We start from the raw sequence: 44,955 nt of genomic DNA on the forward strand, positions 1-44,955 counted from the left end.
CAGCCGCGCTCCCTTGCCGCCGCGCAGACAGGACTCGGCCACCGCCTGGACCAGACCGCCGTCGGAGAGGTCGTGCGCAGCGTCGATCATGCCGTCGCGGGAGGCCGAGATCAGGATCTCGCCGAGCAGCTTCTCCCGGTCCAGGTCCACGGCCGGCGGCAGGCCGCCGAGGTGGTCGTGGACGACCTGGGACCAGGCCGAACCGCCCAGTTCCTCCTTGGTGTCGCCCAGGAGGTAAAGCAGCTGGCCCTCCTCCGAGAAGGCCATCGGCGTCCGGCGGGCGACGTCGTCGATGACGCCCAGCACGGCGACCACCGGGGTCGGGTGGATGGCGGTCTCGCCGGTCTGGTTGTACAGCGAGACGTTGCCGCCGGTGACCGGGGTGCCCAGCTCCAGGCAGCCGTCCGCGAGACCGCGGGTGGCCTCGGCGAACTGCCACATCACGCCCGGGTCCTCGGGGGAGCCGAAGTTGAGGCAGTTGGAGATCGCCAGCGGGCGGGCGCCGGTGGCGGCCACGTTGCGGTACGACTCGGCGAGCGCGAGCCGGGCGCCCGCGTACGGGTCGAGCTTGGTGTAGCGGCCGTTGCCGTCCGTGGCGACGGCGACACCGAGGCCGGTCTCCTCGTCGATGCGGATCATGCCGGAGTCCTCCGGCTGCGCCAGGACGGTGTTGCCCTGGACGAACCGGTCGTACTGGCCGGTGATCCAGGACTTGGACGCCTGGTTCGGGGAGGAGATCACCTTCAGGACCTGTGCGCGCAGCTCCTCGTCCGTCTCCGGCCGGGGCAGCCTGTTCGCGTCGTCGGACTGGAGGGCGTCCTGCCACTCGGGGCGGGCGTACGGGCGCTCGTACACCGGGCCCTCGTGGGCGACGGTGCGCGGCGGCACGTCCACGATCTGCTCGCCGTGCCAGAAGATCTCCAGCCGCTCGCCGTCGGTGACCTCACCGATGACGGTGGCGATGACGTCCCACTTCTCGCAGATCTCCAGGAAGCGGTCGACCTTGCCGGGCTCGACGACCGCGCACATGCGCTCCTGCGACTCGCTCATGAGGATCTCCTCGGGCGAGAGCGTGGCGTCGCGCAGCGGCACGGTGTCCAGCTCGACGCGCATACCGCCGGAGCCGGCGCTCGCCAGCTCGCTGGTGGCGCAGGAGAGGCCGGCGCCGCCGAGGTCCTGGATGCCCTCGACGAGGTTCTCGCGGAAGAGCTCCAGGGTGCACTCGATGAGGAGCTTCTCCTGGAAGGGGTCGCCGACCTGGACGGCGGGGCGCTTCGCCGGGCCGGTGGAGTCGAACGTCTCGGAGGCGAGGACGGAGACGCCGCCGATGCCGTCGCCGCCGGTGCGGGCGCCGTAGAGGACGACCTTGTTGCCGGTGCCGGACGCCTTGGCGAGGTGGATGTCCTCGTGCTTCATCACGCCCACGCAGAGCGCGTTGACCAGCGGGTTGCCCTGGTAGCAGGGGTCGAAGACGACCTCGCCGCCGATGTTGGGCAGGCCCAGGCAGTTGCCGTAGCCGCCGATGCCCGCGACGACGCCGGGGAGCACCCGCTTGGTGTCGGGGTGGTCGGCGGCGCCGAACCGCAGCGGGTCCATGACGGCGACCGGGCGGGCGCCCATGGCGAGGATGTCGCGGACGATGCCGCCGATGCCGGTGGCCGCGCCCTGGTAAGGCTCGATGTACGACGGGTGGTTGTGCGACTCGACCTTGAAGGTGACCGCGTAGTTCTGGCCGACGTCCACGACGCCCGCGTTCTCGCCGATGCCGACGAGGAGCGCGTCGTTCTCCGGGGCCTTCTCGCCGAACTGGCGGAGGTGGACCTTGCTGCTCTTGTACGAGCAGTGCTCGGACCACATGACGGAGTACATCGCGAGCTCGGCGCCGGTGGGGCGGCGGCCCAGGATGGCGCGGATGCGCGCGTACTCGTCCTGCTTGAGGCCGAGTTCGGCCCACGGCTGCTCGGTGTCGGGGGTCTCGGCGGCGTGCTTGACCGTGTCGAGAGTCATCAGGCGCTGACCAGCTTCTTGAGGAGCGAGGTGAAGAATCCGAGCCCGTCCGTGCGGCCGGTGCCGATCAGTGGCTCGACCGCGTGCTCGGGGTGCGGCATCAGGCCGACGACGTTGCCGGCGGCGTTGGTGATGCCGGCGATGTCCCGGAGCGAGCCGTTGGGGTTGCCGTCCAGGTAGCGGAAGGCCACCCGGCCCTCCGCCTCCAGCTCGTCCAGGGTGCGCTCGTCGGCCACGTAGCGGCCGTCGATGTTCTTCAGCGGGACGGAGATCTCCTGGCCCGCCGCGTAGTCGGCCGTCCAGGCGGTGTCCGCGTTCTCGACGCGGAGCTTCTGGTCGCGGCAGATGAAGTGCAGGTGGTTGTTGCGCAGCATCGCGCCGGGCAGCAGGTGGGTCTCGGTGAGCACCTGGAAGCCGTTGCAGATGCCGAGGACGGGCATGCCGCCCTTCGCCTGCTCGATGACGGTCTCCATCACCGGCGAGAAGCGGGAGATGGCGCCCGCCCGCAGGTAGTCCCCGTAGGAGAACCCGCCGGGCAGGACCACGGCGTCGACCTGCTTGAGGTCCTTGTCGCGGTGCCACAGGGGCACCGGCTCCAGGCCGGCGAGCCGGACCGCGCGCTGGGTGTCGCGGTCGTCGAGGGTGCCGGGGAAGGTGATGACCCCCACGCGTGCAGTCACGAGTCGACCCGCACGGTGAAGTCCTCGATCACGGTGTTGGCGAGAAACGTTTCGGCCATCTCGTGGATCCGGGCGAGGGCGGCGTCGTCGACCGGGCCCTCCACCTCGAGTTCAAAACGCTTGCCCTGACGGACATCGGCGATCCCCTCGAAGCCCAGGCGTGGCAGCGCGCGCTGCACCGCCTGCCCCTGCGGGTCGAGGATCTCCGGCTTGAGCATGACGTCGACTACGACGCGTGCCACTGGCACTCCCGGTGGTGTGGTGCGTGAGCTGAAGCGGTGCCGCCAGCGTACCGTCCCAAAAAATCTACGCGGGTAGATATCACACCCGTACCGAGCGCATTACGGCGGTCACCCGCAGGGACCTCCGGAAAAAATCCAGGAAAAACCCCGGAAGAACGCACGGTTCCCATTGCACCCGGGCGGGCCGACGGAATTAACTGGGCCCCACCACGCAATGCTCTTTGCCGGACCGCTGAATAAGCATTGCTGGAGAACCATCTAAACCCATGCATCGCCGCAGGTCAGAGCGGCGGTACAGGCTGAAAGGACCATTCCGTGGCGCAGCGTGTGGTAGTAACGCTCTTTGATGACATCGACGGGGGCGAGGCCGCGGAGACCGTCACCTTCGGCATCGACGGCAAGTCGTACGAGATCGACCTCAGCACTGCCAATGCGAAGAAACTCCGGCACGAGCTGGAGCCTTACCTGGACGCCGGCCGGAAGCGCTCCCGTTCCGGGAAGGCGTACCGACGCACCTCCGTCGAGCCGGACCCGGCGGCCGTCCGCGCGTGGGCCCGGTCGCACGGCATGGAGGTGCCCCCGCGGGGCCGGATCCCCAAGAGGGTCTACGAGGCGTTCAACGCGGCGAACTGACGGCCGGGGCGGAGGGGGCGCGGGCACGGCCCCGGCCCCCTCCCCGCACGGCCGGCCCCCTCCCCCGCACAGCCCGCCGCCGGTCCCGTGCGGCCGGATCCGGCCACCCCTCAGGAGCCCGGCCCAGAACCGGATTTGCATCTCACCCCACATGATCCGCTAGAGTCTGGAGCACGCCGAGGGGCGAGGCCGAGAGGCCAAAACCCCCGAGACGCGCGGGTGTAGCTCAGTAGTAGAGCGCCCCCTTTCCAAGGGGGAGGCGCAGTGTGCGATTCCTGTCACCCGCTCTCGCCGTTCATCGGCCACTTCGGTGGTCCGGTGAGTGGACGCGCGGGTGTAGCTCAGTAGCAGAGCGCCCTCTTTCCAAGAGGGAGGCGCAGTGTGCGATTCCTGTCACCCGCTCCAGCCGTTCACCGGTCTCTTGTGGCCCGGAGGATGGTCGCGCGGGTGTAGCTCAGTAGTAGAGCGCCCCCTTTCCAAGGGGGAGGCGCAGTGTGCGATTCCTGTCACCCGCTCCAGCCGTTCACCGGTCTCTTGTGGCCCGGAGGATGGTCGCGCGGGTGTAGCTCAGTAGTAGAGCGCCCCCTTTCCAAGGGGGAGGCGCAGTGTGCGATTCCTGTCACCCGCTCTCATCGCTTTACCGACCACTCCGGTGGATCAGGTAGAGTGGTGCCCGCACCGCACGGAAGCGCGGAGCGTATGCGGACGTAGCTCAGTTGGTAGAGCGCAACCTTGCCAAGGTTGAGGTCGCGAGTTCGAGCCTCGTCGTCCGCTCCAGAGAAAAGACCCCGGTCCTGGTGACCGGGGTCTTTTTCGTGCTGCCCGGGGGCCCATGACGTTTGTCAACGCGGGCCATGACAGCGCGCACTGATGACCGCCGCCCGGTGCCGGAAGGCTGGAGGCATGAAGACCCGGGAGAGTGTGATCGAGGTCTCACGGCTGCGGCGGAGGTACGGCCCGGCCGGCGGGACGGGGTTCGAAGCGGTCCGGGAGATCGGCTTCGAGGTGCGGCGGGGCGAGGTGTTCGCCCTGCTGGGCGCCGAGGGCGCCGGGAAGACGTCCACCGTCGAGCTGCTGGCGGGGCTGGCCCCGCCGACGGGCGGCCGGGTGACGGTGTTCGGCCACGACCCGTACACCGGGCGGAAGGCGGTCCGGCCCCGGATCGGGGTGATGCCGCGGGAGGACGGTCTCCCCTCCGGGCTGACGGCGGCCGAGACGGCGGCCATGTGGGCGGGGTGCACCAGCGGCGCGCGTCCGGTGGACGAGGCGCTGGCCCTGGTGGAGCTGGTGGACCGGCGGGACGTCCGGGTCGAACGGCTCTCCGGCGGCGAACGGCGGCGGCTCGGTCTGGCGCTCGCGCTGCTCGGCCGGCCCGAGGTGCTCCTCCTCGACGAGCCGACCGCCGGGCTCGACCCATGGGCCCGGCACACCACCTGGGATCTGGTGCGCCGGCTCCGCGCGGAGGGGACGACCGTGGTCCTCACCACGCGCCGCCCGGAGGAGGCGGAGGCCCTGGCGGACCGGCTGGCGATCCTGCGCGGGGGCCGGATCGTCGCCGAGGGCGCGCCGTCCGGGGTCCTGGCGGCGTATCCGTCGCGCATCCGGTTCGCCATGCCGCCGGGCTGGTTCGTCGGGGACCTCCCGCCGCTGGCCGCGCTGGGCGTGCTGGACCACCGGGAACTGCCGGACGGGACCGGGCGGGTGGAGCTCAGCACCCGGGAGCTGCAGCGGACGCTGACCGGGCTGCTGCTGTGGGCCCGGGAGCAGTCGGTGGAGCTGGAGGGGCTCGACGCGCGGACCGCCTCGCTGGAGGAGGCGTTCCCGCGGATCGCGGGTCCGGGAGCGGCGGGGTCCCCATGACGGCGTTCACCCGGCTGCCGGCCCTCGGCCGCGCCGAACTGACCCTGCTCGCCCGGAATCGCACGGATCTGTGCACGGCGCTGCTGATGCCCGCCCTGCTGGCGTACGCCGTGCGCAGGGCCGTGGGGGGCATCGAGGCGATCGACCCGGGCCGGGCCGGGACGACGGTGGACGAGGCCACCGTGACGGCGGCGTTCGGCTTGATCCTGCTCCTCGCCGTCCACCAGAACCTGGTCGGTGCCTACGTCGCGCGCCGGGAGGAGCTGGTCCTCAAGCGGCTGCGCACAGGGGAGGCCGGGGACCGGGAGATCCTGGCGGGGGTGGCGCTGCCCGCCGCGCTGATCGCGGCGGCCCAGTGCGCCCTGCTGGTGCTTGTGGGTGTGGTGTGGCTGGACGTAGGACCCGTGGCCCGGCCCGGTCTGCTGCTCGCGGGCGTCGTCCTCGGCATCGCCGTCTGTGCCGGACTGGCGGCGGTGAGCTCGGCCCGGGCGCGTACGGTGGCGGGTGCCCGGCTCGTGACCGTGCCGCTGCTGCTCGCCTCGCTGGCGGGCTCCGGGGTACTCGTTCCGCCGGCGCTCCTGCCCGGCCCGGTGGCCTCGGTGTGCGAGCTGCTGCCGCTGTCACCGGCGGTCGCGCTGTTGCGCGGCGGCTGGTTCGGCGGACTGGGGGCATACAAGGCACTGGGGCTGGTGGCGACCGCTTTGGCCTGGAGCGTCCTGGCCGTGTTTGCTGTGAAGCGGTGGTTCCGCTGGGAGCCGCCTCGCTGAACGGACCGGAACGTCGCCGAACGGGCCGGGGCATCGGACAACAGGGGGGAACGGTCATGGGGGTACGGACACGTCTGGGCGGCTGGCGGGGACGGAGCAGGATCGCCCAGGTCGACAGCTATATGCGCTGGACGCTGTACCTGCTGCCGTTCCTCTTCCCGCTCACCTCCGCCGCCGGCCTGCTGGGCGAGTCGGACGGCAGCCGGCCCGTCGCCGCCCTCCTGCTGGTGCTCGGCCTCGCCCAGTGCTGCGTGGGCGCGGGCCTCTTCCGGCGGGCCCTGGAGCACTTCCGGCTGAAGAACCCCGCGCCCTGGCGCCGGCTCGCCGTCTCCGGGGCCCTGCTCGTGGCCTCCGTGGTGCTGCTCGTCCTCATGGTCCGGGCGGACGGACCGGTGCACGTCACCTCGCGGGCCCTGGTGGTCCAGGGCGGCGTGCTGAGCTTCTTCGGGGCGTTCAGCCTGATGGTGGCCCGGGTGCGGACGTATCTGCTGTGGTGCCTGGCGGGGAGCGTCGTGGTGGCCGTGGTCATCCTGCCGTTCGGCGGACGGCTGCCCGGCGCGGTGATCGTCATGGTGATGATCTGGTTCGTCGCCGTGTGGTCCCTGGCCACCGTGCGCACCACGGGCTGGATGCTGGCGGTGATGTGGGAGGCGGAGAACGCCCGGACCGTGCAGGCCCGGCTGGCCGTGGCGGAGGAACGGCTGCGTTTCGGCCGGGACATGCACGACGTGCTCGGCCGCAACCTCACGGTGATCGCCCTCAAGAGCGAGCTCGCCGCGCAGCTGGCGCAGCGCGGGTCGCCGGCCGCGCTGGAGCAGATGGCCGAGGTGCAGCGGATCGCGCGGGACTCGCAGCGCGACATGCGCGAGCTGGTGCGCGGCTACCGGCAGGCGGACCTGCACACGGAACTGGTCGGGGCGCGCGGGGTGCTGGGCGCGGCGGGGATCGCCTGCCGGATCGACGACACCTCGCGGGACGCGCTGCCGGACACGGTGCAGTCCGTCCTGGCCTGGGTGGTGCGGGAGGGGACGACGAACGTGCTGCGGCACGCGGACGCGCGGCGCTGCGCGGTGCGGCTGCGGCTCACCGGCCCGTCGGCGGTGCTGATGATGGAGAACGACGGGGCGGGGACGGCGGCGGAGGCCGGTCCGCGCGGCTCCGGGCTGGCCGGGCTGCGGGAGCGGGTGACGGCCCTCGGGGGCACGCTGGACGCCGGGCACCGGGCCAGGGGAACGTTCCGGCTGACGGTGGAGGTGCCGCTGGTTCCGCCGGTGAGGGACGACGGGCGGGGCGCGCAGGACCCCGTGGAGCCGGAGCCCGCCGTCCTCGCCGAGAACCGTGGAGGCCTCGCGTGATCAAGCTGCTGCTCGCCGACGACGAGCACCTCATCCGCGGCGCGCTCGCCGCCCTCCTCGGCCTGGAGGACGATCTCCAGGTCGTCGCGGAGGCCGCCTCGGGGCCGGAGGCGATCGCCATGGCGCGGGCGCACCGGCCCGACGTGGCGGTGCTGGACCTGCAGATGCCGGGGGCGGACGGCGTGACGGTGGCCACATCCCTGCGGGCCGAACTCCCCGGCTGCCGCACCATGATCGTGACCGGTCACGGGCGGCCCGGGCATCTGAAGCGGGCCCTGGAGGCGGGCGTCCGGGGGTTCGTCCCGAAGACGGTCTCGGCCCAGCGGCTCGCCGAGATCATCCGTAGCGTGCACGCGGGAAGCCGTTATGTCGACCCGGAGTTGGCGGCCGACGCGATCAGCGCGGGCGAATCGCCGCTGACCGCCCGCGAGGCCGAGCTGCTGGAGCTGGCCGAGGACGGGGCGCGGATCGCGGAGATCGCGGAGCGGGCGCGGCTGACGCCGGGGACGGTCCGCAATTACCTCTCGTCGGCGGCCGCGAAGCTGGGCGCGGAGAACCGGCATGCGGCGGCGCGCATCGCACGGGCCCAGGGTTGGCTATAGTGGAACCCGCACCGCACGGAAGCGCGGAGCGCGTGCGGACGTAGCTCAGTTGGTAGAGCGCAACCTTGCCAAGGTTGAGGTCGCGAGTTCGAGCCTCGTCGTCCGCTCAGAGGGAAGGCCCCGGTCCTGGTGACCGGGGCCTTCGTCGTATCCCGTGCAGTCGTATGCCGTGCGGTCGTATGCCGTGCGGTCGTATGCCGTGCGGTCACTCCCCGGCCGGGAAGCGGAGCCGGAAGCACGCGCCGCCGCCCGTCGCCGGCCGTTCCGCCGTGAGCTCCGCACCGTGCGCGCGGGCGATCTGCCGGGCCATGGCGAGGCCCAGCCCCGAACCGGGCAGGGCGCGGGCCTGACGTGAGCGGTAGAAGCGGTCGAAGACGTGGGGCAGGTCCTCGTCGGAGATGCCGGGTCCGTGGTCGCGGACGGTCAGGTCGAGGGCGCCCGCGGCGCGGGTCAGCCGTACTTCCACCCCGGCACCGGCCGGGCTGAACTTGGCCGCGTTGTCCAGCAGGTTGGCCAGCAGCCGGGCCAGCCGGGCGGGCACCCCCGGTACGACGGCGTCCGCCGCTCCCCCCGCCTCCAGGGTGAAGGGCGTGTCCGGCCAGTGACCGCGCGCAGCGGCCACGCACCGCTCGGTGAGCGCGTCGAGCCGTACCTGTTCGACGAGTTGCCGCGGCTCCTCGTCGCGCGCCAGCTCGATCAGATCGTTGACCAGGCCCGTCACCTCGCGCAGCTGGCGGCCCAGGGCGCCGGCCGCCCGGTCGCGCTGGGCGGGCGTGAGCCGTTCGGCGCGGGCGAGGAGTTCGGCGTTGGTGCGGAGCGCGGTGAGCGGGGTGCGCAGTTCGTGCGAGGCGTCGGCGACGAGCCGGCGCTGGGCGGCGACGGCGTCCTCCAGCTCGCCCAGCATGGTGTTGAAGCTGGTGGCGAGGCGGGTGATCTCGTCCCGGGACGCCGCCGCGCCGTCCGAGGGTGGCGGCAGCTCGATCCGGTGTGCCGGGTCGCGGGTGGCGGCGATGTGTTCGGCGGTGGCGGTGAGCCGCGTGACGGGGCGCAGCGCCGTGCGGGACGCCCCGTAGCCGAGGCCCGCCGCCAGCAGCACCCCGGCCCCGCCGACCGCCCCGAGCAGCAGACCGGCCTGTTCCACGCCCTTGTCCACGGTGTCCGAGCGGACGGCCACCTGGAGCGCCCGGCCGCGGCCCAGCGGGGTGGTGAGCATCCGCAGGGAGCGGCCGTCGCGGACGATGTCGCTGTAGTGGGCGCCGAGGGTGCCGGCGGCGACGCGGCGGGTGGCGCCGGTGACGGGCAGGACCAGGCGCCGCTGGCCGGGGGCGGCCGGGTCGGCGGGGACGACCTGGGCGCAGGCGGGCGCGGCGAGCCAGGCGCACTCGGCGTACAGGACGCCGGGGCCGGAGGTGCGGGCCTGCTGGGCGAGGAGGCCGGCCTGCTGTTTGAGCTGGAGGTCGAGCTGGTTCCTGATCTCGTAGCGGATCACCACGTACGCGGCGGCGAGCACGCCGAGGGCGACGACCGCCACGGCGGCGGAGGTGACGACCGCCAGCCGGGTGCGCAGCGGGCGGCGGGCGAGCCGGGGCCTCATCGCTCGCCCAGCCGGTAGCCGACGCCGTGCACGGTGTGCAGGAGGCGGGGCGCGCCGCCCGCCTCCAGCTTGCGGCGCAGGTAACCGATGTAGACGGAGAGGGAGTTGGACTCGGGGCCGAAGTCGGTTCCCCATACGTGCTGCTGGATGGTGTCGCGGGGCAGCACCTGTCCCGGGTGGCGCAGGAACAGTTCCAGCAGGGTGAACTCGGTGCGGGTGAACTCCAGGGGGGCGTCGCCCCGGCGGCCGGTGCGGGTGTCCGGGTCGACGGTCAGGTCGGCGTACGTCAGCCCGTCGGCCGTGGCGGCGTCGTCGCCTCCGGGTGCGACGGGGGCCGCGCGGCGCAGCAGGGCGCGCAGCCGGGCCAGCAGTTCGTCGAGGGCGAACGGTTTGACGAGGTAGTCGTCGGCTCCGGCGTCGAGGCCCGCGACCCGGTCGGAGACGGCGTCGCGGGCGGTGAGCACGAGGATCGGGGTGCGGTCGCCGAGGTCGCGCAGCCGACGGCAGACGGCGAGGCCGTCGAGGACGGGCATGGCGAGGTCGAGGACGATCGCGGCGGGCGGGGCGGCGGCCACGGCCGAGAGGGCTTCGAGCCCGTCGGCGGCGGAGCGGACCTCGTAGCCCTCGACGGCGAGGCCGTCGACGACGGCGGCCCGGACGTCGGGGTCGTCGTCGACGACGAGGACGCCGGGGAAGGCGGTGGCGGGGACGGGCATGGTGTCCCACTGTGGCAGAGGGAGTCTGAGAAGGCTCTTAGGTACGGCTCCCGGGCCCCCGCGGTCTCTCAAGCGTGCGGCAACCGGCCCCCGCCCGCCCCCGTCACGTCCAGCGCGTCAGCGTCAGCCGCTCGTAGGCCTCCACGTACCGGGCCCGGGTCTGCTCGACGATGTCCTCCGGCAGCGGGGGCGGCGGCAGTTCGCCGTGCCGGTCCCAGCCGGAGGCGTCCAGCCAGTCGCGGATGAACTGCTTGTCGAAGGACGGCTGCGCACGGCCGGGCTGCCACTGGTCGGCGGGCCAGAAGCGGGAGGAGTCCGGGGTCAGGACCTCGTCCGCGAGGATCAGTTCGCCGTCCTCCGCCCGTCCGAACTCGAACTTGGTGTCGGCCAGGACGATGCCCCGGTCCCGGGCGACGCCGCGGGCCCGGTCGTAGACGGCGAGGGTGATCTGGCGGAGCTCGGCGGCCGTCTCGGCGCCGGTGCGCCGGGCGACCTCCTCGTAGGAGACGTTCTCGTCGTGGTCGCCGACGTCCGCCTTCGTCGCGGGGGTGAAGATCGGCGAGGGCAGCTCGGAGCCGTCGGACAGGCCTTCGGGGAGGGCGAGGCCGCAGACGGTGCGGGTCTGCTCGTACTCCCGCAGGCCGGAGCCGGTGAGGTAGCCGCGGGCCACGCACTCGACCGGCAGCATGTCCAGGGAGCGGCAGACGAGGGTCCGGCCCTCCCAGTCGGCGGGGGCGCCGGGCGGCAGCTCGGTGGAGAGGACGTGGTGCGGGACGAGGTCGGTGAGCCGGTCGAACCACCACAGGGAGAGCTGGGTGAGGATGCGGCCCTTGTCGGGGATCTCGCTGGACAGCACCCAGTCGTGGGCGGACATGCGGTCGCTGGCGACCATCACCAGCCGGCCGTCCCCGTCGCGGTAGAGGTCGCGCACCTTGCCGGTGTGCAGATGCACAAGGCCCGGCACCTCGACCGGTTCGGGCTTCTCGACGAATCCGGACACGCGTCCTCCTGGTGGTTTGTCCAAACGCCTCGATTCTGCCGTATGCGCCTTCCCGGCCGTCGCGAGGGTCAGGCCCGTTTGCAGATGTGGTCGAGGAGGTTGGCGGTGGCGCGCTGGATCCGGGAGTCCGTGTGGCCGGGCCGGTCCAGGGCCGGGGCCCAGGCGGAGGTGCCGGAGGCGAAGACCAGGGCGCCGCCGGGGGCCCGGTACAGGGACGTCTCCTGGTGGCGTCTGACGCCCTTGGCGTCGCGGTACGGGGAGTGGGCGAGCAGGATCCGCTCGGTGTGCGGGGGCAGGGCGGTGCGCGGGTGGTAGCGGTCGGCGTCGCCCGCGACCAGGCCGGGCAGCTCGTCGCCCTCGGCCGCGCCGGTGGACTCCCACAGCCAGTGGTCGGTGTTGCGGACGACCAGGGGGGCCGGGCGGGGGACGCGGCCGGCGTGCTGGATGCCCAGCAGCTGCTGCTCGGGGGCCGTGTCGCGCCAGTGGGCGGCGCGGCTCCCGTTCCGGTGTCTTCGGCAGATCAGCAGCCGGTCGGGGCCTGCCGGGGAGGGGGCGGTCTCGATCTGCCGGCCCAGGGCCGCGGCGCCCAGGAAGACCAGCGAGGTGCCGCCGTCGCGGGCGGCCTCGACGGCGCGGCGCATGGGGGCGGACCAGTACGCGTCGGGGCCGGGGAAGACCAGGCCGCGGTAGCGGGACGGGTCGACGCGGCCGGCGTGCAGGTCCGTGGCGTGGGCGTAGGCGAGGTCGTAGCCGTAGCGCTCGGCCCAGCGGATGACGTCGTAGGCGTGGCCCACGTCGGGCGGCAGGCCGGTGCCCGCGTACGGGCGGTCGGCGCAGACGGTGACGGCCGCGGCCTCCTCCGGGAGCAGGCGGCCGTGCTCGTCCCAGGCGTGCCGCAGGCCGGCGCCGGTGCGGCCGTCCTCGGGGTAGACGTTGTGCGCCTGCCAGGTGAGGTCCGGCAGGACGAGCAGCAGGTCGGCGGGGACGGCGTCGCGGACGGTGAAGGGAACGTGGGACCGTCGGCCGTCGGCGGTGGTCAGGACGGCGACGTAGGCGCCGGGGGGCCAGTGCGGCGGGACGGCGAGCCGCCAGGACAGCCACCAGTGGTGGCAGGAGACGGCGCGGTCCGCGACCAGCGGCGGGGGCTGGACCATGCCGGCCAGCCGGGGGCTGGTGGCCATCCTGGCGGCGCCGTGGCCCGCGTAGTGGCCGATGCGGTGGACGTCGACGGTGAAGGGCTGCGGCGGCTCCACGGTGACGCGGAAGTCCACGGACTCGCCGGGGGCGACGGCGGTGTCGGAGGTGAAGCCCCTGACGGTCCGGTGGACGTCGTCGGCGGTGGCGTACCAGGCCGGTGCCGTGCGGGGGGCGGACTGGTCGGCCAGCCAGGCGAGCGGGGGTGCGGTGAAGGGGTCCGTCGCGGCGCGTGCCAGCGCGGCGGATTCCCAGGTGCGAACGCCGGGGCGGCCCGCGGCGGACGTCTCCCTCCCCTGACTCACTCCCCCACCCCGTCCCGGTCAGCCCAGCCGGACGGGCTTCTCGGGGCGTACCCCGACCTCGCCCAGCCAGGCCCGCAGGGGCTCCCCGTCGCCGTCCTCGATCAGGCAGAGCACGGTGCGGGCCAGGTCGGCGCGGCGGGCCCCGCCGACGAGGAGGGACGGGCCGTCCAGCCAGTCGAGGCCGGGCACGGCGCCCGCGGTGTCCACGGCGGCGCAGCAGATCATGGCCGTCACATGGTCGGTGAGCAGCTCCCGGCCGCTGCGCGGGGGCTGGAGCGGGAACAGCGGGGCGAGGCCGTCGAGCCCGGGGTCGCAGACCGCCTCACCGGCCCGGGGGGACCGGGCGCCGTCGGCGCCGGTCTCGCGGGCGATCTCGGCGCTGAGCCGCAGGCCCAGCCGCTCGCCGACGCCCGGGCCCGTGGGGCCGGTGAGGCGGTCGAGGACGCGGGCCACGGTGGGCGGTACGGGCGTGGTGTCCCGGACCGGGAGGGCGGGGCCGCCGGCGGGGGCGCGGGCGGTGAGGTCGTCGAGGACGTCCTCCAGGAGGTCCAGGACCCGGTGCAGCCGGGCGGCCTCGACCCGCCACTTCCGGTCCACGACCTCCTCGGGGTACTGGCTCCAGCTGACCGGGGACCAGTCGGGGCCCGGCTCCGGGGGGCCGCCGTGGAACAGCCGGGCGGCCAGCAGGGAGGCGGCCTCGTCGACGACGCCCGGCTCCTCCAGGAGGTCGCAGGCGGGCCGCTCGCCCAGGCGGGAGGCGAAGCCTTCCGCCAGCCGGTCGCGGCGGGAGAGCTCGGTCAGCGCCGAGACGACGCCCGCGTCGAGCCGCGAGGGCCAGCGGCCCATCCGCCAGGCGGGCAGGGCGACCCGGTTGAGCAGCCGGTCCCAGCCCGCGTAGGCCAGGCCGACCTGTTCCTGGGCGACGACCCGCAGGCCGTAGTCCACGGTCTGGGCCCGCTCGGAGGCGGCCGCCGCGACCCCGCGCTCCATCTCCGCGGCGTGCTCGCGGCACGAGCGCAGCAGGACCCGGGCCGTCCAGCCGACGAAGGCCAGCAGGGGCCGCCCGGCGGCGACCGCCACGGCCGCGTCCAGGCCGCGGACGAAGCGGCGCGCCGCCGCTATGTCCGGGTGGGCGGACGGGCCGGTGCCCGCCACCACGGGGGCCAGCAGGGCGCGCAGCTCGGCGACGCGCATCCACCACAGGAACGGCGAGCCGATCACCAGCACCGGCGCGGCGGCGGTCCTGCGGCGCAGCAGTTGCCCCGGCCCCGGGCCGCCCGCCGAGGGCTTCGGGGCGGTGCGGTGGGCCGGGTGGGTGCGGTCCTCCAGCCAGCTGTCGCAGTCCGGGGTGAGGGCTATGGCCGAGGGGGCCGGGACGTCCATGCGGTCCGCCAGGTCGCGGACCAGCCGGTAGAGGTCCGGAGCCGTCTCCTCCGGGATGGGCACCGTGGGGCTGAGGGCCGGCCTCGCCCGGATCACCACCGCCGCGACGACCGCCGCCAGGGCCAGCGCGGCCAGCGCCGCCGCCGTCACGGCGGGGCGGGCCGCCGCCCCGACGCTGCCGTCCGGGATCCGGCCCATGAGCGTGCCGGCCAGCAGCACCACGGCCGCGGCCGCCGGCAGCAGGGCGACGGCCAGCGCGGTGCTGCGGACGCGCAGGACCGCCAGGGCCCGGAGGCGCGCGGCGTGCGCGCCGGCTTCCGTACCTGCCACGAGACCGATCACCCCCAGTTGCCTGTAGTGCTCTGTCTGCCGGCGGTCCGACGGGACCTGCCTACCACCCCACTGTGGCACCGGCCTCTGACATCGCAATGCCGGTGGGCCAGTTGCCGGAATGTGCGGCAGTCGGCCTGCGCGGCACCCTAGTTGGGCGTGGGGCGTTCGTCAGCCGGTTGGCGTATCGGTCACTCGATGGAATGGCCTTGCCCAAAGGTGCGGGCTGGGGGCCGCTTCGCGGTGGGGTGCCCCGGTCCCTCCCTTTCACCGTTTCCCGGGGCTCCGCCCCGGACCCCGTGAAAGCGGCTTCGCCGCTTGTCCTCAAACGCCGGACGGGCTGAGACAGCCCGCCGCGCGCAGCGCGGCTCAGGGGCTACTTCCCCGCCGCGATATCCGTCCGGTACTGCCCCCCGGGCAACCGCACCCGCGACACCGCCTCATAAGCCCGCTCCCGAGCCTCGGGAATGCCCTCACCCGTGCCGGTCACCGACAGCACCCGCCCCCCGGCACTGACCACACCACCCGAGGCCGCATCACGCGCGGTCCCCGCGTGCAGCACATACGCCCCCTCAACCGCATCCGCCTCCGCGAGCCCCTCGATGGCATCCCCGGTGCGGGGAACACCGGGGTAGTTGTGCGAGGCGATCACGACGGTGACGGCTGCGCCGTCCGTCCAGCGGAGAGGGGGGAAGGAGGCGAGGGTGCCGGTGGCGGCCGCGTGGAGGAGGGCGGCGAGGGGGGTCTTGAGGCGGGCGAGGACGACCTGGGTCTCGGGGTCGCCGAAGCGGGCGTTGAACTCGATGACCCGGACGCCGCGCGAGGTGATGGCGAGACCGGCGTAGAGCAGCCCGGAGAACGGGGTGCCCCGGCGGCGCAGCTCGTCGACGGTCGGCCGGAGGACGGTCTCCAGGACCTCGTCCACGAGCTTGGGGTCGGCCCAGGGCAGCGGCGAGTAGGCGCCCATGCCGCCGGTGTTCGGCCCCTGGTCCCCGTCGAGGGCCCGCTTGAAGTCCTGCGCGGGCTGGAGGGGGACGACCGTGTCGCCGTCGGTGACGGCGAACAGCGAGACCTCGGGGCCGTCGAGGAACTCCTCGATGACGACCTGGTCGCAGGCGAGCGCGTGGGCCCGGGCCACGTCGAGGTCGGAGGTGACGACGACGCCCTTGCCGGCGGCGAGGCCGTCGTCCTTGACGACGTAGGGGGCGCCGAACGCGTCGAGCGCCGCGTCGATCTCGGCGGGGGTGGTGCAGACGTAGCTGCGCGCGGTGGGCACGTTGGCGGAGGCCATCACGGACTTGGCGAACGCCTTGGAGCCCTCCAGCCGCGCCGCCTCGGCGGACGGCCCGAAGGCGGGGATGCCGCGCTCGCGGACGGCGTCGGCGACGCCCGCGACCAGCGGGGCCTCCGGGCCGACGACGACGAGGTCGGCACCGAGCGAGGCGGCCAGCTCCGCCACCGCCGCGCCGTCGAGGGCGTCGACCGGGTGCACCTCGGCGACCGCGGCGATACCGGCGTTGCCGGGGGCGCAGTGCAGAGCGGTGACGTCGGGGTCGAGGGACAGAGAGCGGCACAGGGCGTGTTCGCGGGCGCCGCCGCCGATGACGAGGACCTTCACGGGTGTCACCCTATTGCCTCGCGGAACGATCAGTGCCGTGCGTCCCGGCTCCCCCACGTCTCCCGTCGGGCCTCGTCAGAACGTTTCGCCGCACCCGCCCCGTCACGTCCACACAGGCCACCCACTCTTTCGGGTGAGGGGGATATCGCCCCCTATACCCGATTCCCTGGCACTTACGGGCGGCAAAGGAGCGATCCGGTGCACAAGGCCAACCGTTCGGCGGTAGGAAAGAGCCGGTGACAGGGGTAAGCAGCAGCGGCGAAGAGGGAGTGCAGGGGTGAGCCAGCCTGAGATGCAGCCCGAGGGGCTCCCCAAGGAGCAGGACGGGAGGCACCGGGGAGACCTGCGCGGCCGGACCTTCCCGCTCGGCGACTGGGGGGAGCCCGCTCAACGGCTCGACGAGCTGTACCGGTGGGTGGAGAGCGGCGCGCTCGTCCTCGCCGACTGGTACTTGGCCGACCGGGCCTGGAAACGCCGTTGGGCCCGCGCCCTCCGGATGGCCGCCGCGGTCTTCGCCGTGGTGGGGGCGGCCCTGCCGCTGCTGGAGCTGACGAAGGCGATCCGCACGGGGTCCACCTGGGCGTTCCTCGCCCTGCTGGGCGCCGTCGCCTGCGTCGCCTGCGACCGCTACTTCGGCCTGACGACGGGCTGGATGCGGGCGGTGTCGACCGCGCAGGCCGTGCAACGCAGGCTGGAGGCGCTCCAGTTCGACTGGGCGTCCGAGTGCGTGCGCGAGGTGCTGGGCCCGACCGAGGGCACGGCCAGCGAGGCGGCGGAGCGCTGTCTGACCGTACTGCGCCGCTTCTCCGAGGACGTCTCGGAGCTCGTCCGGGCCGAGACCGCCGACTGGATGGTCGAGTTCCGGGCGGGCCCCGCGCCCCTGCTGACGCAGTCGCTGGTCACCTGGGGCCCCCGGGGCGAGAACGGCGGCCCCGTCGGCCGGTTCCCGCTGCCGCCCGGCTCCCGGCCGAACATGCCCCGGCAGCGCCCGCCGGAGTCGCCCCGCTAGCCCTGCCCGAGTGCGGCCCGGTACGGCACAGCCCGTACCGGGCCGCACTCCGTCGCGCCGGCGGCCGTTCAGCTGAACACGATCATCGAGCCCTGCCCCAGACTGCGGGTGACCGCCGCGTGCAGACCCAGCCAGACATGCCGCTCACGCGCGAAGGGGCTGTCGTCCGCCGGACCGGGCACGGCCCGCTCGTCCAGCGCCGTCGGCCGCCGCGGAGCCGCGGGCGCGGCGGGCGGGTTGTCCGGATCGATGCCCAGCACCGGCGCCACCGTGTGGAGTTCGCGCAGCAATCCATGGCTGGATCCCAACGGTCCGCCGCCTTCGAGAAGTTCGTCGCTGGTCAGCGGGTGGGCGAAGTCGACGGGCACATAGGCGCCCGCGTGGTCGTAGTGCCACACCAGGTGCGACTGCTGGGCGGTGGTCTCGAACATCTCCAGCAACTGCTCGTAGTCCCCGCCCAGTTCGTCGACCGGGGTGACGGTCAGGCCGCACAGGTTGAGCAGGTGGGCGCGGCGCAGGAAGTGGAGCGCGTCGTAGTCGAAGCCCGCGACCGGCGCCACGTCCCCGGAGAGGCCCGGCATATAGCCGAAGACGGGGACGGGCGGCAGTCCGGCCTCGCCGAGCGCCTTGTCGTAGGCGGCGATCTCTTCGGCGAAGGGATTGTCGGGGCTGTGGCACAGCACGTCGACGAGGGGGACAAGCCAGAGGTCACAGGCCACGTGAGCTCACTCTCGTATGCGCCTTCAGTGCGATGGTCGGGCCAGAGTAGTGCCGCTCAGCTGGTTGTCACACAGGGGCGACGGACATGGCCGGGCGGATTCCGTCCGGTTTCGGGCACCACCGGGTTCACGCCCCTCGGCGCACGTCCCACACCCAGGCGCCTCCCACGCGCCGCCCTTCCTTACCGGTCAGCCGTTCGAGGGTTTCGCGCAGCGGAGCGACGTTGTCCTGCGGCGCGAGGACGATCGCGTCCGCCCGCCAGGCGGTGAGGTCCCGGCCGAACTCCCGGCGGACGGCTTCGTCGACGTCCGCCGGGCGGCCGGTGTCGTGGACGTTCTTCAGGAGGGTGGCGGTCGGCGTGGGCACCGGCCCGTAGATCCCGTTCCGGTCCGGCCCGTCGGGCCCGTTGAAGTAGCCGCCGGGCAGGGCGAAGCCGAACCCCGCCCGGATCTGCCAGCGCAGCCCGGCGACCTCCCCCGGGTCGGGCACCGGCACGGGCACCAGCGCCCGACCGGGCCGGACGTACTCCCGCCACTGCCCGTCCGCGACGAACGCCGGCACCGGCTCGCGCTCGGCGGTCCGGTACGGCGTCGGCACCAGCGGCACCAGGGCCGCGGCGAACGCCGCCCAGCCCAGCAGCCGGCGGGAGCTGCCGCGCTCGTCGCGCGGCCCGCGCGCCGCCAGCCGGTCGCAGCCCAGGGCGAGGAGGATGCCGAGGGCCGGGACGCAGATCATGGCCGTGCGGGACTCGATGACGGACTCGAAGAGCGGCATCCGGTCCACGACGCGCCACGGGCCGGGCAGCGTGTGGTCGGTGCCCGGCAGCGGGACGTCCCGCCCGAGCGACAGCGCGGCGGCGGCCAGCGCGGTGAACCCCAGGGCGCGGACCTGCGGCCGGTCCCGCAGCCGGACGACGAGGGCGATCGCCAGCAGCACGAGCGGCCAGCCGAAGAAGGCGTTCTCCTCGGTCCTGTTGGGGGACAGCGACGCGGCGATCCCCTCGTCCCCGGCCAGTGACCGGGTGGCGAACTCCAGCAGGGCGAACGGATGGTTGCCGACCTCTCCGTGCAGCACGCTGTGGTAGCTCTGCGCCCCGAAGAACTGCCGGGCCAGCGGCACGATCACCAGGGGCACGGCCACCAGCACCGCCACGCCGAGACCGCGCAGCAGCGGCCGGGCGGCCTCCCGCGCCGCGCCGGGGGCGGCGACGGCGTACCCGAAGGCGAAGAGCAGCAGACCGGTCGCGGCCAGCAGCAGCGCCTCCTCGCCCAGGAAGACCTGGTAGGTGACGAGGACGCCGAGCACGGCGCCGTCGCGCACGGTCCGCCCGTCCCCGCACAGGCGCAGCGCCCGGTCGACGATCAGCGGAATCACGAACAGCACCGCGAAGTTGGGGTGCGCGGTGCCGTGCGAGACCATCGGCGGCGCGAAGGCGCAGAACCCGCCGCCCAGCACCGCCGCCCACCGCGAGCGGACGAATCGCTTGGCCAGCAGCCAGTACCAGGCCCAGGCGGTCCCGGCCAGCCCGCCGGTGAGCACCACCGCCCAGGTGACGTGCGCGCCCAGGGCCAGGGTCAGCGGGGTGAGGGGGACGGAGACGCCCAGCATGGCCGTGTTCGCCATGAGGTTGACGCCGAAGGGATGGTTCTGGAGGTCGGTGAAGAACGGGTCGCGCAGGTGGACGACGTTGTCCGCGGTGACCGCGTAGAACCACTCCCACTGCTGCTGGTCGGACTCCGAGTCGACGAGGTAGGCGGTGCCGGGCCCCTCCCACAGCCCGCCGTACAGGAAGAGGGCGAGGAGCAGGAAGAGGACGGCGGCGAGCGGCCCGGACGGCCGGACCGCCCGGGCCCGCAGGCGCAGCAGGTCGCCGAGGACGGCGGCGTACGCCAACGGGCGCAGCTTGGAGCCGGGCCGGTGGTCCCAGCGGACCGGCACCTCCGCGATCTCCCAGCCGTGCCGGCGGAAGAAGCACAGGACCTCGATGTCGAAGGCCCAGCCATTCAGCCGGGCCGCGGCGAAGGCCTCGCGCACCCGCTCGCCGTCGAAGAGCTTGAACCCGCACTGGGTGTCCCGCACCCCGGGCACGGCCACGGCGCGTATCAGCCCGGCGCCCGCCCGGCCCAGGGCCTCGCGCACGGGGTGCTGGGGCGTCCCTATGCGCGAGCCGGGGAGCGCCCGCGAGCCGACGGCCGCGGCGGCGCCCCCGTCCAGCCGGCGTGCCAGGAGCGCCAGTTCCTCCATGGGCGTCGCCAGGTCCGCGTCGGTGACCAGCACGCGCCGGCCCCGCGAGGCCAGGACGCCGGTGCGGACGGCGTGCCCCTTCCCGCGGTTGGCGGGCGAGCCGAGCGGCCGGACGCGCGGCTCCTCGGCGGCGGCCGTCCGGATCACGTCGGCCGTGCCGTCCGTCGACCCGTCGTCGACGACGATCAGCTCCCAGGTGACCGCCTCCAGCGTCTCCAAGTGGGTCCGGATCGCCTTGAGGCTGGGGGCGAGCCGGTCTTCCTCGTTGTAGGCCGGAACGACCACGGACAGGTCGACGGTGCCGTCGTGCTCCCCCTGGGGAGGCCGCGGTGGTTCGCTCTTGGACGTCATGTCATCAAGACGCGACGAGAGATCGATGGGTTATGCACATAATTCCGACTTCCCCGCACGAGTGGCCAGAAATACCCCAGTGACGGTGGTCACCCGGGCCGCGCGCCTCCGTGATCCGGACGGTTCCGTCAGCCCGTGAGAGATCTGATGAGCGTCATCGCGTGCGTGTTGTAACCGGTGACGATCCGCTGCACCGACCCCGCCTCCTGCCGGGCGAGCGCGTCCACCATCTCGATGTGGCCGCACCACAGCCTCCCGCGCAGATCGCCGACCCGGCGCAGCAGCGGGACCATGAAGACCCAGCACTGCACGCGCACCCGGTCCAGGAAGTCGGAGATGTACGGGTTGCCGACGAGAGCCGCGAATTCGCGCCAGAACCGCAGGTCGTAGCCGATGAGGATGTCGAGGTCGCCGGCGTTGGCCGCGCGGGACGCCTCTTCCGCCCGGCGCCGGACGGAGGCCAGGACGGCCGGGGTGGCGGCGCCCAGGGCCTGGTCGGTGGCGTGCCGGAACATGCCCTCCAGCATCATCGTGCGGGCCTCGACCATGGCCAGGAAGTCCGCGTACGAGAACTCCCGCACCCGGTAGCCCTTGTGCAGCTCGACGTGGAGCAGCCCCTGGGAGCAGAGGTCGAGCAGCGCCTCGCGGACCGGGGTGGCCGAGACGCCGTAGCTCTCGGCTATCTCCTTGACGGTGAACTGCCGTCCCGCCGGGAGCCTGCCCGCGATGACCTCCTCGCGCAGGGCGTCGGCGATCTGGGAGCGCAGCGTCGTGCGCTTGACAGCGTCGCTGCCGGGCATGGTCTCCGTCTCCCCTTCCGTGGCCGCGCGCCAGCGCGCGAACGGCCCTCGCAACAAGATAGGCGAGGGCCGTCGGGGAGCGTACCGGCCCGGGGGCCGGCGGACCGCGGCCGGGCGGGGCGGCCGCGGGTTCAGACGGTGTGGGCGTCGGCCACCGTGAGCGCCTCGTCCAGCAGGGCGAGCCCGGTCTTGGCCTCGGCCTCCGTGATGGTGCACGGGGGGACGACGTGGGTGCGGTTCATGTTCACGAACGGCCACAGGCCCAGGCTGCGGCAGGCCGCGGAGAACGCGACCATCGGGGCGTTGGCCCCGCCCGAGGCGTTGTACGGGACGAGGGGTTCCCGCGTGGCGCGGTCGCGCACCAGCTCCAGCGCCCAGAAGACGCCGGTGCCGCGGACCTCGCCCACCGAGGGGTGGCGCCCGGCGAGCTCCCGCAGCCCGGGGCCGAGCACGTCCTCGCCGATACGGGCCGCGTTCTCCACGATGCCCTCCTCGGCCATCGCGGTGATCGTCGCCACGGCGGCGGCGCAGGCCAGGGGGTGCCCGGAGTACGTCAGACCGCCCGGGTAGGCCCGCTCGTCGAAGGTGGCGGCGATCTCCGCCGAGATCGCCACGCCGCCGAGCGGCACATAGCCGGAGTTGACCCCCTTGGCGAAGGTCAGCAGGTCCGGCGTGACGTCCCAGTGGTCGGCGGCGAACCAGCGTCCGGTGCGGCCGAAGCCGGCCATGACCTCGTCGAGGACGAACACGATGCCGTAACGGTCGCAGATCTCCCGCACCCCGGGCAGATAGCCGGGCGGCGGCAGCATGATCCCCGCCGTGCCGGGGACCGTCTCCAGGACGATCGCGGCGACGGTCTGCGGCCCCTCGAAGACCAGGGTGTCCTCCAGGTGCCGCAGGGCGCGCTCGCACTCCTGCTCCTCGGTCTCCGCGTGGAACGGCGAGCGGTAGAGGAACGGCGCCCAGAAGTGCACCACCCCGGCCGACGCGGTGTCGGAGGCCCAGCGCCGCGGGTCGCCGGTGAGGTTGATCGCGACGGCGGTCGCGCCGTGGTACGAGCGGTAGGCGCTGAGCACCTTGGGGCGGCCGGTGTGCAGCCGGGCCATACGGACGGCGTTCTCGACCGCCTCCGCGCCGCCGTTGGTGAAGAAGATCTTGTCCAGGTCGCCGGGGGTCCGCTCGGCGATCAGCCGGGCCGCCTCCGCGCGCACGTCGACGGCGAAGCCGGGCGCGATCGTGCACAGCCGGCCGGCCTGTTCCTGGATCGCCGCGACGACCTTGGGGTGCTGGTGGCCGATGTTGGTGTTGACCAGCTGGGAGGAGAAGTCGAGATAGCGGTTGCCGTCGTGGTCCCAGAAGTACGAGCCCTCGGCACCCGCGACGGCGAGCGGGTCGATGAGGGCCTGGGCGGACCAGGAGTGGAAGACGTGTGCGCGGTCGGTGGCCTTGACGGCGGCACCACGGGACGGATCGGGCTGCGTGCTCACGGGCGGCGACCTCGGCGGACTCGGCGGTTCTCTGACCTCGGCGGTTCTCTGACGGAGCGCCCCATGCCCTCGCGGGCCTCGGGGCTGTCCTGCGCTGACGCACGCCCAGCGTACGGTCCCCGCCCGGCCGGGGGCACCGGCACAGTGTCCGGAACCCGCCGCCCGCACCGACACAGTGCCGGTCCGGGGCGTCCCCCGACGGCACCGGAACCGTCCCCCGAATCGCCGTCCCGGAAATACCGATTCGCCTCGGTTTCCCATGCTACGTTCTTCGCCAGTTGCAGTGGTGGTACCCATATGACATGTGCGCCTGACGGTCTGTGACCTCGGGCGCACTTCTCTTTCCGGCCCTCCGGACTTCCCCCGGAACCCCCCAGTCCCACGGAATTCCGCACAGTGCGGCAATTCCGCGCACCCCACCTATCGAGGAGTCACCTTGGCTACGGGCACCGTGAAATGGTTCAACTCGGAGAAGGGCTTCGGCTTCATCCAGCAGGACGGCGGCGGCGCCGACGTCTTCGCGCACTACTCCAACATCGCGACCACCGGCTTCCGTGAACTCACGGAGGGCCAGAAGGTCACCTTCGACATCACTCAGGGCCACAAGGGCCCGCAGGCCGAGAACATCTCTCCCGCCTGACCCGGGCCGGCGAGGGCAGCTGAGCACCCCGCCCCCCGAGGGCCGGAACCCCGTACTTTGACGCGCGGGGCTCCGGCCCTCTTGCCGTCCGGCTATCCTCCGGCTCTGGAACATCGGGGGAAAACGGGGGGAAGGAGTGCTGACGGCATGGATGCCCTGTCGTCCGAAGACCCACGCACACTCGGCGCCTACCGGCTGGTCGGCCGGCTCGGCGCGGGCGGCATGGGCCGGGTCTATCTGGCCCGATCGGACCGCGGCCGCACGGTCGCGGTCAAACTGGTGCAGCCGGATCTGGCCGGTCAGGAGGAGTTCCGCCGCCGCTTCCGGCGGGAGGTGCAGGCCGCCCGGCAGGTCGGCGGGGAGTGGACCGCGCCCGTGCTGGACGCGGACACCGAGGCGGAGGTGCCCTGGGTCGCCACCGGTTACATCGCCGGTCCTTCCCTGCGGCAGGTCGTCGGGCAGGACTTCGGCCCGCTGCCCGAGCGCTCGGTCCGGATCCTGGCGGCCGGGCTCGCCCGCGCCCTCCAGGCCGTGCACGCCGCAGGGATCGTCCACCGCGACCTCAAGCCGTCCAACGTCCTGATCACGCTGGACGGGCCGCGTGTCATCGACTTCGGCATCGCCCGGGCCCTGGAGGGGGTCGGCGAGGGCGACGGCCTCACCCGCACCGGCGCGGCCGTCGGCTCCCCCGGCTTCATGTCGCCCGAGCAGGTGCGCGGCCGGGAGGTCACCCCGGCCAGCGACGTCTTCTGCCTGGGCTCGGTGCTGGCCTACGCGGCCACGGGCCGGATGCCGTTCGGGACGAACGACAGTGGCGCCCACGCGCTGATGTTCCGGGTCGCGGAGGAGGATCCGGACCTCACCGGGGTTCCCGGGCCGCTGATCGCGCTGATCACCGACTGCCTCGCCAAGGACCCGGCGGAGCGGCCCACCACCGAGCAGGTGCTGGAGCGGAGCGGGGTGGCGGAGGTCCTGGAGGACCTGGGTGGCGCCGAGCCGTGGCTGCCCGCCGGGCTCGTCGCCCAGCTGGGCCGGCACGCCGTGCAGCTGCTGAACGCCGAGGGGCCCGCCGAGGCGGCCGTCGCGTCCGGGGGCTCCATACCCGGCGCCGAGCCCCCCACCGACGCCGTCCCGGCACTGCCGCCGGCCCCGCCGGCCGACCCGCCGACCATGACGGCCGTCACCACGTCCATCGGGCACACGCCCCCGCCTCCCCCGCCCGGCTACGGCTACCCGCAGCACCCCGGCCCGTACCCCGGCACACCGCCCTACGGCCACCCGCCGCCACCGCAACGCCGGTCGCGCAAGCCCCTCGCCCTCGTCGCCATCGCCGCGGCGGGACTGCTGGCGGGGGCCGGAACCGTGTACATCATCAAGCACCGGGACTCGGACGACACCGGCCGCGGCAGCGCCTCCTCCGCCCGGCCCAGCGCTCCGGCCACTCCCGGCCCCAGCCATGGGACCACTCCGCCGCCGACGCCCACAGCGCCCACGACCGCTCCGACGGCCGGCGGGTTCGACGCGTACCGCGGCGTCTGGGAATCGAGCTTCGGCACCAACAACCGCACCCTTTACGTCTATTCGGGTATCGGCGGCGACCAGGCCGAGATCACGGGCACCGGCACGCTGGACGACGGCACCCGCTACAAGTGCGTCTGGCGGGCCTATGTGGAGAACAGCAGTTCCTCCCCGATGCGCCTCGGCCCGTCCAAGGTCATGCAGGCCGAGCCCACCTCGGCCTGCCAGCCCGGTTCGGCCTCCACGTTGATCCTGCAGGACGACGGCCGGATGCGCCGCGAGTTCGTCGACTCCGGAACGAAGGACGCGGCGCTGACCTACAGCAGGAAGCAGCACTGAACAACGGGAAGCGCCCCGGTGGTCCCATGGACCGCCGGGGTGCTTCCGCGTGCGAGGCGCGCTACGAGAGGAACGAGTTGATCTCGATCGTCTCGGTACGGCCCGGGCCGACGCCGATCGCGGAGATCGGGGCGCCCGACATCTCTTCCAGCGCCTTCACATACGCCTGGGCGTTCTTCGGCAGGTCGGAGAAGGTCTTGGCCTTGCTGATGTCCTCGGACCAGCCCGGCAGCATCTCGTAGACCGGCTTCGCGTGGTGGAAGTCGGTCTGGCTGTAGGGCAGCTCCTCGACGCGCTTGCCGTCGATCTCGTAGGCGACGCAGACCGGGATCTGCTCCCAGCCGGTGAGCACGTCGAGCTTGGTGAGGAAGAAGTCCGTGAGGCCGTTGACGCGGGTCGCGTAGCGGGCGATCACGGCGTCGAACCAGCCGCAGCGCCGGTCGCGGCCGGTGGTGACACCGCGCTCGCCGCCGATGGTGCGGAGCTTCTCGCCGTCCTCGTCGAACAGCTCGGTCGGGAACGGACCGGCGCCCACGCGGGTGGTGTACGCCTTGAGGATGCCGATCACCCGGTTGATCTTCGTGGGGCCGACGCCCGCGCCCGTGCAGGCGCCGCCCGCGGTCGGGTTCGAGGAGGTCACGAAGGGGTACGTGCCGTGGTCGACGTCCAGCAGGGTGCCCTGGCCGCCCTCGAAGAGGACGACCTTGCCCTCGTCGATGGCGTTGTTCAGGACCAGCGTGGTGTCCGCGACGAACGGCTTGATCTGCTCGGCGTAGCCCAGCAGCTCCTCGACGATCTTGTTGGCGTCGATGGCGCGGCGGTTGTAGAGCTTCGCCAGGATCTGGTTCTTGAAGTCGAGGGCCGCCTCGACCTTCTGGATCAGGATCGACTCGTCGTAGAGGTCCTGAACCCGGATGCCCACGCGGTTGATCTTGTCGGCGTAGGTCGGGCCGATGCCGCGGCCGGTGGTGCCGATCTTGCGCTTCCCGAGGAAGCGCTCCGTCACCTTGTCGACGGTCGTGTGGTACGGCGTGATCAGGTGCGCGTTACCGCTGACCAGGAGCTTGGACGTGTCGACGCCGCGCTCGTTCAGTCCGCTCAGCTCGGAGAGCAGGACCGCCGGGTCGACGACGACACCGTTGCCGATGACCGGGGTGCACCCCGGCGAGAGGATCCCGGAAGGGAGGAGGTGGAGCGCGTATTTCTGGTCACCGACGACGACCGTATGGCCGGCGTTGTTGCCACCTTGGTAGCGCACCACATAGTCCACGGAGCCGCCGAGCAGATCGGTGGCCTTTCCCTTGCCCTCATCACCCCACTGAGCACCGAGCAGCACAAGTGCGGGCACAGGCGTACACCCCTTCCGGGCGGGGCATGTCCAACGTGCGCAAGGTGGCGTGAGCCCGGGATTCAGGGCGTTCACCACCGATAGAGCCGTCGAACCGGTGCCCCGGATAGACGAAGCCCCTGGCGCAACAGCGACAGGGGCTCTTGCACCGAGAGGTTACCTGAGGAAGGACGAACGTGTCGGCTGCAGACCCGACAGGACAGCAGCTGCTGATCGTCGTCGACCCGGTCGCGCGGCGCGTGGACGGCGAATCCGTGCGGATCGCCAAGGACGTGCTGACGGCCGGATCGATGGCCAAAATCTGTCTCCCGGACGGCCCCGGAGAGGTCGCGCGGGCGGTGGCCCGGCGCGGCCGGAAGCGAACGGTCGTCGTCGGGGACGACCGGGCCTTACTGCGTGTGGTCGGCCTGCTGCACCGGCAGCGGGAGCTGGCCGAGGCGCCCCTCGCCTGGGTCCCGGTGGGGCCGCTGTCCGCGGTGTCGGTCGCCCGGGTGCTCGGCGTGCCCCTGGGGGCGGTGGCGGCGGCCAGGGCGGTGCTGGACGGTGCCGAGCGGCGGCTCGGCCTGCTGGCCGACGAGAGCGACGGCGTGGTGCTCGGCGGCCTCTGGGCGCCCGCCGGACGGCCCCGTGAGCGGGCCGGGTGCGCGGTGGCCCGGACGGCGTACCGACCGTGGTGGTCGCCCGCCGCCCGGACGGCCCGGACCGCCCTGGCCCTGCTGACCCGGCCCACGGGCCGGCTCCCCGTGACCGGCTCGCGGCTGCGGGTCGAGGCGGACGGGGTGCTGCTCGCCGACGAGGACCGGCCGGTCGACCGCGTCGCCGTCTCGGCGGTGGGCGGCCTCGCGGAGGTCGCCGTCCACCCGCAGGGCGAGGGCCCCCCTCTCCGCTGCCGCGCCCGAACGGTCACGGTCTCGGGCCCGGACTTCCGCTACCGCGCGGACGAGCGGCTGCGGGGGCCGGTGAGGGAACGGACGTGGACGGCGTTGGAGGAGGCGTGGCGGCTGATGTTGCCGGGGTAGGGGTGGGTCTGCCCCGCGCCCCCGAGCGCGCCTGCGACAACCGCGCGGAGCGCGGTTTCAGGGGGTCCGGGGATCTCCCCGGGAAACGGTGAAGGGGCGGGACCGGGGCACCGCCCGCCGCAGGCGCACCCCCTCACCCACCCGGCGTGATCAGCCCGGCTTCATACGCGAACACCGCAGCCTGCGTCCGATCCCGCAGCCCCAGCTTCACCAGAATCCTGCTGACATGCGTCTTCACCGTCGACTCGGCGACAACCAGAAAGGACGCGATCTCCGCGTTCGACCGGCCCTGGGCCACGAGCACCAGCACCTCCGTCTCCCGCTCGGTCAGATCCGCGATCCGCTCCTGCGAGGGCGGGCGCGGCGTGCCGAGCCGGGAGAACTCGTGGATCAGCCGCTTGGTGACCGTGGGGGCGAGCAGGGCCTCGCCGGCCGCGACCACCCGGACGCCGTCCGCCAGCTGCCGCGCCGACGCGTCCTTGAGCAGGAAGCCGCTCGCCCCGGCGCGGAGCGCCTGGTAGACGTACTCGTCCAGGTCGAAGGTGGTCAGGACCAGCACCTTGGCGTCCGCGTCGGCGGCGACGATCTCGCGCGTGGCCTCCAGCCCGTTGAGCTCGGGCATGCGGATGTCCATGAGGACGACGTCGGGGCGGAGCTCGGCGACCTTCGCCAGGGCCTGGCGGCCGTCCACCGCCTCGCCGACGACCTCGATGTCGGGCTGGGCGTTGAGCAGGACGGAGAAGCCCTCGCGGACCATCATCTGGTCGTCGACGATCAGCACTCTGATGGTCACGCGGCGGCCTCCGCCAGGTCGACCGGCAGGAACGCGCTGACCTCGTAGCCGCCGTCCGCGGTGGCCTCCGCCGTCATCCCGCCGCCGAGCATCCCGACGCGCTCGCGCATGCCCAGCACGCCGTGGCCGGCGCCGGGCGAGGGCTTGGCCAGCCGGTCGGGCGGCCCGTTGACGACGCGCAGGCCGAGCCCGCCGAGCACGTAGGAGACCTCGACGCGCGCCTCGGCGCCGGGCGCGTGCCGCAGGACGTTGCTCAGCGCCTCCTGGACGATCCGGTAGGCGGAGAGCTCGACGCCCTGCGGCAGCGGGCGCACGGCGCCCGTCGTGACGTGTTCGACGGAGAGGCCGGCGTGCCGGACGTTGGTGAGCAGCACGTCCAGGGCGGCCAGGGTGGGCTGCGGGGCCTCGGGGTCGTCGAACACGCCGGAGCTGTCGGAGCGGATCACGCCGAGGACGCGGCGGAGCTCGGTGAGGGCGGCGACGGCGTTCTCGCGGATGGTGGCGAACGCGGCGGCCAGCTCGGGCGGGGTGTCCTGGACGCGGTAGGGGGCCGCCTCGGCCTGGATGGCGACGACGGACATGTGGTGCGCGACGACGTCGTGCAGCTCGCGGGCGATGGTGGTGCGCTCCTCCAGGACGGTCCGCCGGGACCGCTCGACCTCGGTGACGGCCGCCTGCGCGGCCACCTGCTCCCGGGAGTCGCGCAGCACCCGCACCGCGAGGACCGCGAAGAGCAGGACGCCGGAGACGACCAGGAACTCGAAGAGCGAGGAACGCGCCAGGATGGGGCGGAACACGGTCAGGAAGACCGCGATGCCCGCCGTCAGCAGCCACATCTCCCCGGCCACCCGGGGCCGGGAACGCATCGCGACGAGCAGCATGACCAGGACGTGGACGCCGAACGGGACCGACATCGCCAGAATGGTCCCCGAGAAGGCCCATAGGAAGATCGCGGCGACCGAGCACCACCACGCGCCGATGGGCCGGACGAGGGTCAGGAGCAGGGGCACCGCGGTGAGCACCGCGACCACCGGACCGCCCTGCACCAGTGCCTCGTACGTCAGGAACAGGGTGAACACCACGACGGCCACGTGCGGCAGCCACCGGACGTACCGGCGGGTCCCGCGCGGTACCGCGGCGAGGAGCCGGCTGTCGTCCGCGAGCGGTGCCAGCGGCCGGAAGGCGAAGGCGTCGGTGAAGAGGTCGCGGTGGATGCCGTCGAAGGCGCTCCTCACCATGAGCAGCTCGCTGCGGAGGGTCGTCCCGGGGGTCTGGTTCACACGTTCCACCGTAAGCACCCGGACGGCGTACGTCGTCCCCGTTCATGGGGATCCGTCGGCGTCCACCTCAAGTACTACGCGGCCGGGGCCGGGCTCCGGGGGGACGGACGACGCCACGAGGTTCAGCAGCGCGGCGCAGGCCGGGGTGCCGGGGGTGACGGGCGCGTAGTGCCCGGTCCCGGGCAGGACGTGCAGGTCGGCGCGGACCAGGAGCCGGGCGGCGGCCGTGTAGCGGTGGGACAGCTCGACCGGCACGTCGGTGTCGGCGGCGCCGTGCAGCACGGTGACCGGCACCCGGGGCAGCAACTGGGCCGGATCGGCCTCGACCGTCTCCCGGCCCCCGAGCAGCGCGTCGACCGCGTCGCCGCCGGTCCCCGTCGCCCGGGCGCGGGCCAGGTCCGCGACGGGGGCGACGGCCACGACCGCGTCCACGGCCACGTCCGGCCGGGCCGCCGCGCACAGCGCGAGCTGGCCGCCGGCCGAGTGGCCGACGAGGACGTGCCGCCGGGCCGGGCCGCTCGCGGCGACGGCGGACAGCACGTCCTCGAAGGTGGCGGGCCAGCCGCCCCCGCCGCCGACCCGCCGGTACTCCGCGAGCGCGGTGTCGAAACCGTGCGCGGCCAGGGCGGACGCCAGCGGGGCGAGATGCCGCCGGTCGTACGCCAGGCGCCAGAAGCCGCCGTGGAGCAGGGTGACGAGGACGCCGTTCGGAAGGGCGGTGGGCAGGTAGTGGTCGATGATCTGGTCCGGGTGCGGGCCGTAGGCGGTCGTGGCGTCGGGCGGGACGTACGGGAGGCCGAAGAGCTCGGATTCCTCGTCCGCGGCGGTCACAGCACCTCCGCCAGCGTCCGCGCCGCCCGCTCGGCGTCGGCGAAGGTGTTGTAGAGCGGCGCGAAGCCGAAGCGGAGCACGTCGGGGCGGCGGAAGTCGCCGACGACGCCCCGGCGCACCAGCGCGGCCGTCACCGCCTCCGCGTCCGACGGGCAGCGCAGCGACACCTGGCTGCCGCGCGCGGGGTGGTCGGCGGGGGTGACGGACTCCACCCGGCCCTCCGGGACCAGCGCGGCCACGCAGCGCAGGAAGAAGTCGGTGAGGGCGAGGCTCTTGGCCCGGACGGCGGCGAGGCCGACGTCGTCCCACACGTCCAGCGCGGCGTCCAGCGCCAGCAGGGAGAGGATCTCCGGGGTCCCGGTCCGGCCGCGGGCCGGGCCGTCCGCGGGGGTGAAGGCGGGGGACATGCCGAAGGGGTCGGCGTGCGAGTTCCAGCCGGGCAGCGGGGAGTCGAAGCGGGGCTGGAGGCCGCGGCGGATGTACAGGTAGGCCGGTGAACCGGGGCCGCCGTTCAGGTACTTGTAGGTGCAGCCGACCGCGAGGTCCACGCCGTGCTCGTCCAGCCCGACGGGCAGGGCCCCGGCGCTGTGGCACAGGTCCCAGACCACGGGCGCCCCGGCGGCGTGCACGGCGGCGGTGGTGCCGGGCAGGTCGTGGAGCCGGCCGGTGCGGTAGTCGACGTGGTTGACGACCGCGGCGGCGGTCCGCGGTCCCGCGGCGGCGCCGATGTCCCCGGCGGGGACGGCCCGGATCCGGCAGCCGGTCAGCCGGGCCGCGGACGCGGCGACGTAGCCGTCCGTCGGGAACGTCGCCGCGTCGACGAGGATCTCGTCGCGGGGGCCGCCCCCCGCGAGACGGACGGCGGCCACCACCGCCTTGAAGACGTTGACGCTGGTCGAGTCGCCCACGACGACCTGGCCGGGCGCGGCCCCGACCAGCCGCCCGATCCGGTCACCGACCCGCTCGGGCGCGGCCCACCAGCCGGACTCCTCCCAGGAGCGGATGCGCAGTTCGCCCCACTCGCGGGCGACGACGTCGGCGAGGCGCGGCGCGACGGCGCGGGGCAGGGCGCCGAGCGAGTTGCCGTCGAGGTAGGCGACGCCGTCGTCGAGGGCGAACGCGGCGCGCTTCGCCCTCAGTTCGTCGGCGGCGTCCAGGCGGGCGGCCTCCGCCACGAGGCCGGAGGGGGCGGTCGCGTCGACGTCAGACACGGCCGCGCGCCGTCCACACCTCGGGGAACACCGTCTTGCGGGCCCGCTTCTCCAGCCAGGCGACGCCCGCCGACCCGCCCGTGCCCGGTTTGGCGCCCATCGCCCGCCGGGTGGCCACCAGATGGTCGTTGCGCCAGCGCCACACCCGCTCGGCGACCTCGGTCAGGCTCTCGCCCAGCCGGCACTCGTCGGCACTCTGGTCACCGGCGTAGATCCGTTGCCACACGTCCTCGACGCCCGGGTCCGGCTCGTAGCGCGCCGACACGTCGCGGGTGAGCACCGAATCCGGGACGGCGTGGCCGCGGCGGGCGAGCCAGTGCAACACCTCGTCGTAGAGGGTGGGTTCGTGCAGCGCCTTCTCCAGCCGGGCGTACGTCCGCGGCACGTTGCGGTAGGGGACCAGCAGGGCGGTGGACTTCTCGCCGAGCAGGAACTCCACCCGGCGGTACATGGCCGACTGGAAACCGGACGCCTCGCCGAGCGCCTTCCGGTAGCGGTTGAACTGGGCGGGCGTCAGCCGGGCGATGGGCTCCCACGACGCGTTGAGCGACGCCAGTTCGTGCGTGGACCGTTCGAGGGCGGCCAGCGCCGTGGGCAGGTCGTCCCGGCGCAGCGCGCGGGCGGCGGCCTCCCACTCGTGGACGAGGAGGGTGAACCACAGCTCCATCACCTGGGTGGTGATGAGGAACGCGGGCTCACCGGGGTCGTCGGTCAGGGGTCGTTGGAGGCTGGAGAGGACTTCGGCCCGGACGTAGTCCTCGTAGGGCGTGGTGGCCTCGAACTCCAGCTGGGGGGACATGGGCGGTTGCGACGGTTGCGACATCGTGGCTCCTCGGCACCGACTGCTGCTCCCGGGTAGCGGTCCGCCCCTCTCCTTCGGCATCGGAGCCCCGGTCCCCTGCGCGCATCCTCCGTCCCGGACGGCGCTCCCGCAAGGGGAGTGCCGGCCGGAACTCCCGCCCGTGCGGCGGGTTCCGGCCGGCGTGCCGCGGCTCAGCCCAGGGTGTTGGCGGCCGTCGGCGAGCTGTCGCGCAGGAAGGCCGAGCAGCGCTCGTACTCCTCCTGCTCACCGATCGACTGCGCGGCCCGCGCGAGGGCGTGCAGCGCCCGGAGGAACCCGCGGTTGGGCTCGTGCTCGAACGGCACCGGGCCGTGGCCCTTCCAGCCGCTGCGGCGCAGCGCGTCGAGGCCGCGGTGGTAGCCGGTGCGGGCGTAGGCGTAGGACTCGACGACCCGGCCGGCCTCGAAGGCCTCGTCGGCGAGCTGCGCCCAGGCGAGCGAGGAGGCCGGGTACTTGGCGGCGACCTCGGCGGGCGCCGCGCCGGAGGCGAGCAGTTCGCGCGGCTCGGGGTCGTCGGGCAGGTGGGTCGGGGGCGGTCCCCCGAGCAGGTTCTCGTGAATGGCCATGAGCTCCAGTCTGCACTGTCACCGCGCCGGCGCCAGAAGCGGAGGGACGGCCCCGGACACTCAGCCCTCTCCGGGGTCCAGGGGCGGTGAGGTCACTCCGCAGTGGTACGCGCACTCCGGGTGGCAGGCCCCGCGCCGGGGCTCCCGGATCGTCGTCCACGCCAGTACGGCGCCGGCCACCAGCGCCGCGGCGCACCACACCATGGCCCGCCGGAAGGCGCTCCCGAACGCGTCGGGGTCGCGGTACGCCTCGGGGCCCATCCCGGCGAGCAGCGGCAGGGCGGCCACCGCGACCAGGCCCGCCGCCCGGGCCGCCGCGTTGTTGATGCCGCTGGCCAGGCCCGCGCGGCCGACGTCCACCGAGGCGAGCACGGTCGCGGTGAGCGGGGCGACCAGCGCGACCATGCCCAGGCCGAGGACGAGCAGGGCGGGCAGCACGTCCCGCCAGTACACCGCGCCCGCTCCGGCGCGCGTCATCAGGAGCATGCCCGCCGCGCACAGCAGCGGTCCCACGGTCAGCGGCAGCCGGGGGCCGATCGTCTGCCCGAGCCGGCCGGCGCGGGAGGACAGCAGCAGCATCAGGACGGTGGTGGGCAGCAGTGCCGTGCCCGCCACCAGCGCGGACCAGCCGGCGACGATCTGGAACTGGAGGACGGAGAGGAAGAAGAAGCCGCCGAACGCCGCGTACACGCAGACCGTGACCGCGTTGACCGCGGAGAACGTCCTGATGGAGAAGATGCCGGGCGGCAGCATCGGGTCGGCGATCCGCCCCTCGACGCGCACGAAGAGGACGCCGAGCAGCACTCCGGCCACCGCGGGGACGATGACCTGCGGGGACACTCCCCGGTCGGGGGCGGCGATGAGGGCGTAGGTCACCAGGCCGAGGGCCAGGGCGCCGAGGGCGGCGCCGGCCGCGTCGAAACGGCCGTGGGCGGCGGGGTCCCTGGTCTCCGGGACGTGCCGCAGGGCCACGGGGACGCACACCGCGGCGACCGGCAGGTTGATCAGGAAGACCCAGCGCCAGCCCGGCCCGTCCACCAGCCAGCCGCCGACGAACGGGCCGACCGCGGACGCCACCCCGCCCAGTCCGGACCAGGCGCCGACCGCGGCCGCCCGGTCGTCGGGGCGGAAGACGGACTGGAGCATGGCGAGGGACCCGGGGGTGAGCAGGGCCCCGCCGACGCCCTGGAGGGCGCGGGCGGCGACCAGCACCCCGGCGTCGGGGGCGAGGCCGCACAGCAGGGAGGCGAGCGCGAACCACACCACTCCGACGACGAACACCCGCCGCCGCCCGAACCGGTCGCCGAGCGAGCCGCCGAGCAGGATCAGCCCGGCGAGGGTGAGCATGTAGGCGTTCACGGTCCACTGGAGGACGGGGAGGTCGGCCCCGAGGTCGGCGCCGATGTGCGGCAGGGCGACGTTGACGACGGTGCTGTCCAGCATGGCCATGCCCGAGCCGAGGACGGCCGTGAGCAGCACGAAGCGTCCCGTGGCTGTGCCCATCCGGATGCCGGGACCCTCCGCGGGCCGGACGCCGGGGGCCGTCGCCTCGCGCTCCCGTTCGGAATCGCTCATGGTCCGATCGTCCCCCGGCGGTGGGTGGGCGGCCATGCGAAGGGGCCCGGCACATGGCCGGGCCCCTCGACGCTCGCGCGGTGACTACTTGAGCTTGGTGCCCGTGGCCCGCAGGTCGGCGCAGGCCTTGGTGACGCGCTCGGCCATGCTCGCCTCGGCCAGCTTGCCCCAGGTGCGCGGGTCGTAGGTCTTCTTGTTGCCGACCTCGCCGTCGACCTTGAGGACGCCGTCGTAGTTCTTGAACATGTGCGCCGCCACCGGGCGGGTGAAGGCGTACTGGGTGTCGGTGTCCAGGTTCATCTTCACGACGCCGTTCTCCAGCGCGGTGCGGATCTCCTCCTCGGTGGAGCCGGAGCCGCCGTGGAAGACGAAGTCGAACGGGTCCTGCTTGCCGTGCTTGGCGGCGATGCCGTCCTGGAGGTCGCGGAGCAGCTCGGGGCGGAGCACGACGTTGCCCGGCTTGTAGACGCCGTGGACGTTGCCGAAGGAGGCGGCCAGCAGGTAGCGGCCCTTCTCGCCCAGGCCCAGGGCCTCGGCGGTCTTCTCGACGTCGGCGACGGTGGTGTACAGCGAGTCGTTGATCTCGTGGGTGACGCCGTCCTCCTCGCCACCGGTCGGGGTGATCTCGACCTCAAGGATGATCTTCGCCTTGACGGCCTCGGCGAGCAGTTCCTTGGCGATGGCCAGGTTCTCATCGAGCTTCTCGGCGGAGCCGTCCCACATGTGGGACTGGAACAGCGGGTTCTGCCCGGCGGCCACGCGCTCCTGGGAGACCTTCAGCAGCGGACGGACGTAGCCGTCCAGCTTGTCCTTGGGGCAGTGGTCGGTGTGCAGCGCAATGTTGACCGGGTACTTCTTGGCCACGACGTGCGCGAACTCGGCCAGCGCGACGGCGCCGGAGACCATGTCCTTGCTGTACTGGCCGCCCAGGAACTCCGCGCCGCCGGTGGAGATCTGGATGATGCCGTCGCTCTCCGCCTCGGCGAAGCCGCGCAGCGCGGCGTGCAGAGTCTGCGTCGAGGTCACATTGATGGCCGGGTAGGCGAACTTGCCTGCCTTCGCCCGGTCGAGCATCTCGTTGTAGACCTCGGGGGTTGCGATGGGCATCTGTCCGCTCCTCGTGATGTGCGCGGGTGGGCTGCTGGGTGCCCTGACCTAGGGGGCGACGTTCATCGTCGTCCCCATCTTCCCAGACTCCCCGAATTGCTCCACATGGTGCATCCCCGCGGTAACGGCGACGGGCGCGTGGTTTCACGTGAAACCACGCGCCCGTCGTCGACGCCCTGGGAAAAACCGCAGGTCAGGCCAGGTCGAGGTCCCCGAGCCGGTAACCGGTGACATAGCGCAGACCGGCGTCCGCGATGGCCTGGGCGGCCCCGCGGTCGACGATCGTCGCCACGGCGACGACCTCGGCACCGGCCTCGCGCGCCGCCTCCACGGCGGTCAGCGGCGAACCGCCGGTGGTGGAGGTGTCCTCGACGATCAGCACCCGGCGGCCCGTGATGTCGGGGCCCTCGATCCGGCGCTGCATACCGTGCGTCTTCTGCGCCTTGCGGACGACGAAGGCGTCCAGCGTGCGGCCGCGGGCGGCGGCGGCGTGCAGCATCGAGGTGGCGACCGGGTCGGCGCCCAGGGTCAGCCCGCCCACGGCGTCGTACTCCAGGTCGGCGGTGGCGTCGAGCATCACCTGGCCGACCAGCGGCGCCGCCTGGGCGTCCAGGGTGATCCGGCGCAGGTCGATGTAGTAGTCGGCCTCCTTGCCGGAGGAGAGGGTCACCTTGCCGTGGACCACGGCCTTGTCCTTGATCTGCTGAAGCAGGGCGTCACGCGCGTTCATGGGGTCGAGCCTATGCCAGGACCCGCCAGGTCCAGGTGGTGGAGATTTCCAGGGGGTCGATGGGGGTGACCAGGCGCGGCAGGGTGTTCAGCCCGTTGGGCGGACCGGACTGCGGCTCGACGCAGACGGCCTCGTCCTGCTCGTCGTAGACGACGACCCACTCGGCCCGGCTGGTGACGGTCAGCTCCAGGGCGCCCGGCCAGGTGAGCGTCACGCGCACCCCGTCCGGCATCCCGAAGCAGTCGTCCCAGGGGCCGGGCTTCGGGTCGATGCGGCGCCCGGTGGGGAGGTGGTCCTCGCCGCGCTCCTCCTGCCAGGCGGCAGCGAAACCGAGCTCGACATCACCGCCGGTGCCGAGGTTGCGCAGGAACCAGGGGTGCCAGCCGGCCTGGGCCGGGAACGAGTCCGTGGCCGCCTCGACGCCCATGGTCAGGGTCAGGGAATCCTCGGCCAGCTCCGCCAACTGGGTGACGCGGCCGGGGTACGGCCAGGGGTCGGCGAGGTCGTAGGTGAACGCGGCGAAGGCGTCCTCGGCGCGGGAGACGCGCCAGGCCGTGTCCCGTCCGGTGCCGTGGATGGCGTGCGGAGGGTGGTTGACGGGCATCTGGTGCGTCTCGGCGCCGTTGCGGAAGCGGCCGTTCTCGATGCGGCCGCACCAGGGGACCATGGGGAAGGCCCCGTACTTCGGGCCCTGCCGGAGGAGTTCGGTCCCGCCCACGCGGAGGCTGGAGAGGCGGCAGCCGTGCTCCGCGTCCACGGTCGCTTCGGCGTTGCCTGCGGTCAGTTTCGTCTGAGCGTTGGTCACGTCATCGACGATAGGCGCGCGTCGGCGGCGACACGCGCCGAGCACCACCGTCAGCGCCGGCGGCGCAGCACCCGTCCCACGACCACCGCCGAGGCGAGGGCCACGGCCGCCGCGGGGGCCGCCCAGCGCAGGGCCGCCCGGCCGGTCGTGGTCTCGGGCGCGGGGACCGGCGCGTACCGGCCGCGCGGCGGGGCGTGGTCGACCTCCTCCGCGCTGCGGCCGATCATCGTCCGGCGCGCGTGGGCCGCCTCGGCCGGCGGCTCGTCGTCCACCACGACCTCGTCGGCGGCGACGAAGGCCTCGTCGTCCTCCAGGGGCGGCAGTTCCTCCCGCAGCGCCGCGTCCCGCACCTCCTGCGCCAGCTCCTCGGAGAGCGCCGTGGTGAAGCGGTCCAGCAGCCGGCGGGCCGTTCCCTCCACCGTCCGGTCGTCGAACTCGGCCAGCCGGCCGGCGCGGGCGACGGTGCCGGAGCAGGCCACCCGGGTGCCGCCGGGCGCCTCTTCGGGCAGGGCGCTCAGGGTGAGCGACACGGTGGCGGAGCCGCGCGCCTCCGTGCCCTCGGCCGACAGCTCGTACGCGCCGTCGTGCTCGGTCAGCCGGAGCGTCCCCCGGTAGGTGATCGTCGAACCGCCGATGCGCAGCCGCAGCCGGCCGGCCACCGTGATGCCGGTGCCCGTACCCGCCGCCGCATCGCCCGCATCACCCGTCCCACCCGCATCCTGCTGCAGACCCGGGACGCACCGGGCCACGCGGGCGGGGTCGGACAGGGCCCGCCGGACGTCGCCGACGGGAAACGGAACGAAAACCTCGTGCTCCATGGCAAGCGAGCCTACCCACCGGGTTCCTCACCAGGCACTCCCCGGTCGAATCCGATCGAACTTTCCGGTGGAAGGCGGCCATTCGTCGACCGGGAGCCGACCGGACCGGCCCCGAGCGGGCCGGTCCGGCACCGGACGGGATCAGTCCGCGACCGTGAAGCGCTTGCCGACGTGGCGCGGCTTCTCGATCTCGTCGACGAGGGCGACCGCGTAGTCCTCCGCGGAGATGCGGCTCTTGCCGTTCTCGTCGACGACCAGGTCGTCGAGGCCCGTGCGGTAGGTGCCGGTGCGCTCGCCGGGCTCGATCAGACCGGCCGGGCTGAGGTTGGTCCAGCGCACGTCGGAGACCGTGCGGTAGTAGTCGAGCGCGTCGCCGTGGGCGTGCATGATCTGGAGCAGGAACTCCGGCAGCCCCTCCGTGTCCCAGACCTGCTTGCCGTCGGGGGTGCGCAGCGAGCCGGCGCCGCCGACCGCGATCAGCCGCGGGGCCGCGCCGCCGAGCGAACGCAGGCCCTCGACCAGGGACTTGGCGGCGGGGGTGATGGTGGCGACATGGCCGGGGCCGTCGCCGCCGCCGACCGCGCTGACGACGACGTCCTGGCCCTGGGCCGCGGCGGCGACGGACTGCGGATCGAGCACGTCGCCGGTGGTGACCGTGAGGTTGTCGTGCTGCTCGGTGAGCTTGGCGGGGTCACGGACGACGGCCGTCACCCGGTGTCCGCGGTTCAGCGCCTCGCGCAGGACGCGGCTGCCGATCGTGCCGTTGGCGCCGAAGAGGGCGATCTTCGCCATGGGAATCTCCTGAAGAAGAAGTGGGGTGGGGAAGGGGAAAGAGGGGTGCTACGCGCCGGTTCCATGCTCGTCGAGAGCACGGGTCAGCGCCTGCGCGGAGGTCGCGGGGCCGCCGAGCCGCCGCACCCCGCCGTCGGCCGTGTGCAGCAGCAGGGTGGGGAAGCTGTCCACACCGAGCCGCCGGACCTCGCGGAAGCCGGCCAGGGCCTCCTGCCGGGTGCCGGGCAGGGCGTACGCGGCGACGGCGTCGTCCCCGTCCAGGCCGGCGCCCTCGGCGACGGCCTTCAGGGTGGCCGGGTCGGACAGGCTCCGCCCGTCCCGGTACCAGGCGCGCTGGAGCGCCCCGGCGAGTTCGAGCGTCCTGCCGCCGGGGCCGCCGGGGGCGTCCCCGGGCACCTGCCGGGCCAGGGCGACCAGCGCGGTCGCGGCGTCGGCGGAGTCGAGGACGGTCGTGCCCTCCGCCACCGCGCGGGAGTACGCCTCGCCGAAGACCGCACCCGTGAGCTCGGCGATCCGGGCGTCCGACTGCGGGATGTACGAGGCGTAGGCGCCCACCGGCTGGGCGCGGGCCCCGGTGAACAGACCGCCGCTCACCACCCGCAGGTCGAGCCGGTCGGCGTTCACGGCCGCGAACTCGCGGACGGTGGGGCCGAAGCCGTAGCACCAGCCGCAGTAGGCGTCGAATGCGTAGGTGACCGTCAGCCGCCGCTGCCGTGCCATGGCGTTCACCTCGTTCTCCTTCAGTCGTTGCTTGTGAAATCACTGTGGTGATTGACTACAACGCTAAGTCGGTACGAAGCGTCCATCCAGGTACGATCGGGTCTCCTCATGGTGAAAAAAGGACACGCCGGCATGGCCGACGCCTCCGAGATCGTCGAGCTCACCTACCGGCCCCCGCCCGGCACCCCCCAGGGCATCGAGGTGATGACCGTCGCCGAGCTGCGCGCCCGGGCGCCCGAGGGGCTGCTGTCCCGGCCGCAGCGGCTCGACTTCCACCAGCTCGTCGTCGTGGACGCGGGCGCCACCTCCCACACGGTGGACTTCACGGGCTACTGGCTGACCGAGGGCTCGGTGCTCTGGGTGCGCCCCGGCCAGGTGCAGAGCTTCGGGGACGCCGACCGGATCGAGGGCACGGTGATCCTCGTCCAGCCGGGCTTCCTGCCGCCCGGCTCCGCCGTCGCGGCGCTGGCCGACGACCCGTTCCACCCGGTGCTGTGGCAGCCGGTGGGCACCGACCGCGAGGCGGTGACCTGCGCGGTCCACCATCTCGCGGCCGACTTCCGCACCGGCGCGGGCCTGCCCGCCGACGTCCACGCCGAGGTGCTGCGGCACCTGCTCTCCGTGCTGGTGCTCCGGCTGGGCCACCTCACGGCGCCGGTGGGCAGCCGCGTCCCGGCGCCCGGGGACGCGTTCGTCCGCTTCCGCGCGGCGGTGGAACGGGACTTCGCGACCACCCACCGGGTCGCCGACTACGCCCGCGCCCTCGGCTACGCGCCGCGCACGCTCTCCCGGGCGACCCTGGCCGCGGCCGGGGTCGGGGCGAAGGAGTTCATCGACCGGCGGGTGGTGCTGGAGGCCAAGCGGCTGCTGGCCCATAGCGATCTGGCGGTGGTCCGGGTCGGGGAGCGCCTGGGCTTCGAGGACGCGGCGAACTTCTCGAAGTTCTTCCAGCAGCGGACCGGGGTGGCGCCGGGCGCGTTCCGCGAGACGGTGCGCCGCCCCGGGGTGTAGGGCCGGCGGCGGCTCACTCCCCGTAGCGGGGGTGCATCAGCGTGGACGGCGGCTCCCCGGCCCCGTCCGGCCGGGCGACGCCCCGCGCCCCGGCGCCGGACACCTCCGGCAGCCCGGCGCCGTCCGGGTCCCGGGCGGCCAGCACGAACCCCCACTCCTCCCCCGCGGCCCCGGCCCGGTACGGCTCGGTCGTCAGCCCCACCGACCGCAGGGTCGCGTCCACCGTCCAGAAGTCGTGCGGGCTCCCGGATGCGCTCCCAGCGTGCACGGCCGCGCGCCCGCCCTCCGCGAGCCACCGCGCCGTCAGCCCGTAGAACTCCTGCGAGTACAGCTTGGCGCCGCCCGGTCCCTCCGGCCCGGGCAGGTCGCCGATCACCACGTCGTAGGGCTCCTGGCCGGCGGAGATCCGCCGCAGCCAGGCGAAGGGGTCGGAGTGGACGACGGTGACCCGGGCGTCCTCGTAGGAGTCCCGGTTGAGCCGGCGCAGGCCGGGGTGGCTGCGGGCGAGGCGCACCACCGCCGTGTCGGGATCGACGACCGTCACTCCGGTCACGTCCGGGTGGCGCAGCACCTCGCGCAGGGCCATGCCGTCGCCGCCGCCGAGCACCAGGACGCGCCGGTGCGGGCCCGCCATCGCGGGGCGGACCAGCGCCTCGTGGTAGCGGGAGGACTCGCCGACGGCCCGCAGCCGCCCGTTCAGGAAGAGTGAGAGCGGCCGGCCGGCCGTACCGCCGCCGGTCAGGACGAGTTCCTGGAGCTCGGTGCGGACGGCGACCCGGATGTCCGCGCCGTAGACGGCGTGCCGGGCGGCCCGCTCGAACGGTCCTGTGAGCACCGAGCAGAGCGCGAGCAGGGCCAGGACCAGCACATTGGCGGCGGTCACCACCCGGCGGGCGCGGGTGCTCAGATCGCCGCGGAAGACCCAGAGCACCAGCGCCCCGCCGGCCACGGCGTTGATCGCGCCGGTGACCAGCGCGCCCGTCAGCTGGCCGAGCATCGGCAGCAGCAGGAACGGGAAGGCCAGCCCGCCGACCAGGGCGCCCACGTAGTCGGCGGCGAAGAGGTCGGCCACCGCGCCGCCGGCGTCCTGCCGCCGGACGCGCTGGATGAGGGTCATCAGCAGGGGCACTTCCGCCCCGATGAGCACCCCGATGACCAGCGAGAACACCACGAGCGCGGGCCATGCCCTGCCGTACCAGGCGAAGCAGGCGTAGAGCGCCATCGCCGACTGGCCGCCCACCAGGGCGAGCACCGCCTCCACGGCCGCGAACCCGAGCGCCGCCCGCCGCCGGAGGCGTTTGGCGAGCAGTGAGCCGACGCCCATGGCGAAGACCATCACCGACAGCACGACGGACGCCTGGGTGACGGAGTCACCGATGAGGTACGAGGCCAGGGCGACCAGTTCCAGCTCGTACACCAGGCCACAGGCGGCGCAGACGAAGACCGTGATCAGCACGAGGAGGCGGCCGAGCCCGGCCGGTACGGGCAGACGTGCGGGTACCGGTCGGTAGATCATGCCGGAACGCTACGTCACGATCCGGCCACATCATGTCACCCACACGAGTTCAATGCTCGTGATGCGCGAGCGAGTTGAGGGACGAACCGTTCGCCAGGGGGCTCGCGCCAGGGCGGTGGGCGGCGCCCCGCGCGCCCACGGGTGCGCAGTCGGCGCGCACACCCACCCGGGTGCGGGTGACCACCAGCCGGCCCTCCTGCGGGTACGCGTGCCAGGTGCGCCAGCTGACCTGGCCGTCCCGTCGCTGGGCGAGCAGGGCGGTGAAGGCGTGCGGGTCGCCCGGAAACGTTCCGGCGAGGCCCTGGGGATGCTCGGCGACCAGCGCCAGCAGCTCCTGCGCCCGCCCGGCGAACGAACATCGGGACAGGGTTTCGACGCGCGCCGCGAATTCGTACTCCCAGGAGCCGACGCGCTTGGCGACGCCCAGGGGAAGCGGGGTGCTGCTGCCGGGTATGCAGGCGACAGTCTCCGAGCAGGCCCCGCTGTCCTCCTCCAGAAGGACCTGGTGGGAGGCGCCGAGCAGCCGCAACTGCACGGACGCGCGATCGAGTTGGAGATCCAGTACGGCCAGCGCCGGCAGCGGCTCCCGGCCCAGGCACCAGGCGAGGTCGGCCGCACGGGTGTCGGTGTAGCTGGTCTTGAGGATGGTGAGCATGGGTCGGCTCCGCGAGCGAACAGTGGGGGGATGGCCGGCCCACCCGAGGAGGACCAGGTCTTCGAGTGCGCCGGCTCATGCCCACTTTGGAGGCTCCCGGATCCGGCGGAGGCGATTCCGAGGAATCCCAGGAGTTTTCTCTGAACGTGGCTCTGATCGAGAGGAAATCATGAAGCCAACGGCGCCCACAGCATTTTTACCCATCATCGTCGATTTTCCATCCACGCGTGGGCCGGACAGCTCACATGTTCAACGAAACAACGCCCGGCAGCAGTTGTTGCCACCGGGCGCATATGCGGCCAAGCATGGGCCACTTGCAAATCCGCAGATCAAACCGCCTTTACCCGTGACCCCCCGCTGCCTGCCCCGGGCCCGGCCGGCCCTGCTCCAGCCTCTCCACCGCCTCGCGAACCGACTCCTCGCGCTTGCAGAACGAGAATCGCACCAGATGGGACGGGGCGCCCGGGCGCACAAAGAAGGCGGATGTCGGAATGGCCACAACCCCGGCGCGCAAAGGGAGTTCACGGCAGAATCGCACGCCGTCCCCGTGCCCCCACGCGCGGATGTCCGCCTGGAGGAAATACCCGGCGTCCGCCCGGTACGGGCGCAACCCGGCGCGCGCCAGTCCTTCGCTCAACAGATCGCGGTGGCGCCCCAGCATCCGCCGCAGCTCCGCCGCCCACTCCTCCACGCCCCCCAGCGCCCGGGCCAGCGCGTCCTGGAAGGGCGCACCCGAGGTGTAGGTGAGGAACTGCTTCACGCCGGCCACCGCCGCCACCAGGTGCGCCGGGCCGCAGACCCAGCCGACCTTCCAGCCGGTCACCCCGAACGTCTTGCCGGCCGACGAGATGGTGAGCGTCCGCTCCCGCATGCCCGGCAGCGCGGCGATCGTCCGGTGCGCGACGCCCTCGTCGAGGACCAGGTGCTCGTACACCTCGTCCGTCACCACCGTCAGCCCGTGCTCCACGCACACCTCGGCGACGGCCGCCAGCTCCCCTGCCGTGAACACCTTGCCCGTCGGATTGTGCGGGTCGTTCAGCAGCAGCACCCGCGTACGCGGGGTGACGGCCGCCCGCAGCGCGTCGGCGTCCAGCACGAAGGCGTCCCCCTCCGTGACCAGCGGCACCGGGACGAGCTTCGCACCCGCGAAGTGGGCCCCCGCCGCGTAGGCGTCGTAGCAGGGGTCGAAGACCACCACCTCGTCCCCCGGGTCGCACAGCCCCAGCAGCGCCCCCGCGAGCGCCTCGGTGGCCCCGGTGGTCACCAGGACCTCGTCCCGCGGGTCGTACTCCAGCCCGTACCGCCGCAGCTGGTGCGCCGCCACCGCCTCCCGCAGCGCGGGCGTGCCATGGGCCGGCGGGTACTGGTTGACCCCCGCCAGCACCGCCGCCGCGGCGTCCTCCAGCAGCTCCCGCGGACTGGCCAGCTCCGGCACGCCCTGCCCGAGGTTCACCGCCCCGGTGCTCCGCGCCAGCTCGGTCATCTCCGTGAACACCGACGTGCCCAGCCCCGCGACCCGTGCCGCCGGCCCCCACGCGGCGTTGCTCTCCGTCGTCATGCGCCCCTCCCGGTCGTATCCCGGTCGTACCCTCCGGATGTCCGTGACCCGGCCCACCCTAGGGGCGCGCGAACACCCGTGCCCCGACGGCGTTCCCTCCCGGAGGGCACGGCACGCACCGCGACGCGCCGCCCGGGGTGCGCCGAGTGGGTGGAAGCGGCGGCCCGTACGGGCGTGACGCGGCGCGCGCGCGAAGCCCCGGCCGCATGGTCGATGTGCCGCACGTTCCGCACCGGCGCCGTCCCCGGCGCCCCGACCGGTCCCGCCGCCCGAGCCCGCCCCGCGGGGCCCGGCGGCACCGTGCCCGGCCGGTCCGGGGGGTGCCCCGAGGAGGTCCCGTGTCCGCCGACACCGCCGTGCCCGTCCGCACCCCGGAGCCGCGCCG

40 protein-coding genes and 6 tRNA genes (1 of these 46 cut by a window edge) are annotated in these 44,955 nt (G+C 73.6%); 16 read left to right on the plus strand and 30 right to left on the minus strand.

The genetic code is table 11. From position 1 onward, the window contains the following. The 3 genes in view from purL to purS are tightly spaced (each overlapping or abutting the next) and all read right to left on the minus strand, a layout consistent with a single transcriptional unit that may run on beyond the window. Positions 1 to 2,007, minus strand: partial view of a phosphoribosylformylglycinamidine synthase subunit PurL gene (gene purL, locus HN013_RS20775; RefSeq protein ID WP_171168388.1) — the 5' portion only. The gene continues 243 nt to the left of window position 1, outside the view; only the first 2,007 of its 2,250 coding nucleotides appear in the window; the start codon lies at positions 2,005 to 2,007; its stop codon lies beyond the left edge, outside the window. After that, positions 2,007 to 2,687 carry a phosphoribosylformylglycinamidine synthase subunit PurQ gene (purQ, locus tag HN013_RS20780; RefSeq protein WP_171168390.1) on the minus strand — a complete coding sequence of 227 codons (681 nt, stop codon included), beginning with the start codon at positions 2,685 to 2,687 and terminating at the stop codon, positions 2,007 to 2,009. Before purQ ends, purL begins: the two co-directional genes overlap by 1 nt. Continuing rightward, positions 2,684 to 2,929 carry a phosphoribosylformylglycinamidine synthase subunit PurS gene (gene purS / locus HN013_RS20785; protein ID WP_006604673.1) on the minus strand — a complete coding sequence of 82 codons (246 nt, stop codon included), beginning with the start codon at positions 2,927 to 2,929 and terminating at the stop codon, positions 2,684 to 2,686. The genes purQ and purS overlap by 4 nt, the downstream gene beginning before the upstream one ends. A 315-nt stretch (positions 2,930 to 3,244) precedes the next feature. Here purS and HN013_RS20790 point away from each other — a divergent pair, with 315 nt between their 5' ends. The 11 genes from HN013_RS20790 (at position 3,245) to HN013_RS20840 (ending at position 8,253) form a co-directional block, all read left to right on the plus strand. Next, complete coding sequence (locus HN013_RS20790) at positions 3,245 to 3,562, plus strand: Lsr2 family protein (protein WP_171168392.1); 318 nt, start codon at positions 3,245 to 3,247, stop codon at positions 3,560 to 3,562. Between the two features lie 215 nt (positions 3,563 to 3,777). Beyond that, positions 3,778 to 3,849 (plus strand) — tRNA-Gly (locus HN013_RS20795). 43 nt (positions 3,850 to 3,892) lie between these two features. Further along, a tRNA-Gly gene (locus HN013_RS20800) sits at positions 3,893 to 3,967 on the plus strand. A gap of 38 nt (positions 3,968 to 4,005) precedes the next feature. Continuing rightward, positions 4,006 to 4,080, plus strand: a tRNA-Gly gene (locus HN013_RS20805). Positions 4,081 to 4,118: 38 nt separating this feature from the next. Continuing rightward, positions 4,119 to 4,190, plus strand: a tRNA-Gly gene (locus tag HN013_RS20810). A 73-nt stretch (positions 4,191 to 4,263) separates the two neighbouring features. Beyond that, positions 4,264 to 4,339: transfer RNA gene (locus HN013_RS20815), tRNA-Gly, on the plus strand. A gap of 126 nt (positions 4,340 to 4,465) precedes the next feature. Continuing rightward, positions 4,466 to 5,422 carry an ABC transporter ATP-binding protein gene (locus HN013_RS20820; protein WP_171168394.1) on the plus strand — a complete coding sequence of 319 codons (957 nt, stop codon included), beginning with the start codon at positions 4,466 to 4,468 and terminating at the stop codon, positions 5,420 to 5,422. After that, complete coding sequence (locus tag HN013_RS20825) at positions 5,419 to 6,189, plus strand: ABC transporter permease (RefSeq protein WP_171168396.1); 771 nt, start codon at positions 5,419 to 5,421, stop codon at positions 6,187 to 6,189. The genes HN013_RS20820 and HN013_RS20825 overlap by 4 nt, the downstream gene beginning before the upstream one ends. Before the next feature lie 56 nt (positions 6,190 to 6,245). Further along, complete coding sequence (locus HN013_RS20830) at positions 6,246 to 7,544, plus strand: sensor histidine kinase (RefSeq protein WP_171168398.1); 1,299 nt, start codon at positions 6,246 to 6,248, stop codon at positions 7,542 to 7,544. Next, positions 7,541 to 8,146 (plus strand): response regulator transcription factor, encoded by a 606-nt coding sequence (locus HN013_RS20835; protein ID WP_171168400.1) that lies wholly within the window; start codon positions 7,541 to 7,543, stop codon positions 8,144 to 8,146. The genes HN013_RS20830 and HN013_RS20835 overlap by 4 nt, the downstream gene beginning before the upstream one ends. A 34-nt stretch (positions 8,147 to 8,180) precedes the next feature. Further along, a tRNA-Gly gene (locus HN013_RS20840) sits at positions 8,181 to 8,253 on the plus strand. 98 nt (positions 8,254 to 8,351) lie between these two features. Here HN013_RS20840 and HN013_RS20845 read toward each other — a convergent pair. The 6 genes from HN013_RS20845 to purD all read right to left on the minus strand — a co-directional run bounded on the left by HN013_RS20845 (position 8,352) and on the right by purD (position 16,286). Beyond that, positions 8,352 to 9,740, minus strand: a complete 1,389-nt coding sequence (locus tag HN013_RS20845; protein WP_171168402.1) for a cell wall metabolism sensor histidine kinase WalK — start codon at positions 9,738 to 9,740, stop codon at positions 8,352 to 8,354. Next, positions 9,737 to 10,456 carry a response regulator transcription factor gene (locus HN013_RS20850; protein ID WP_171168404.1) on the minus strand — a complete coding sequence of 240 codons (720 nt, stop codon included), beginning with the start codon at positions 10,454 to 10,456 and terminating at the stop codon, positions 9,737 to 9,739. The genes HN013_RS20845 and HN013_RS20850 overlap by 4 nt, the downstream gene beginning before the upstream one ends. Positions 10,457 to 10,559: 103 nt before the next feature. Further along, positions 10,560 to 11,456: a phosphoribosylaminoimidazolesuccinocarboxamide synthase gene (locus HN013_RS20855; protein ID WP_171168406.1), complete on the minus strand. Its 897-nt coding sequence runs from the start codon at positions 11,454 to 11,456 to the stop codon at positions 10,560 to 10,562. A gap of 68 nt (positions 11,457 to 11,524) precedes the next feature. Next, positions 11,525 to 12,955 (minus strand): N,N-dimethylformamidase beta subunit family domain-containing protein, encoded by a 1,431-nt coding sequence (locus HN013_RS20860; protein WP_171168408.1) that lies wholly within the window; start codon positions 12,953 to 12,955, stop codon positions 11,525 to 11,527. Between the two features lie 18 nt (positions 12,956 to 12,973). Beyond that, complete coding sequence (locus tag HN013_RS20865; protein ID WP_312018672.1) at positions 12,974 to 14,677, minus strand: hypothetical protein; 1,704 nt, start codon at positions 14,675 to 14,677, stop codon at positions 12,974 to 12,976. A 367-nt stretch (positions 14,678 to 15,044) separates the two neighbouring features. Next, positions 15,045 to 16,286: a phosphoribosylamine--glycine ligase gene (purD, locus tag HN013_RS20870; protein ID WP_171168412.1), complete on the minus strand. Its 1,242-nt coding sequence runs from the start codon at positions 16,284 to 16,286 to the stop codon at positions 15,045 to 15,047. Between the two features lie 292 nt (positions 16,287 to 16,578). On the opposite strand from purD, the gene HN013_RS20875 reads away from it, so the two are divergent. Beyond that, entirely contained in the window at positions 16,579 to 17,295 is a 717-nt protein-coding gene (locus HN013_RS20875; RefSeq protein ID WP_171168465.1) for an SLATT domain-containing protein, read from the plus strand. 68 nt (positions 17,296 to 17,363) lie between these two features. On the opposite strand, the gene HN013_RS20880 is transcribed toward HN013_RS20875, so the two are convergent. The 4 genes from HN013_RS20880 to HN013_RS20895 form a co-directional block, all read right to left on the minus strand. Beyond that, on the minus strand, positions 17,364 to 18,014 hold the full coding sequence (locus HN013_RS20880; protein WP_171168414.1) for a hypothetical protein: 651 nt from the start codon (positions 18,012 to 18,014) through the stop codon (positions 17,364 to 17,366). 127 nt (positions 18,015 to 18,141) lie between these two features. Then, the gene (locus tag HN013_RS20885) at positions 18,142 to 20,610 is read right to left on the minus strand and encodes a dolichyl-phosphate beta-glucosyltransferase (RefSeq protein WP_171168416.1); all 2,469 of its coding nucleotides are present in this window, start codon (positions 20,608 to 20,610) and stop codon (positions 18,142 to 18,144) included. Positions 20,611 to 20,738: 128 nt separating this feature from the next. Next, positions 20,739 to 21,410, minus strand: a complete 672-nt coding sequence (locus HN013_RS20890; RefSeq protein ID WP_171168418.1) for a GntR family transcriptional regulator — start codon at positions 21,408 to 21,410, stop codon at positions 20,739 to 20,741. Positions 21,411 to 21,541: 131 nt separating this feature from the next. Continuing rightward, a complete protein-coding gene (locus tag HN013_RS20895) occupies positions 21,542 to 22,897 on the minus strand; it encodes an aspartate aminotransferase family protein (protein WP_171168420.1) in 1,356 nt (451 codons plus the stop codon). Between the two features lie 436 nt (positions 22,898 to 23,333). Between HN013_RS20895 and HN013_RS20900 the strand changes: the two genes are divergently transcribed. Further along, complete coding sequence (locus HN013_RS20900; protein ID WP_171168422.1) at positions 23,334 to 23,537, plus strand: cold-shock protein; 204 nt, start codon at positions 23,334 to 23,336, stop codon at positions 23,535 to 23,537. Positions 23,538 to 23,684: 147 nt separating this feature from the next. Next, complete coding sequence (locus HN013_RS20905; RefSeq protein WP_171168424.1) at positions 23,685 to 25,394, plus strand: serine/threonine-protein kinase; 1,710 nt, start codon at positions 23,685 to 23,687, stop codon at positions 25,392 to 25,394. A gap of 61 nt (positions 25,395 to 25,455) precedes the next feature. Here HN013_RS20905 and HN013_RS20910 read toward each other — a convergent pair whose 3' ends face one another. Then, entirely contained in the window at positions 25,456 to 26,742 is a 1,287-nt protein-coding gene (locus HN013_RS20910; RefSeq protein WP_171168426.1) for an adenylosuccinate synthase, read from the minus strand. A 176-nt stretch (positions 26,743 to 26,918) separates the two neighbouring features. Between HN013_RS20910 and HN013_RS20915 the strand changes: the two genes are divergently transcribed. After that, positions 26,919 to 27,761: a diacylglycerol kinase gene (locus tag HN013_RS20915; protein ID WP_171168428.1), complete on the plus strand. Its 843-nt coding sequence runs from the start codon at positions 26,919 to 26,921 to the stop codon at positions 27,759 to 27,761. A 133-nt stretch (positions 27,762 to 27,894) separates the two neighbouring features. Here HN013_RS20915 and HN013_RS20920 read toward each other — a convergent pair whose 3' ends face one another. From HN013_RS20920 to HN013_RS20980, 13 genes are all read right to left on the minus strand, one after another. Next, positions 27,895 to 28,554, minus strand: coding sequence for a response regulator transcription factor (locus HN013_RS20920; RefSeq protein WP_171168430.1), 660 nt, complete (start codon positions 28,552 to 28,554; stop codon positions 27,895 to 27,897). Next, positions 28,551 to 29,792 (minus strand): sensor histidine kinase, encoded by a 1,242-nt coding sequence (locus tag HN013_RS20925; RefSeq protein WP_171168467.1) that lies wholly within the window; start codon positions 29,790 to 29,792, stop codon positions 28,551 to 28,553. The genes HN013_RS20920 and HN013_RS20925 overlap by 4 nt, the downstream gene beginning before the upstream one ends. Before the next feature lie 84 nt (positions 29,793 to 29,876). Continuing rightward, positions 29,877 to 30,665, minus strand: coding sequence for an alpha/beta hydrolase (locus tag HN013_RS20930; RefSeq protein ID WP_171168432.1), 789 nt, complete (start codon positions 30,663 to 30,665; stop codon positions 29,877 to 29,879). Continuing rightward, on the minus strand, positions 30,662 to 31,876 hold the full coding sequence (kynU, locus tag HN013_RS20935) for a kynureninase (RefSeq protein ID WP_171168434.1): 1,215 nt from the start codon (positions 31,874 to 31,876) through the stop codon (positions 30,662 to 30,664). Before kynU ends, HN013_RS20930 begins: the two co-directional genes overlap by 4 nt. Next, complete coding sequence (locus HN013_RS20940) at positions 31,869 to 32,699, minus strand: tryptophan 2,3-dioxygenase (protein WP_171168436.1); 831 nt, start codon at positions 32,697 to 32,699, stop codon at positions 31,869 to 31,871. The genes kynU and HN013_RS20940 overlap by 8 nt, the downstream gene beginning before the upstream one ends. A gap of 170 nt (positions 32,700 to 32,869) precedes the next feature. Then, complete coding sequence (locus HN013_RS20945) at positions 32,870 to 33,283, minus strand: DUF3151 domain-containing protein (protein WP_171168438.1); 414 nt, start codon at positions 33,281 to 33,283, stop codon at positions 32,870 to 32,872. Between the two features lie 60 nt (positions 33,284 to 33,343). Then, positions 33,344 to 34,858: an MFS transporter gene (locus HN013_RS20950; RefSeq protein ID WP_249375190.1), complete on the minus strand. Its 1,515-nt coding sequence runs from the start codon at positions 34,856 to 34,858 to the stop codon at positions 33,344 to 33,346. A gap of 84 nt (positions 34,859 to 34,942) precedes the next feature. Continuing rightward, a complete protein-coding gene (gene fbaA, locus HN013_RS20955) occupies positions 34,943 to 35,965 on the minus strand; it encodes a class II fructose-bisphosphate aldolase (RefSeq protein ID WP_171168439.1) in 1,023 nt (340 codons plus the stop codon). Positions 35,966 to 36,158: 193 nt separating this feature from the next. Next, positions 36,159 to 36,695, minus strand: a complete 537-nt coding sequence (gene pyrE, locus HN013_RS20960; protein ID WP_171168441.1) for an orotate phosphoribosyltransferase — start codon at positions 36,693 to 36,695, stop codon at positions 36,159 to 36,161. Positions 36,696 to 36,705: 10 nt separating this feature from the next. Next, positions 36,706 to 37,500, minus strand: a complete 795-nt coding sequence (locus HN013_RS20965) for an aldose 1-epimerase (RefSeq protein ID WP_171168443.1) — start codon at positions 37,498 to 37,500, stop codon at positions 36,706 to 36,708. Positions 37,501 to 37,550: 50 nt separating this feature from the next. Then, positions 37,551 to 38,318, minus strand: coding sequence for a CoxG family protein (locus HN013_RS20970; protein ID WP_171168445.1), 768 nt, complete (start codon positions 38,316 to 38,318; stop codon positions 37,551 to 37,553). Between the two features lie 141 nt (positions 38,319 to 38,459). Further along, a complete protein-coding gene (locus HN013_RS20975; RefSeq protein WP_171168447.1) occupies positions 38,460 to 39,110 on the minus strand; it encodes an NAD(P)-dependent oxidoreductase in 651 nt (216 codons plus the stop codon). A 48-nt stretch (positions 39,111 to 39,158) separates the two neighbouring features. After that, positions 39,159 to 39,830 (minus strand): DsbA family protein, encoded by a 672-nt coding sequence (locus HN013_RS20980; RefSeq protein WP_171168471.1) that lies wholly within the window; start codon positions 39,828 to 39,830, stop codon positions 39,159 to 39,161. Positions 39,831 to 39,962: 132 nt separating this feature from the next. On the opposite strand from HN013_RS20980, the gene HN013_RS20985 reads away from it, so the two are divergent. After that, positions 39,963 to 40,841 (plus strand): AraC family transcriptional regulator, encoded by an 879-nt coding sequence (locus HN013_RS20985; RefSeq protein WP_249375191.1) that lies wholly within the window; start codon positions 39,963 to 39,965, stop codon positions 40,839 to 40,841. Between the two features lie 13 nt (positions 40,842 to 40,854). Here HN013_RS20985 and HN013_RS20990 read toward each other — a convergent pair whose 3' ends face one another. The 3 genes from HN013_RS20990 to HN013_RS21000 form a co-directional block, all read right to left on the minus strand. Continuing rightward, complete coding sequence (locus HN013_RS20990; protein ID WP_171168450.1) at positions 40,855 to 42,357, minus strand: polyamine aminopropyltransferase; 1,503 nt, start codon at positions 42,355 to 42,357, stop codon at positions 40,855 to 40,857. Positions 42,358 to 42,406: 49 nt separating this feature from the next. Next, positions 42,407 to 43,012, minus strand: coding sequence for a DUF2617 family protein (locus tag HN013_RS20995; RefSeq protein WP_171168452.1), 606 nt, complete (start codon positions 43,010 to 43,012; stop codon positions 42,407 to 42,409). A 340-nt stretch (positions 43,013 to 43,352) separates the two neighbouring features. After that, entirely contained in the window at positions 43,353 to 44,570 is a 1,218-nt protein-coding gene (locus HN013_RS21000) for an aminotransferase class I/II-fold pyridoxal phosphate-dependent enzyme (RefSeq protein WP_212764609.1), read from the minus strand. Positions 44,571 to 44,955: the final 385 nt, after the last annotated feature.

Origin of the sequence: Streptomyces sp. I05A-00742, from assembly GCF_013055795.1 — a bacterium.
Lineage (GTDB): Bacteria > Actinomycetota > Actinomycetes > Streptomycetales > Streptomycetaceae > Streptomyces.

Bases quoted from the DNA above. Each gene is read 5' to 3' on its own strand.
- HN013_RS20820 (WP_171168394.1), top strand. From the start codon at position 4,466: ATGAAGACCCGGGAGAGTGTGATCGAGGTCTCACGGCTGCGGCGGAGG.
- HN013_RS20825 (WP_171168396.1), top strand. From the start codon at position 5,419: ATGACGGCGTTCACCCGGCTGCCGGCCCTCGGCCGCGCCGAACTGACC.
- HN013_RS20830 (WP_171168398.1), top strand. From the start codon at position 6,246: ATGGGGGTACGGACACGTCTGGGCGGCTGGCGGGGACGGAGCAGGATC.
- HN013_RS20845 (WP_171168402.1), bottom strand. From the start codon at position 9,740: ATGAGGCCCCGGCTCGCCCGCCGCCCGCTGCGCACCCGGCTGGCGGTC.
- HN013_RS20850 (WP_171168404.1), bottom strand. From the start codon at position 10,456: ATGCCCGTCCCCGCCACCGCCTTCCCCGGCGTCCTCGTCGTCGACGAC.
- HN013_RS20875 (WP_171168465.1), top strand. From the start codon at position 16,579: ATGCAGCCCGAGGGGCTCCCCAAGGAGCAGGACGGGAGGCACCGGGGA.
- HN013_RS20885 (WP_171168416.1), bottom strand. From the start codon at position 20,610: ATGACGTCCAAGAGCGAACCACCGCGGCCTCCCCAGGGGGAGCACGAC.
- HN013_RS20890 (WP_171168418.1), bottom strand. From the start codon at position 21,410: ATGCCCGGCAGCGACGCTGTCAAGCGCACGACGCTGCGCTCCCAGATC.
- HN013_RS20905 (WP_171168424.1), top strand. From the start codon at position 23,685: ATGGATGCCCTGTCGTCCGAAGACCCACGCACACTCGGCGCCTACCGG.
- HN013_RS20925 (WP_171168467.1), bottom strand. From the start codon at position 29,792: ATGGTGAGGAGCGCCTTCGACGGCATCCACCGCGACCTCTTCACCGAC.
- HN013_RS20940 (WP_171168436.1), bottom strand. From the start codon at position 32,699: ATGTCGCAACCGTCGCAACCGCCCATGTCCCCCCAGCTGGAGTTCGAG.
- HN013_RS20945 (WP_171168438.1), bottom strand. From the start codon at position 33,283: ATGGCCATTCACGAGAACCTGCTCGGGGGACCGCCCCCGACCCACCTG.
- HN013_RS20950 (WP_249375190.1), bottom strand. From the start codon at position 34,858: ATGAGCGATTCCGAACGGGAGCGCGAGGCGACGGCCCCCGGCGTCCGG.
- fbaA (WP_171168439.1), bottom strand. From the start codon at position 35,965: ATGCCCATCGCAACCCCCGAGGTCTACAACGAGATGCTCGACCGGGCG.
- pyrE (WP_171168441.1), bottom strand. From the start codon at position 36,695: ATGAACGCGCGTGACGCCCTGCTTCAGCAGATCAAGGACAAGGCCGTG.
- HN013_RS20970 (WP_171168445.1), bottom strand. From the start codon at position 38,318: ATGGAGCACGAGGTTTTCGTTCCGTTTCCCGTCGGCGACGTCCGGCGG.
- HN013_RS20975 (WP_171168447.1), bottom strand. From the start codon at position 39,110: ATGGCGAAGATCGCCCTCTTCGGCGCCAACGGCACGATCGGCAGCCGC.
- HN013_RS20980 (WP_171168471.1), bottom strand. From the start codon at position 39,830: ATGGCACGGCAGCGGCGGCTGACGGTCACCTACGCATTCGACGCCTAC.
- HN013_RS20985 (WP_249375191.1), top strand. From the start codon at position 39,963: ATGGCCGACGCCTCCGAGATCGTCGAGCTCACCTACCGGCCCCCGCCC.
- HN013_RS20990 (WP_171168450.1), bottom strand. From the start codon at position 42,357: ATGATCTACCGACCGGTACCCGCACGTCTGCCCGTACCGGCCGGGCTC.
- HN013_RS20995 (WP_171168452.1), bottom strand. From the start codon at position 43,012: ATGCTCACCATCCTCAAGACCAGCTACACCGACACCCGTGCGGCCGAC.
- HN013_RS21000 (WP_212764609.1), bottom strand. From the start codon at position 44,570: ATGACGACGGAGAGCAACGCCGCGTGGGGGCCGGCGGCACGGGTCGCG.